Origin of the sequence: Komagataeibacter xylinus, assembly GCF_031081985.1 — a bacterium.
Classification (GTDB): Bacteria; Pseudomonadota; Alphaproteobacteria; order Acetobacterales; family Acetobacteraceae; genus Komagataeibacter; species Komagataeibacter xylinus_E.
This window is the reverse complement of sequence record NZ_JARWSK010000012.1, coordinates 1-46,226: the sequence shown is the minus strand read 5'-3', so window position 1 is coordinate 46,226 and position 46,226 is coordinate 1. Positions and strand designations below refer to the sequence as shown.

Genomic DNA, 46,226 nt, shown 5'->3' with positions numbered 1-46,226 from the left:
TCATGCTCTCATGCTCTCATGCTCTCATGCTCTCATGCTCTCATGCTCTCATGCTCTCATGCTCTCATGCTCTCATGTTAACACGATGACATTGAAATGAGTGCCAACACATCGGCTGGAGATATATGAAATGTTCGGTTCGATTAAATTATTCGTTTTTTGTGAGTTAGATATTGAGTTATCAAAATATCATGATAATGAGTTAATATGTTAACACGGAAACATGATGGCATGAAAACAATCGCGATCATTAGTCAGAAGGGGGGGGCTGGGAAGACGACGCTTGCCCTGCACCTGGCGACCAGTGCCAGTGCCGCTGGATACGTTTCTCTTATCCTCGATACAGACCCTCAAGCGACTGCAAGTTCATGGAAAGCGTGGCGAGGGGATGCCGACCCGGATGTGGTGGATTGTGCAGCCCACGCCTTGTTATCAAGAAAGCTGGAGCAAGCCTCTGAACTAGGCGCAGAGCTATCAATAATAGATACCCCGCCTCATGCCGATATTATGGCGCGTGAGGCGTGCCGTGTCGCTGACTTCTTATTGATTCCATGTAGACCACGCGCTTTCGATATGGATGCTGTCAGAACAACGGCAGAACTTGTGCGAGCCAGTGGCAAGCCTGCCTTTGTGATTTTTACTGCAGGGCCTCCTCGTGCGCCTCAAGTTTATAGAGAGGCGGCTGCGGTCGTGGCGCAGTTCGGCATCCCTGTTGCTCCTGTTGTCTTGTCAGAGCGTGCGATTTTTCATCATAGCGTTGGTTCCGGTCAGACTGCGCAGGAAGCGGAGCCGGACAGCAAGGCTGCTGCTGATGTGGCACGGTTGTGGAATTGGGTGTGTGATCAAGTTAACATGCCATCACACAAACAAGATGATACAAAAACACGTTAGCAAATTTCTAAGTTAAGGACGTACAGCATGAGTCGGTTTGCTGGTCTCAAAAAGACGGTCGCGCCATCGGTTGTGGAACCGGAAGCGCAAGCAGTGGTAGAGAAAGCCCGCTCGCGCAATCCGAGAGAAGGTAAGCGGGCTGTGGTGGGATATTTTTCCCCAGCGGTTAGCAAGGGACTACATCAACTCGCCCTTGATACTGATACAACTATTCAGGGTTTGATTGGGGAAGCCATTGATGACCTGATGCGTAAGCACGGGCGCCATCCTTTTGGAGAGCGCTGACCCCTATTTCACGTAGAAGTATGCTTGTATATTTGCACAATCAGGGTTGACCGCGCTTAGCAAACCACGTCTCGCAGAACTTGATGAAATGCCGCTCGGGATTCTTCGGGGCGATCTCGTTATCACCCAGCCACATACGCCATTCTCTTTCGAGATGGTGTACATCCCAACCTGGTGCGACGTTCCGAGCATCCCCGTAAATATCAGGATCGAGCGCGCCCATCCAAGCCTCTGCTGCGGGCTCGGCAGCTTTCATCGTGCCGCGATTGATAAATGTTACCATGTCTTTCTGGAGATCGAATTCGACACGGTAATCTGGCAGATGATCGCTCGCTGCGAGATTTTTTATCATCTGTCGGAATAGCTTTTCTGGGCTTTGAGAGCCTGATTTTTTCAACAGAATCTCAAGAGAGACTTTCCATGCTGTTTGCTGACCGCAATGCTTGCGGGCTAGTTCATAAACGCGTCGTTCCAACGGTTTGCGTAGCCGGAAATAATCACGGTGTAGTGTCAGAACATCATTGCTCTTGATTGCGTTAAAGACCCAATCCGACAGCTTGATTTCGCAATGCAACAGGCGGCCGTCGAGGCCGAGTTTACGGCGGATGGATGAAGCGTCGATCAGGCCAAAACCGTCCACCTGTTCTTCGTCGCCTGTGACAATGTTGGTGCGGATACGGGTTCCCTCAAGGCGGTCGAGGGCTTCGATGAGGGCCTTATAGTCTTTACCTGCCGTACCGCGATTGGTGAAGATAAGTAAGTCACGGCTGCTGATCCGCACCCGTTGCGATACCTTCTCCCCGGCTTTTAGCTTCGCCATGATCTGTGAAATGCAGTAGATCAAAATATCCTTGTCGTAGATTGTAGCAAGACCCTTCACGCTTGGCGTGATTTCCAGCCATTGCCCATTATGCTCATAGCGGCGAATGGAAGTCTCAGGTTTTTTGGACAAGGAATAGAACGGATGCTCCATTTGGGGCATCACATCCTTAAGTACCGCATCTGCCACGTCGCAGATGAACAGGTCATGCTGAGGATGACGCTCCGGTAAAAGAGCCTCATAAACAACTGGCTGATTCGGGGTTTCAGATACCATAACTTACGTTCGGGGTTTCAGATACCCGTGTCAAGTGATTCGGGGTTTTAAATACCGGAAGCAAGATTCGGGGTTTCAGATACCAAGATTCGGGGTTTTAAATACCAAGATTCGGGGTTTTAAATACCAAAACAGCGGAATTACGATAATTTATCTTTTTAAATCATCTGCTTATGGACCCATTGGAATCCCTTAACACAGAATCTAACACATATTTAACACCGTCTTTGGTTTTTCATCCTGTGGATAATTTCTCAAATCCTAAAAATTCCAAATTTAAATTTGATCACCGCCTCTTGGGGGCTCTGCCCCCGCCGGCTCGCGGCCTACGGCCGCCCCGATCGCGCTTCGCGCGATCTCCCACCCGGCATCCCCCTGCTCGCCCTTTCCGGGCTGCGCTAAACGGACACGCCTTCGGCGTGAAAATATCATATGACAATGCGATAAACGCATCCTCCCCGCCTGCGTCGGCACCTTCGGCGCCCTACGGGGCTCCCGCTCCGCGCTCGCCCGACACCTGCAACGCCAGAAAAACCGGGCAAGACCGCAATCTGCTCAAGACACAACGGAGTTCAGACGGTCATTCAGCGCCTCACATGTTGCAGCATGCCCACCAGGCACTACAGGATGACCGTACAGGCGTTATCGAACGTGGTGGCTGGCACAGGGTAGACCATAGAGGGAATTACGCTCTGTGCGGCCTCCCAGAGTGCTCTACGGGCATTGCAGGGAATTGACGGCCTGGTCACATCCTTTTACCTGCCTTCTTGAACAGGGGTCAGGCCGTGTGTATGATGTGTAAATGAAAAGTGCCGATCTGATCCGGGAGCTGGAAAAAGCAGGCTGGAAGCTGGATCGCGTGCGCGGTTCACACAACGTCTTCAAACATCCGTCGCGACCAGGGATCGTGGTCGTCCCTCATCCCAAAAAGGATCTGGGCACCGGTCTGGTTGCCGCCATCCGCAAACAGGCGGGTCTCTAGGAGGATCATCATGCGCTATCCGGTTGTTATCGAACGGGGCAGCGAGGCAACGGCGTTTGGTGTTGTCTTTCCTGACCTTCCCGGCTGCTTTTCGGCAGGCGACACGCTCGATGAAGCCATTTCCAATGCGGAAGAGGCCGCTGCGGCATGGATCGATGCCACGCTGGATGCCGGAGAGGCTGTGCCTTCTCCCAGCACGCTCGACGCCATCCAGAACAACCCGGATTATGAGGGCTGGACAGTGGGCTTTGTCACCATTGATCCGGCCGTTCTCGATGACCGGGTGGAACGGGCGAACATCTCCCTTCCCAGGCGCGTTCTGGAGCGGCTGGATGCGCTTGCCAGATCATCCCATGAGAGCCGTTCCGGCATGATCGCGGCCATGACCCTGCAGGCAAGGCTTAAGCCGGTGGTCAGGAGCAAATGAACAACCAGAACAGGGGAGATCGGGCGATGTAGGTACGCCCGGAAATCACTCCGTGCGTCATGGAGGGGAAGCTCCCATGTCTCGCACCTATCATCACAGCCGCAGACACAGCCGGGACCATCGCTGGGCCAACCGGCCGGATCGCTGTGGCTATGGAGGCTCACGTGATGCCTCTGAATCTCCAAACTGGTACAGCCATCTGCACGATATCCGCCCTGGCCGTCATCATGACAGGCATATTGCGCACCTGACCCAGGCCGAGATCCTGTACGGGCCGGCCCTGCTGCCGGCAGGACGCCGACGGGATCTGCTTGAATTATAGGTTCATTGAACCTATAATTCAGCATGAAGTCACGGTGGACGGTCGAAGACCTGTCGTTCGAAATGGACGATGACCAGAGCAGTGATCCGATCGCAACCCTGGTTATTCAGGCTCCCGGTGTCGTTCTGATGGTCATGGCTGAATTCAGTGTCGATCGATCCCAAGGATTCATGAAGCTGGCCAAGACTCACATCCACGGTGCAACAGCTAATGGGGTTGGGTTCGCCAATCTGAAAACGATCGCACAGGCCGTTCTGGAAGGAATGGATCTCGATGAAATCATCATTGAAGGCGGAATTCGCACGACTGGGGCCTGTCCGGGCCATATCCCGCGTCCGTTCCGGTTCACGCGCCAGATTCGCCCTGACCCTGACGCGTGAGGGGTGGCCTGATCTCAATTCCATTGCCGCCACGATGGCGCTGTCCAGGCGTGGCCTGACGATGCTGGCCGCCAAGAAGACGGTGGAAGACCTCATCAGGCAATCCTCGGAACAGGCGGAAGGGCATGCAATCGTTCTGCTGCCCATGACTGATACGATCGAGGCGGTTATCTCCGACCTTGCAAAAGCCGGGATCAGGGCGATCCATGTCGATCACAAGGCCGATGTGGATGTGGCCCTGATCCGTCGGCGTCTGAAGCTCAGTCGCCGACAGTTCGCGCTCTGGTATGGTCTGGAAGAGGAAACCATCAAAGGATGGGAAAGCGGGGAACGTACGCCAGATACCGCTGCAAAAAGTTATCTGCGGGCCATTTCCAATCGGCCGGAAGCCGTGCGTGAAGCCTACGCCCATACGGAGTAAATTTCGACAGGTCCGGCTTGTTCTGGATCCTCAGGTCCCATTTCTCCCGATACCGCCGGGGCGTCGGTCATAGGAAGCGGCGGGGAAGAGACATGATGAATGAAGTGGACTATCAGGCTGCTCGTGAAGCAGGTGCGCTCCATAGAGCGACTGTTCCCCATGCGGTGTCTGCAAGGTTTATCCGTGCACGCCGCGCCATTCACGTCACGCTCTCGAATGGCGTTGAGATGAGTGTGCCAGTGGACTTGTTGCAGGGTTTGCAGGGCGCTTCCCTGAATGATCTGGCCAAGATCGAGATGACCCCGCTTGGTAACGGCCTTCACTGGCCCCGCCTTGATGCCGATGTTCTGGTCGAAGGCCTGACCCACGGTATCTATGGTTCCCGAAGCTGGATGGCAGCACAAATGGGAGGCCGGTGAGAGGATGTTCGAAAACGTACCGTAAGCGATACCGTATGCGAGACGCAGATTTATAAGACGGGTTATATGACCGGATTGTGCTTGTTTTCGTCATATCAGACTACGGTCACATAAACGCTCGTTTGTGTGACAGGTAACTTCGAAAACAGCTATCTTCGGTCATCTCTTAGGTCAGCCCGAGCCTTAGCGTACGTTTTCGAACATCCTCTCACCACTCCCCAACATGACCTTTGTCTGGCTGTTCGTCGACCGAGATCACCACAGAGGCCGAAAACAGGTTATGACGGATGCCATTGCATGGGCCAGACCATACGACCTGATCAGACCGGCGGGTCCGGCGAGGCGGGTACACCCGCGATCGCGCGCCATATGCGAAACAGCGACCATGCATCGTGCAGCGCGCGGTGGCGCACCCTGTTGCGCGCATCTTCATCTGCTTCATGATGGTCGACAATCTGCAATGCCATACGTGCCTGTACCGAGCGGGACGCGGAATGGTCGAGCAGCGGCCCTACCGCTTCGGCATAGGCAAGCTGCACCGGTAGCAGTGGTGGAGCCGCCAGTCCTGCCGCATCGCACAGCATCGATAGCCACGCGCCATCAAATGCCGTTGCATCGCTGACGACCCGCCGCCCGCGCGCGACCTGCACGAAACGATGGGCGACATCCTGTGCCGCCTTCCCGTGTGCATGCAGCATAGTAAGCGTCAGGCCATGCAGTCGCGCCGCCTGCGTGCACCATTCGGCCCACCCCTCCTGCGGATGGACAAGATAGCTTTCAGGCACCCCGTCTTGCGTTACCCATGCGACCTCAATGGGGAATCCTCCCTCGTGCAGGGAAGATGCCTCTACATCGACGAACAGGAATGGGGCCGGGGCATGTCGTGTCATGGGACCGGCAACGTCTAGCGCAGGCGTGCCCCTGTCAAACCCCGGACGTCGGGAAAGTGCAAAAAATCCTTCCTGCAAGGCGGGTAAGGGAAAACTTTCATTCCGTTTTTCGCCCATCGCTGCATATCAGTCATGCCTTGGGACATGGATGTTCCAGTTCCCCTTTTCCATCAGAATGCCGCCGATACGACAGGAAAGGTAGCGCCAAGGCAATGATGGCATATGAGCATGAGCCCGTACTCGCATGGCTTCCGCGCATCATGGGACTACTGCGCCATATGCAGACGCGGCCCCTACCAGATCAGACCCCGCGACAGGTTCAGGCATGGCTGCACCAGGTCATGCCATATGTGCGCAATGCCCGCGCACAGGGTCACGCAATCAATGTCTGGGACGTGGCGAGCCTGAAACACGACGAGCAGCGCAACGCCGGCGTTCTGGCATGGTTGCTAGACCCGCGTGGTACCCATGGCTATGGCGCTGCGGTCCTGCGGGGGGTAATCGAACTGCTGCGCCGCCGCATGGACCTGCCTGCGGACGTAGCAGAGGACGGGATGCTGCACGCAGCGGGGGTCCTTACGGAACACTGGCCGATGGCAAGCTTGCGCAACCGGGTGGATATCGCCATTGACGGGCAGGATTTCACGCTGCTGGTCGAGGTCAAGATCCATGCCCCGGAAGGTCCCGACCAACTGACCCGCTATGTCGAAAGCGCGCAGGCCAGACGTCGTGCGATGGGACATGCATGGGCGGCCGTTCTGTACCTTGCCCCCCGTCTGCCCGAGCGGCCTCCCGCAGGGGTTGCCTGCATCGACTGGCATGATATCGCCGCCATCCTGCGCCGCCTGCCTGCCACGGGCTTCAACGGCGTGCTGGCACGGCAGTTTGCAGACCACATAGACGGTTTCTGAATATACAAGGATCATGACATGAACATGCCCGAACTCAATGCTGCCCTGATTGAAAACCTTCCTGATATCGAACTGACGCTACGCCATGTCGAAGCCCTCGATGCGGCCGTGGACACTACGCTCGATGCCATGACGGCGGACTGGATCAAGGAACATGACTGGCGCGGCGATACACGGGGGGATGAATTCTGGCTGGCAGTCCCCGAATGGAATGATCCTAGTTGCGCGGATGAAGATGTCGTTTTCTACCTTCAGTGGACTGATTTCGACTCAGTTGATGACAGCGAGATCACAGTGATATCACGACTGTGCCAGAATGGTTATGGGCGCGCGGGGCTGGAACTCTGTCACAACTTCAAGGCTAACAAGTGGAACCGTATCCTGCCTGAACTGGTGGAACTGTTGCAGGATACTGGCTTCGTACTGCATGAAAAGCAGCTGATTCTGCCGTTTCACGTGGACAGGGACGTCCTGGTCCGAGGAGTGGCGGACAATGACCTGGTTGATGGCCTGCGACAGTTCCACGAAACGCTCGACCGGCTTGTGGCAAGCCAGCCCGCACTGGCAAAGGTAGTCGCACGGTTGCGGCAGGAACTTGACTGACACGCGGTGCGACCCAGCAACGATCCCCCATCGGAGAATGGCCAAGGAGGCATGAACATACATACCCCGATTTGCGCTGATGCGCTGGGTTCAATCGTCCTGACGCGCAGGCAGTACCGTGTTGTGATGGATTTCAAGGAAGAGGCGGGCACGCGTGAAATCTGGGAACGCATGGGTCGTGTGCGCGCAAATCCCGGCGCGACGCAGCCAGACCTGTGGCTGGAGATCGATACCTATGAGTACATGTTGCAGGGGTTGCTGCTGCACTGTCCCGTGATGACCAGAGCGGATGGCGGTGCGTGCTTCGACCTTGATGGCGTGCTGCTGCTGCTGACGGGGTGCTCCGCCGAGGTCGTTGCCATCCCCGGTTGGCGTGCGCCAGAGCGTACACTTTCGCGCATCGACGCCAGCATGCTCCTGGACGATGAAATGCATGGTCTCCCGGTTGAGTATGACTGAGCGGGACGTGCGCATTGGCGGCTTGGCGTGCAGATCGTGCGGTGCCCTCAAACAATGAGTTCCTGCTCAACCAGAAACATTAAACCTGAGCGCTCATTGTGTTACATGTAACGGAGAGGATGCACCATGACCCCTGTTGCCATTCGCGTAAAGAAGCGTCGAGACACGCTCCGCAAGGCTGGACTGCGCCCTGTCCAAATCTGGGTTCCCGATACACGGGCAAAGGGGTTTGACGAGGAATGCCGCCGGCAGGCCATGCTGGTAGCCCTGGCTGACACGCATGAGCCAGATATTGCCTCTTTCCTCGATGCCGCTGCCGCCGATCTGGATGGCTGGGAGGCATGAAGCGAGGCGACTTTGTAACCGTTGCCCTGCAGGACGATCTCGGCAAACCCCAGCCTGCATTGGTGGTGCAGGCTGATCGGTTCGACATGACAGCTGTCGTGACCCTCCTGCCCCTCTCCAGCGCCCTTGTGGACGCTGCCCTGTTTCGCCTGACAATCCGACCCGATGAGCACAATGGGCTACGTAAGCCATCACAGGTCATGATCGACAAGCCGACCACCATCAACCGCGAGAAGGTTGGCCCGGCTTTCGGGATCGCCAGCGATACCCTCATGCTGTCTGTCAGTCGGGCGCTCGCCCTTTTCCTCGGACTGGCGTAGGCCCATCCTTTCCCAGGGGCATTTGCAGGTTATGTTGTGGCGTCAATTGCTGCCTGAACCTTTGCCAGATCGGCTTTCAGGATCACAAGCACCTGATCGGCCGGGACAGCGGGTTTCGTGCTGGCCCGGGCCTGGCGAATTGCAACCCTTTTGGCAGCCAGTTCATTGAAAAGATCAGTCATGATCATGTCTCCATTGCCAGATATTGCTTCGATAGCAACCACTGTCGCCGCCATCCGCAAGCAGGCGGGCATGATGATACGATTGTCGTTGATGAGATCGACAAAAGCTGTTTTCTTGCTCATTCAGCTTAACCTGACTAAGTTGATTTGGCTAAGCCAAAGGGGTGCCCCATGCGAACCGTTAATATCCATGAAGCCAAGACGCACCTGTCCCGGCTGATCGACGCTGCAATGAAAGGCGAGAGCTTTATCATCGCCAGGGCCGGTAAACCGGTTGTACGGGTGAGCCCTATCTCTGCTCCGGAACAACAGCACAAGCAACGCCTGGGCTTCCTTGCAGGCAGGATGCAGGTGCCGGACGATTTCGATCACATGGGACAGGACGAGATCGGTTCGCTGTTCGATGGGCAGGCATGAGGCTTCTGCTCGATACCCATCTGCTCCTCTGGGCGGCTGGAGAACCTGAGAAACTCTCCGCTGACGCCAGGGCTCTCATGGAAAATCCGGAGAACATGCTGGTGTTCAGTGCCGCCAGTCTGTGGGAAGTCACCATCAAGGCCGGGCTCGGCCGGGCAGACTTCCAGGTGGATCCGCACCTGTTGCGGCGCGGCCTCATCGAGAACGATTACGAGGAACTGCCTGTTACCAGCCAGCATGCCGTGGCGGTCGGACAACTTCCCGATGTCCATCGCGATCCCTTCGACCGTATCCTGGTCGCCCAGGCCACGGTGGAGGGCCTGCTCCTCCTGACCCATGATCCATTCGTGCAGGCTTATCCAGGTCCCATCAGGGCCGTCTGAGCGTTGAAACCGGATGATCGTGCATGCAGGCATCCTTGTTGGCTTATCCGGGTTTCTTCCAGGCTTTTACGACACGCCCCAGCAGGGAGGTATTGCGGACTGGTGAGAAGCCCAGTTCTTCTTCCATGGCCAGCAGGTCCAGTTTGACCGTATCCGCGATACGGCCCTTGAAGACGAATTCCGGCACGGATTTCTCGAAGGCCACGGCCTGGCGAATGTCACCGCCAAAGCGCACCCGCATGAAACGTTTGTCCCGTGACAGGATGATGTTTTCAGGGTGGCTTCCGATCATCTCGACAAGGATGCGCTGGAACTGGATGGCCCGCATTGCCTGATAGGTCCGGTACGAGAGCGGACAGGCCCAGTCGGGGCGGGGAGAGACGTGCTGCTCCAGCAGGGAAAGCAGGATGCGTGAGGAGATGGCGAAGGCATCCGGAATGGTCTTGCCCGCACCCTGATCCATCTCGATCCGCATGGCGCGGATCTGGGGGAGCATGAGGGTCAGATACTGGCGGTAAAGGGCGGTGCCGATCTCCTTTTGCAGGCGGCGGGGGCTTTCCGTCTGGAGCGCACGACTGTCGGGCAGAGAGGCATCGATATGGCAGGTCACCATCCGCTTGGTGAGATCGGCGGAAATGCTGGTGACATCCTTGTTGGTGGTCAGGACAATCGGGGCATAGCGTTCGGCCATGTCATGATCGGTACGGACCATGTCCGGCACGTATTTGCCCATCCGGTCAGGAGTGACATCGTCGATCAGCAATGGAATGGCTCCCAGCCCGAAGCGCAGGGCCAGCGCACGTTGTGCGGTAAAGTCCGATGAGCGGATGCTCTTGACGATCCCGAACATGGACTGGGCGATGATCCGCGTGAACAAGGTCTTGCCCCCGCTGGAGCGGCCATACAACACGGCATAGGGTGGATAGAGCCACGGGTCGATATGGTTGATGACGGCGCCCTGCCGCAGGAAAGCGGCAAAAGGCGCCATATAGAGCCAGACCAGAAAAGCCCAGTAGGATGCCATGGCACTCTGGCTGTTGCCATAAAACGCCGCGAAACTGCTGATATAGGTGACCAGCATGCGCGCATCCCGCGCGACCTGCGCGGCTGGTATGGTCTCCTTTTCCGACAGCCATAACCGGTCATTCAGATGGACTTCGCCCGTCCGGACCGACAGGGTCGCGTGTGGGATGTCATCTGCCGGACGATCCGGTGCGGGCAGGTTGTTGCGGGCCTGCAGGAAGGTCGAGACCGTCCGGGGCGTGACAAGGGCCATGCCCTTGCGGTTCATGGGCAGGGGCACGGTTTCCAGTTCCTGCCGCAGGCGCTGTGCCATGCGCAGGGCCGTGGCGGAAAAGCCGTCCGGCATGGGGATGCCGCCCTGTTCGACATGCGCAAGCCCGGCCCGGATGGCCCGGACGATGGGCACGTCCTCGTAGGGGATCGGGTCCGTCGGGATATCCGCCTGCCCTGTTTTCGCAGTGGGAGAAACGCCAATCAGGATTTCGTCTTCAACCGGCACGCTCTGTTTGTAATCGCGTTGGTAATAGTCTTCGAACACGTGCCATGCGGTTGGGTCATCAAAGGTGATGATCACTTCGTGCTGGCGGGCATGGAAGGCGGACAGGCTGAGATTGGCGGACCCCGTAACCACCCGGTGGCCATCGGGGCCGGACAGAAGGTAGAGCTTTTCATGACTGGGGCGGCCGGTCATCAGCCGGAAGCGCAGCGTGCCATCATGCAGGCGCGGCAGGAAGAGGCTGCTGCGTGGACCGAGGAGCTGGCGCAGCCCTTCCACAAGGGATTTCTGGTCAGCCAGACAGTCCCGGAAACCGTAGGCTTCAAAAACCTGGCTGGCCTGGACAAGGGCCAGGTGGGTCTTGGTCAGGATATGCTCGGCGCCGAAGATGATTTCCATGTCTTCGAACTGTTCGGCAAGGTCGAGCAGGAATTCCAGCGAGCTGGAAAAGGTAATGGCCCGAAGCGTGGAAAAACCTGCGAACACGTCCTGCCAGTTCTGCTGGGCATGCGCGTCCAGTCGGGCCTGAAAAACAGTCAGGGGGGCAGGCTGTCGTGAGGGCAGGTTGGAAAGCAGGTCCGTCATGCGGGGCTCCGGCAGGCATGAAGGGGATGAGACCACCTACGATTGCGCGACTGGGGACCAGCGTGGGATCACGATAGGGAGAAATGTCATTTTTTTCGGCGTCAGGTGATGCCTGTTGCCACACGGCGGTTGAGGGCGGTGGATACGTAAAGCATATGCCCATACAGAGTAAATTTCGATAGAACGGGAAAGAACGGAATTCGCATGAAAGGAAGCCATGCACAGGCTTCCTTTCATGCCGATCAGGTGACGCTATGTCTGAGGCCATGAAAAATCGGCATGGGCACCCATGGCCTGGAAAAACCATGCCGGGTCACGGTCCGGCATGCTCTCCTGCTGTTTCCTGAAAGCCGTCTTGTTCGTTCGAATGAAAAAATCATTGAGGTCTGCATCGATCAGTCCCTCATCCTGGAAAGCATAACAGATCTCCCGGGCATAAAGAACCGGGCAGACCTTCAGAATATCGTCGTCATGTGTCACGGTCCGAAAGAGCGCCTGGAAGTCGCCGTTGCGGAACATGGTCAGTGTGACCTGTTGCTGATGTCTGGTCAGGCGTGACAGGGCCGGAAGATCGCTGATCGCGACCCAGGGTAGATCAGGCCGCCCGGACGGTGGCGCGAAGAAGCGCAGGGGCAGGTTCCTGAAGTCGGCCGCATGCAGGAAAGCAGGAGCGGGTTGAAGCATGGAATCTTTCTCACGATCATGCCAGCCAGAAGCAGCCGGATCGCGAAAGGCTGGATGACCGTCATGCGACCAGGCATAAAAAAACATCTCCAGCCGAATTGTCTTCATCAGTGGGATCCAAGCGGGCGGGGCCTTCCCCAAGGGCCATTATTAATGGCTCCTTTTCCATGCTGCCCGCACCAACGGTGCAATGGTGTATGAAGAGCCCCTAGTAGGCCGGGTCCAATGCAGCCCCGAATGCGGTGTCAGTCAGGTACCAGAACGGGGCCGAGACAGTGCCAAGAGAGGGTATGCAGTGACTAGCCCGTCTTATTCACGGGTTGTGACTTTTTGAGGTTTCCTGATTCTGGACGCGCGGGGTCTACGCGATCCTGGAGGCTGATTTCAGAGTGAGGATTGGTCGGCGCTTGAGTTGGCGGGCTGGGGCGGGTTCGGGGGCGACAGCCCCGCCTGTCACGGTCCGGCGGGTTGCAGACCCCGGGCGATACCGGCGCAGAGTGCGGCTTCGGGGCATGCTGCGGCGAATGCGATGCGAACCCGGGTTGCGGTCTCGATAACCCGGCCGGCGACCTTGATCAGGCGCATGCGTAACGTGGTGAATTCGGCCGTAGCGAGCGGCTGGGGTCTGGGGATGGCCTCGCGCACCGTCAGCATCAGCCAGTAGGCGGCGGTGTGCAACACGAGGCGGACCTGATTTGCGCGAGACGAGCGACAGCCTGTCCGGTCTGAGGCCAGTTGCCCCTTGTGCAGCCTGATCAGGTTTCCCACCTGTCCCCGGGCGCAGTAGAGGGTGTCGTAAAGCCATCCGGCATTCCCGCCACGCAGGTTGGTGACGACACAGCGTATATCTGTGCCCGTTCTATGTACCGATCCCTACCCTGGTCATAATAAAAATACCCATCCTGTTGGGTTTTGTGGTAGGATGTGACCATGCCAACAGTTCACCGAGTGGGCCGATTCAGGTTCATGATCTATGCAAATGACCATGATCCGGCCCATGTCCATGTGTTCTGTGATGGCCGTGAAATCATCATCAACCTTGGGGAAACCAAGGCAACGGTCCGGGAGATTGCCCCCGGCGTGAAGCGAGCAGACGTACGCGAGGCGTTCGGGATCGCGGTGGAACAACGCGAAGCCCTATTGGCCGCATGGAGGACGATTGATGCGCAACGATCATGACATCGAAAAGCAGATGGATGCCGCTTATGAACGTGGTCGCATTCGGCGCGAGACGGTGCCCCAGGCGATTGCTGCTGGGTACGATGCCACGACAGGGCGCGTAACCGTTGAGCTGTCCAATGGCACCCGCTTTGAATTCCCTGCCTCACAGGCTCAGGGCCTTGAGAGAGCAACGCCAGAGCAACTGGCTCAGGTAGAAATCATGGGTGGCTACGGCCTGCACTGGGAGGCACTGGATGCTGACCTACTGGTGCCGGAACTGATGGCGGGCCTGTTTGGGTCCCGTGCTTACATGGCGGCAAAGGCAGGCCGACAGGCATCGCCAGCAAAAGCCGCAGCGGCACGTCGAAATGGTGTCAAAGGCGGCCGACCAAGAAAGGTCGCATAACTCACATATTGAGGTAATAATGAATTAGTTTTTTAAAATACCACACAATTAAAATGTATCAATACAAGACCAAAGTTCACAGACACCAAAAAAATAGCAAAAAGTACTAAAAGATATATAAATAACGAATGTATACATTTAAAATTCCATTATGTAATATTTAAAAAATACTCTTATGCATTTTGGACCTGTAACGGTTTTGTGCCGGTCCTGAGGTAAATAGGAGCAGTCCCATGACTCATGACATTCCTGTTATCGACATTGCCCCCCTGCGCCAGGGTAACGGTGCGGAGCGGGAGGCCGTGGCCAGCGCCATCGGCAGGGCCTGCCGCGAGACCGGCTTTTTCTACATTACCGGCCATGGCGTATCTCCCGATACGATAGCAAAGCTCTTCGAGGCCTCGCACACGTTCTTCACCCAGCCCGCCGCCGCCAAGGAAGCCGTGGCCATGAGCCGCGTGGGCCAGAACCGGGGCTATGTGGGGCTGGGGGTCGAACGGCTTGATACGACTTCCCTGCCCGACCGCAAGGAAGCCTTCAACATCAGCCCTAACCAGCCCGGTGGCCAGGACGCATGGCCTGCTCTACCGGGATGGCAGGATCTGATGATGGCATATTTCGCCACCTGCCTTGATCTCGGCGCGGCACTGCATCGCGGTTTTGCCCGTGACCTGGGGGTAGATGAGGATTTCTTTGTCGATAAATTCAGGCACCCCATGGCCACGCTACGCCTGCTGCGCTATCCGCCCGCGCAACAGGCCAGCACGGCACCGGGGGCGGGTGCCCATACCGATTACGGCAATGTCACGATCCTTGCGGTTAATGGCGTATCGGGCCTGCAGGTACGTCCGCGCGGTAGCGACTGGACGGACGCCCCGCTGATTCCCGGCACGTTCATCTGCAATATCGGTGACTGCCTGATGCGGTGGAGCAATGATGTGTATGTCTCGACCCCGCATCGGGTACTGCGCCCTGCAGGCGAGCGGTATTCGATCGCTTTCTTCCTCGATCCCGATGCGGATGCATTGGTCGAGCCGATCGTAACCCGCGCCGGCGAGCATGCGCATTATCCGCCCGTCACCGGGCATGACTACCTGCAGGAAAGACTGCAAGCGACATACGGGCACAAAAACCAGCACCACTGAGGCGGAAGGCTTCCATAGTGCGGGTGGGTGGTCCGTGGGATGCGATCAGGAATGGCCGGTCGTAAGGCTGGCAGACTGGGCTGTGGAGGTGGACCCGTGACTCTTTTTTCCCGTCCGACCGTTGTGAGGTGCCGGGACTGGAGAAAGGCGTAGGCCATGGACAGACATATTAAAGGGGGGTCCGATTAGCGACACTGACAATGGCGGCTTTCCAATGATTTTCCATAATTGGGAGGACGAAATCGAAGGGCCAGGATCCAGGAAACCGAAAGCTGCCCTGGCGCCAGGCGCAGCGGTCCTTGTCACCGGCCTGCGATAGGCCGTCACATTCACCCTTCTACGGCACTGCGGCCGCCTTATTGCCCGGGTTCAGGCAGGGGAAGGGGATGATCGGTCCCGAGGCTGGCCGCCCATGCCTTCACCGCTTCACCACTGATGAACAATCCGGCATCCGCCTGGGCCAGTGCCTGGCGTGTCGCTTCGTTCTTTTCGGCTTCCCGATCGGAATGACCTGTTTCCATGATGGTGTTCCTCCCAGGCCGGATCATCAGGCCCGTTCCGGTCTGTGTCCACGTGTTTCTGGTGACCGCAGCGCCCGAGAACCCTGTGCGTCATCGACAATGTCCATGTTCGATGGGATCAGGACGTTTCGCTGAAGCAGGGGAAGGAAGAGATATGAGTTTTCCGGCCACAGGAAACCCGCAGATAATTATTACGTTATCGTTACATAAGGCGGGCACAGATATACGCTCGCTCACCGCAATCATGGATGCCCGCCAGTGCGGAGAGATCACAGCCGATGAAATGATCGCCCAGATCCGGCTGATATCTCAACAGGAAGACTGAGTTTTTCTTGCTTCGGCAGAGAACATTGGGAGCCTGTGGTAGAATCCTGTCATCGGGAATTGAGTTAATCCGTTGCAGGAATGCGGGCTTGAAAAATCATACTGTTGTAACTACAATTCCGTAACTACTGGAGCGGATTGTGACCATATGGGTATGGGATCCTGAAAAGGATTCAAAAAACAGGGAGAAGCATAAGCTGCCTCTGGAAACCGGCAGGTTTGTTCTCGACGGCGATCCGCTCGCATTGTCTGTCCCTGATCCCCATCCAGATGGGGACAGGTGGCGAACCATAGGGAAGATACGGGGCATCACAACTCTCTTCGTCGTTCATACAGAACCCGTGGAAGACGAGGAGGATGGCGAAGAATACGGTCGTATTATCAGCGTAAGAAAGGCAACTGCCCATGAGCGCAAAGCATACGAAAATGGACTCTGAACTGCTTCAGGCGTTACGGGCTGTGGAGGCCATGCCTGACAATCAGATTGTGACGGATGATGAAGCCCCAGAAATTCGTGACTGGTCACATGCGGAACGGGGGCGCTTCTATCGACCCCGTAAAGTGCAGAAAACCGTGCGGTTTGACGCTGATGTCGTGGCTTTCTTCGAGAAGGACGGGCCTGGCTATCAGACACGTATGAATGATGCGCTGCGTGAAATTATGAATCGCGCCTTACGTAAGGCGCCCACGAAAACAGACGCGGGATCTGCACGATCTTCACGGCGCGGGAAGACGGTACACGCATAAGAGTGGCTCTGATCTTTCTTTGCCCACTTTCCTGCACGAGAAGGAGATCGACCACCATGAGCAGCAAAAACAGGTCCATGCCCTCGCTGCACAGTGACGAAGCGGCCGAGGATTTCGTCGTAACCACCGATCTGATCCGGTATGACCTGACGGATAGCCGTGACCAATGTACGCCTCGTTACCTTCCTGCGGTGTGCGAGAGCGTCCCCCTTATTGCCCGGGTTGTGGCAGGGGGAGCGGGTTATCCGTGCCGAGGCTGGCGGCCCATGCCTTCATGTCCCGTTTCTCCCGGTCTGGACCTTCAGGCCAGTTTCGGCCTGCGTCCGCGTTTCTTCTCTGGCAGGCGTGTGACCGGCACCCCAGTTCCTGATGTTTCCGAAGGGGCCGGTGTCTCCTTGACGGTCCGCCCCAGTCCGATCTCCTGTGCCAGGGCAGAACGTCGAGCTGCATAGGATGGGGCGGTCATCGGGTAGCTTTCCGGCAGGCCCCATTTCTCCCGATACTGCTCGGGTGTCATGCCATAGACAGTACGAAGATGGCGCTTGAGCATCTTCATTTTTTTTCCGTCCTCCAGACAGACAATGTAGTCTGGAAACACGGATTTCTTCACAGGCACGGCCGGCACCAGATCTGGTGTTTCGGTCATCGCCTGTCCCAGACTTCCGAGCGCCTGAAATACCGAGGCGATGAGGCCTGGCAGGGTCTCCGCCGGAACCGTATTGCTGCTGACATAGGCAGCGACAATCCGGGTCGTAAGCTCCCGCAGCGTGTCAGCTTCGGATGATCGTGTCTCGTGGTCAGTCATGGTCACGTCTGCCTGTTGTCCTGTCATGTTCCCGGTCCCTGTCGAAGGCATGAAGTCCCGCACGCCTCCAGCGTGTTTTCAGGTCAACCGGAGCAGTATCATTGCTGCCCTGGAGCTGTCCTGCAATATCCAGAAAAGTCCCGAGCAGGGTGGCGCGGTCATCATCGGTCAGATCGACCAGTCCCGCCTTCTGGACCAGGCCGCCCAGTTCGATCAGATGATGGGTGCGTTCCCGTCGCGCCTTCGCCCAGTCGCGCATGTCGGTGCGTGCCTTTCGTGCCTGATGGCGATGGATCAGGGCTTCCTGCTTCCTGATCCGTCTTTCAAGCGCCAGAAGCTCCGTTCTGATCGTTTCCGGTTCCTTTCCGGCCGCCCTTTTTTGCGCCAGCCTGAAAGAACGCCGTCCCCCGTTCGGTCCACCTCGCGACGGCTTCTGGTTTGCCGTCCGCCTGTTCGACAGCCGCAAGCAGCACCCCGGCCAGCGCCTCGATCGACAGGGTATCGGCTCCCGTCGCCTCGACCAGTTCGCCGAGCTGGAGGGTCCGTTGCGCCTTAAGCTGTTTTGCCTTTTCCTGAAGCGCCTTCAGTTCCGCATCAATGTCCCGTGGCCTGCGCATTTTCCGCCCTCTGTCCTGCTGGTCTGTGGCATACTCTATCACGCAGGCGAGAACCGCGTCACTCATCCAGAGCAATCAACCCTTGTGGCGCAGTAAAATGTGAGTGCGCGCTTATACGTCACTTCGTGACGTGCGCTTAAGTGGTGTGATAGGATCGCACTCATGGCGATCTATCACCTGCATGCAAAGGTCATCAGCCGCGCCACCGGCCGGAGCGCCGTGGCGGCGGCGGCCTATCGCGCGGCATCCCGCCTGCATGATTTGCGGCTGGATCGCGACCATGACTTTTCCAACAAGAGCGGCGTGGTGCATTCCGAGATCCTGCTGCCCGATGGCGCGCCGGAACGGTTTCTTGATCGTGCGACCCTATGGAACGAGGTCGAGGCGATCGAGAAGCGCAGGGATGCCCAGCTTGCCCGCGAGGTGGAGTTTTCAATCCCGCGTGAAATGACCCAGGCGCAGGGGATCGCGCTGGCACGGGATTTTGTGCGGGAGCAGTTCGTGGAACGCGGCATGGTGGCCGATCTCAATGTGCATTGGGATATTGGCGAAGATGGACAGGCGAAGCCCCATGCGCATGTGATGCTGTCCACGCGGCGGATCGAAGTCAGAACCGGAGAGGCTGTGCATGGAAGACGAAACGGAATCCCGCATCCTGAACGAGGCGGCGGGGGCGCATACGACATCACGCCGGATCCTGGACCTGATGGAGCAGAAAGGGGAGGACGATCCACTCAAGCTCATGATCCGTCTGCTGACGGAAATTCGGGAGACGCAGCGCGGCATCCTGCTGAAGCTCTCGACGCTGGAGAAGCGCTTGCAGCGGCTGGAAGAACAGCGCGACTGATTGCTGCGGCACGGTTGCGGCATGAAGGCCTGGGGCTGGCGCAGGATCAGCCTTCCATCGGGTTCGGTGCGAAAGAGCGTTCATGGAATGACAGGGATCTGCTGCTGACGTGGCGGGAGCGGTGGGCGTCGCTCGCCAATGAACGGCTGGCCGAGCTGGACCTGGATGTGCGGATCGACCATCGGTCGTTCGCCGCACAGGGGATCGACCTTGAGCCACAGAACAAGATCGGTCCGGCCGGGATGCGCCGGGAAGAGCGGGGCGAGGACGCGGAGCGGGTTGCCGATCATCTGGAGATCGCGCGGTGCAATGGCGAAAGGTTGCTGGCCGAGCCGCATGTGGCGCTGGAGGCGCTGACGCGACAGCAGAGCACGTTTACCCGGCGGGACCTGGCGCGGTTCGTGGACCGGCATACGGCAGACGCAGAACAGTTCAGTGCTGTCATGGTTCGGGTGGAGGCGTGTCCAGAGTTGGTCGCGCTCGGGAAAGATGGTCATGGGCGGGAACGGTTCTCCACACGGGAGATGATCGGGGTCGAGCAGCGTCTGGAAGAGGCATCGCTCGCGATGGGGCAGTCCCAGGGGCATGTGGTGCCGCTGGCGGTGCGTCGGGCGGCGATGGCGCGGGACGGGCTTGGGGACGAGCAGGCGCTGGCGGTGGGCGAGGTCACGAAGTCCCGCGACCTGTCCGTGGTGGTCGGGTATGCCGGGACGGGGAAGAGCACCATGCTGGGTGTCGCCCGCGCGGCATGGGAAGAGGCCGGGTATCGGGTACGCGGGGCGGCGCTGTCGGGGATCGCGGCGGAAGGTCTGGAAGCGGGGTCCGGGATCGAGAGCCGGACGCTGGCCTCCCTGGAGCGTGCGTGGGAACGTGGGTTCGACCTGCTGGAGCGCGGGGACGTGCTGGTGGTGGACGAGGCCGGCATGGTGGGGTCACGGCAGATGGAGCGGGTGCTGTCGGCCGCGCGCGGTGTCGGGGCAAAGGTGGTGCTGGTAGGTGATCCCGAGCAGTTGCAGGCGATCGAGGCCGGCGGTGCGTTCCGGGCGGTGGCCGAGCGGGTCGGGTCGGTGGAAATCACGACCGTGCGCCGGCAGCGTGAAGGCTGGCAGCAGGTGGCCACGAAGGAGCTGGCGACCGGGCGGACGGATGAGGCGCTGGGGCGCTATGAGGCGGCCGGCCTGGTGCGCGGTCATGACACGCTGGAAGAGGCGCGGGCCGGGGTGGTGGCCGGATGGGATGAAGCGCGTCAGGCCGCGCCAGAGGAAAGCCAGATCATGCTGGCGCATCGGCGTGTCGATGTGCGGGCGCTGAACGAGGCGGCGCGGGAGATCCGGCGGGACGCGGGTGAACTGGGTGATGATGTGCTGGTGCCGACCGCCCAGGGCGAGCGGGTGTTCGCGGACGGGGAGCGTATCTACTTCCTGCGCAATGACCGGGAGCTGGGGGTAAAGAACGGTACGCTGGGGACGGTGCGGGGTATCGTGGGGTCGGCTGAGGCTGGGGATCTGGCGTTATCGGTCCAGCTTGATGGGAAGGAGGGAGCCGGACGTGGCCGGGTCGTGTCCGTGTCGGTGGCGGATTATGACGCGCTGGATCATGGCTATGCCGCCACCATCCACAAATCGCAGGGTGTGACGGTGGACCGGGCGCATGTGCTGGCGACGGGGAGCATGGACCGGCATGGGGCCTATGTGGCGCTGTCGCGCCATCGGGAGAGCGTGTCCGTTCATTGGGGCCGGGATGATGTGGGCGACCGGGACGGGCTGGTGCGGCGGCTGTCGCGCGAGCGGCTGAAGGATACCACGCTGGATTACCCGCATGTCCGGGATCGGGATGCCGGGTTTGCGCGACGGCGCGGGCTGCATGTCCCCGAGAGCGAGATCGTGGTGGAGCGCAGCGAGACGGCCTCTGGCCCCCAGAAGGACAGGCAGGCCGAAGCTGTCCATACGCTAGATCCGGCACCGGCGCAGCGGAAACGCGGGATGTTCGACGGGCTGGACCTGTCCGTGCGGGGGCGTGGCCAGACGGCGGAAAAAGACGTGTCGGCCGGGGTGGATGCCGGGGCCAGTAAGGGGGAAAGTGGGGTTGAGCGTGAAGCTCCCGCCTCGCCCTTTGCCGGGTTGCGGCTGCCGCGTGTGCAGCGCGCGCAGGTGCCTGCCGGGCTGGGCGGGTTTGTGCCGGGTGGTGATCCGCTCCACCAGGCGGTGGAGCAGTATGCGCGGGCGGTGCGGGACATCGGGCGCATGGTGGAGCAGGAGCTGCCGGTGCTGGAGCACCAGAAGAAGGCATGGCTTGACGCCAGCACGGCCCTCGAACGGCTACGGCCCGGGGCGGTGATCGCTCTGGAAACCGCCGTGAAGCATGAGCCGGAGATCCGGCAGGCCCTGTACGGGCTGGAAGGGCCGGCACGGGCGCGCAGGCTGGTCGAGGGGCTGGAACACGAGGACAAGGTGCGGCATTCCCCCGAGTTGCGGGCGGCGCGGTTCGTGAAGGCGTGGGACGGGCTGAGCCGCGAGCAGCAGGGTGTGGCGCTCAGGGAGCTGAAGCGGGACGTGCAGCTTGAATCCCTCCTGCGGCAGAAGGGGCATGAACTGGGCGTCCGGAAGGGATCGACGCTCGATCATGGATTGCAGCCGCAGCGCACGCGCTCGCTGTCGCGTTCCAGGGGGCGGGATATGGATATGGGGATGTAGGAGATTTTGATTTACGTTAAGCAGTGACGTCATATATGATGTCACTATGCGCGTTGTTCTTGATACGGATGTTGTTCTTTCGGGATTCATGTCACCGGACGGAGCGTCCCGGCAGCTTTTGCTGGGGGCCTTGGATAGGAATTTCAGTCTGCTGCTCTCCACGACCCTCCTGGTCGAATACGAGGCGGTGTTGCGTCGTTCTGAAAACCTTTTTCGAATGGGCGTTCAGGGGGATGAAGTTCTGGAGGTTCTTGATGGACTTGCAGGGTGCTGCGTGCCGGTTTCTTTTGATTACAGGTGGCGACCGACAGGAGCGCACGGTGATGATGAACTTGTGGTTGAGACAGCGATCAACGGAAATGCGGATGCGATCGCCACGTTCAATCTGAAAGACATGCAGCGGGCTGTATCACGGTTCGGTATTCCAGCAGTGCGGCCAGGTGTTCTTTTGCGAAGGATGAGAGGATGAGTAGCAGTAAAATCCAGCTTCGGCTTCCGGAAGATATGCGGGAAGCCGCAACGCGTCAGGCGGCGCTTTCAGGTGTCAGCATGAACCTTTTTGTTGCGACGGCTGTCGCGGCCCGGCTGGGTGGGCAGGCAGAAGCGGAACGGTATTTTTCCGCACGGGCGACACGGACCACGCCTGCTCGTGCCAAAGCTCTTCTGGAGCGGATCGGAACAAGGGGGCAGATCAGGGACGATGATCGTCTGGACGTGCCGGAAAACTGAATCTGGATGAGGGGATGTCGGGTTTTTCTGGAAAGATATCGAAATGATATTTATGATATCATTCCAGGAAATGAGGAGTCCTGTCATGTCTTCTGTGGTTATTCGTAATCTTCCGGAAGAGACGCATCGGGCGCTGAAGGCGCAGGCCATGCTGCATGGGCGCAGTACGGAAGCAGAGATCCGGACCATTCTGGAAGCGGCCGTCCGGCCGCCGCAGCGGGTCCGGCTGGGATCGCTTCTGGCGTCCATCGGTCGGGAGGCCGGTATGTGTGATCAGGATATTGCGGCCTTGCAGACCCGCGATCAGACCCCGGCCGAGCCGATGTCCTTCGAATGATCCTGCTCGATACCAATGTGATCTCGGAGCCGTGGAAGCCCGTCCCGGAGCCGCGTGTTCTGGCCTGGATCGATGGACAGGCGATCGAGACGCTTTTCCTGTCTGCCGTCACGGTGGCGGAACTGCGTTTCGGGATCGGGGCGATGCCGACCGGTCGGCGGCGTTCTGTACTGCATGAGCGGCTGGAACAGGAGGTATTGCCCTTGTTCGCGGGGCGTGTCCTGTCGTTCGATCTGGCGGCGTCCCAGGCCTATGCCGAACTGATGGTGCGGGCCAGGTCAGAGGGTCGGGCGATTGGCAAGGCAGATGGCTATATTGCCGCGACTGCCGCATCCCGTGGTTATGTCGTGGCCAGTCGCGACGTGTCGCCTTTCGAGGCGGCTGGTGTGCGGGTTCTCAATCCGTGGGAGGATACCTGATGTCCTGCGGCATGCTTGAGAGCGGATGATTTAATGTGTATGATTTCTATTGGAGATACACATCATGCGAACAAACATCATCATTGACGATGCCCTCATGACAGATGCGCTGAAGGCGTCTGGTGTCAAAACCAAGAAGGAAGCGGTCGAACTCGGGTTGCGGACGCTGATCAGGCTGAAGCAGCAGCGGGAACTCCGTACCTTGCGGGGGAAGCTCGACTGGCAGGGTGATCTTGATGCCATGCGTTCCGACGCATGATCCTGGTGGATTCCTCGGTCTGGATCGATTTTTTCCGGGGTACGGTGACGCCACAGGTTGATGTTCTAGACCGGCTTCTGGGAGAAGAACCTGTCGCCATTGGGGATCTGATGATGACGGAAGTTCTCCAGGGATTTGCGAGTGAGCGGGATTTCAACACGGCACGGCGGATGCTTGGTGCCCTGGATCTGGTGGAGATCGGGGGACGTGATGTCATGATCGAGGCGGCACGATATTTTCGTGACCTGCGCGGCAGAGGCATCACCATCCGGAAGACCATTGATACCCTGATTGCCACACGATGCATCGTAAGCGGGTATCGGCTTCTTTACAGTGACCGGGACTTTGATCCGTTTGTGACACATCTGGGGCTGGAACGGGCTGCCTGATCGGGGGGCAGGCTACCGGGGGAGGGATGTTGTGCAGGAAGAAGAACAAGCCGTTTGTCAGGAGACAGCGCATCTTCTGAGTAGTCCGCGTAATGCGGAAAGATTGCGACGGACTATTCAGAACGCGGCTTCAGACAGTCGGCCAAACAGGCTTACGCTCCTGGCAATGGAAGAAGGGCGAAGGCGGCTGCTTTTCGGGAAGCAGGAAAGGGCCGGAACGCAAGAGGCTGGTCAGGATGATGATCGTCTGGACGTGCCGGAAAACTGAATCTGGATGAGGGGGCTTTCCATCATGAGCGAGACGGATCCGGCCGCGCGCGCCTTTGAGGATCTGTGCGCCGAAATGACGGTGCTCCGGCGCAGCGTGGAAGCGCTGCCCCAGGCATGGCGGGACAACCGGCCGCCTGACTACACGCCGGACCTGGCCAGGCTGGTCAAGGCCCTGAACGACGTGGGCGCGCGCATGAAGGCGATCGAGGCCAGTCCGACGCTGAAGATGACGCCGCAGGCCTATGGGCAGGGGGTACGACAGGCAGGGCTTTCCGTCTGTCAGGACATGCAGGCCGCCTTTCATACCGCGATCCGTGCGGTTCAGGTGGAGCGGCAGCAACTGACCGACATTGTCGGACAGGCCCGTACCCAGGACCGTCAGAACTGGTGGGTGCTGAAGGTCGGGCTGGCCTGTCTGGCTGTCGGGATCGGGTTCTCGCCTGCCTTGACCTATCTCCTACCATCGTCACTAGGGACGCGGGTGGCCTCCTTTATCGTGGGCGGACAGGATCGGTGGGAATCTGGTGCGTTGATGATGGAGGCCGACAATCCCGAAAGCCTGCGGCATATGGTCCGGGCCAACCGGCTTGTGGACGCCAGTCGGGACCGGATCGCTGGCTGCCAGAAAACGGCCAACGAGACGAAGGTGGACCAGTCCTGTGTCCTGACCGTCCGGCCGGATGGGTCATAAGCGTCCTGTCAGGACAGGAGATCATGCACGCTCATGCCGTCGAGGATGGCCATAAAAGCATCGGTTGCCTGTCTGGTCAGGTGACGGAGACGGCAGGCATCTGCCAGGATGCAGGGTCTGCCCTGAAGCGGCGCACAGCCGGTCATGACTTCACCTTCGGTTTCCATGAGGCGGATGACATGCCCGACATTGATGTCTTTCGGGGAGCGGGCCAGGCTGACGCCACCATTCCGCCCCCGGGTTCCCACCAGGAGATCATGATGGCACAAGTCGTTGACGACCTTCACGAGATGGTTATGGGAGATATTGTGCCGCTCGGCGATGTGCCGGACCGTTATGCGGTTCTGTGTGTGTCCATGGCGGGCCAGATGGATCAGCACGCGGAAGGCGTAGTCGGTACGCAAGGTGAGGTGCATCAGCCAAGTCGCGTGGCAGTCGGGCTGATCTGCCCCGAAGGCGTGAAAAGGTTTCCGGGACCATAGTCCGAGGAGGCCAGGTTTTCGAGCTGGTTGCTGACGCGCATCCAGAAGGCGGCGTCATCCACAAGGCCAGCCTCGACACACCGGCCAACGTGATGGCGCGCCCGTTCCCTGGCGCCAGGTAGTCCGTATTCGCGCAGGAGGGCTACCGTCATGGCGTCTGTATCCATGATCTCAAGGTCACGGGCCTGCTTTATTCCTGAACCTGCCATCTGTCCGTCCTTTTTTCACGCCTGTCCTGTGACGACAGCCGGGAAAGCGGGCAATCAGGCACACGCCTCCTGCCCGCCCTGGCGTCGGGCGGGTAGAAACGTGTTCCAAAAGGGCAAAAGCACGCCCTGCCTATTTCCACTACGGCAGACAGGTCTCCCTGTTCACCGCTGGACATAGTCCGGGTGTTGTATTGGGCAGGCCACCCGACAAGGAGGCCGCCCTTTTGGAAAAGGCGTTTCTACGCGCCTCTTTCAAAATACCACATGCTGTCTGGCAGCACCACCCGCCCAGGCTCCCGGTAGCGGTCACAGGAAAGGAGAAGAGAGTGCTGCTGCTCTTTTTAGACGGCCCTGATGGGGCCTGGATAGGACTGCACGAGTGGATCATGGGTCAGGAGGAGGAGCCCTTCGACCGTGGCCTGGGCGACAAGGATACGGTCAAAAGGGTCGCGATGAATATCGGGAAGCTGTCCAACTGCCACGGCATGCTGACTGGTGACGGGGAGGTCTTCATACCCGTTCTCGATGAGGCCACGACGCAACAGATGCGGATCAACCTGGAAGTCTGCCCGGCCAAGCCCGGCCTTGATCGTGACTTCCCACAGGCTTGCGGCGCTAAACATCAGGATGTTCAGAGGGTCTTCCATGAATGTCCGGGCATCGGCGGAGAGTTTCCCCGGGTTTCCGGCTGCCCACAGGAGCAGGTGGGTATCGAGCAGAAGCCTCATGCCTGCCCGTCGAACAGCACGCCGATCTCTTCGTGTCCCATATGATCAAAATCGTCCGGGACTTGGATTTTGCCAGTCAGAAAGCCCAGACGCTGCCTGTGCTGTTCCTCAGGGGCACAGACAGGGCTGACCCGCACAACCGGCTTGCCGGCCCTGGCGATGATGAAGCTTTCACCCTTTGTGGCGGCATCGATCAGCCGGGACAGGTGGGTCTTGGCTTCATGGATATTGACGACACGCATGGCATCCCTCATTGACTTGGTCATACAAACTTAGTTTATTTTGGGCAGATCGGCAAGAAAAAGCGGAGAGCAGCTGCGCTGCGGTCTGGCTGCCACGATGACTGTCTTTGGAAATGAAAATTTCAGACCAAAAATAAATAACTATTATACATTATGTATTGTATAGACGAATACAGTGCATATTTGTTGGTTGTATCAGGATATTTCCACATAAAATGTATGAGGTATGCCGTTATTCAACCGCTAGTTGAATGAATTCTTCTGTTGCTGCCTTCCATGTCAAACTGTATCCATGAATGACGAAATATGTCGTTTTAAAGGCGACGTTCCATTCAATACAGGACCGACCGGTCATCGCCGGTCAGGCTGACCGTTCGGGAGGTTACTGATGCAGTTCAGGGCCGTGGCTTGTGCTTTTCTTTTTTCTGCTTCCCTGACGGGCGTATCCCATGCTGCGGGAACGGCAGCGGTCCCGGCCCCGTCTGCCGCGCCATCGCCCGCAAAAGGGGCCTCTGCTTCTCCGCAGGCCCCGGCCCAGCCTTCGCCGATCACCACGCAGCAGGCTTTTGGCACCTGGCAGGCCAACTGCACCTATGCGCCCGCGACACGCGCGGCTTCGCTGTGCGTGGCGGCCCAGCAGCTGAGCATGCAGCAGCAGGGCAAGGCCGTGCCGCTGGGCATGGTGATCGTCGCCCGGGCCGCGACCGACAGGGTGGCGATCACCGCGCGCCCCTACGAGCTGAGCATCATGACCCCGCTGGGCTTCGACCTCACGAAGCCTGCCACCCTGTCGATGGATAACGGCAAGCCGGTCAGCCTGCCCTATCTGGTGTGCAACGCATCGGGTTGCCTGTCGACGCTGCAGGCGACGCCCGCCATGATCACGGCACTGAAGGCGGGCAGGACCGGCCACATCCGCGTCAGCCGCGTGCCCGCGCAGGGCGGCGGCACGGTGACGATCAATTATGACATGAGCCATTTCTCCGACGCCTTTGGCGCAATCGAGACCTGGTCCAGCCAGAAAGCGCCTGCCTGAAGCCGGCCGCATAGTCCGGAATGCGCGTGATGCGCTGGCAGGTTGGGGCGGCGGCGGCCATGATGGCGCTGCCCGGTGTGGCAATGGCCCAGGTGCCGGGCCTGCCCGGCGGCGTGATGCCGGCGGGGCCGGGCTCGTCGCAGGACCAGTTCCAGCGCTTCGAGCAGCACCAGGAGCAGCTTGACGCGCTGCCGCCACCGTCAAACGACATCCAGATCCAGAGGCCGTCCGCCCTGCCACAGGCATCAAAAACCTGTGTTACGGTGCATGACATCACGGTCGAAGGTGCGCAGCACCTGTCGCGCGCTTTGAGCGATGCGATCACCGGTCCCCATGTCGGCACCTGCATGTCGGTGCGCGATCTCAACGGACTGATCAACGCGCTCAATGCCGCCTATATCCGCCAGGGTTTCATCACCTCGCGGGCCTACCTGCCCGAGCAGAAGCTTTCCAGCGGGCACCTGCGGATCGTGGTGATCGAAGGGAAACTGGCGGGTATCCAGTTACAGGGCCGCCCGGCCCGGCTGGCGACCGTCATGGCCTTCCCCGGGCTGCACGGGAAGATCCTCAACCTGCGGGACCTGGAACAGGGGATCGAGGACATGAACCGGCTGAGCCACTGGGGCGCGCGCATGCGCATCGCCCCCGGCGGCAGGGCGGGGGCGTCCACCGTGGTGGTGACTGCGCCCAAGCGGGGCGTGCTGCACGGCCAGGTCTGGTTCGACAATTACGGCCAGCAGATCACCGGCCAGGAGACGGGCCATGCCATGCTCACGGCGGAAAACCCGCTGGGGCTGCTGGATTTGTGGTCAGTGGAATACGACCATTCGCTTGTCGGCCATGCCGGGCAGCGCGGCACGTCCTACCTGTCGGTCAACGGGTCGATCCCGTTCGGCTACTGGACCGTGTTCGGGTCGTGGTGGCGCTCGCAGGATGACTATCCGCTCGCAACACTCAGCGACATCTACCACCTTGGCGGCGGCCGACGGGACTGGCGGCTGGGCATCTCGCGCGTGCTGCTGCGCAACCGTATCGGCGTGACCACCTTCCAGGCCAGCTACGAGCGCAAGTCGTTCGGCTCGGAGATCAACCATACGGTGATCGACACCGAGACGGCGCGGCAGGCCTTCGTCAACGTGCAGGTCAGTGAATCGCTCAAGGGCTGGGGCGGGGTGTGGTACATCACCGGTGGCCTCAAGGTCGCGGTGGATGGCGCGGGCACGTGGTCGAACTTCATCCGTCCAGGCTGGCAGGACCCGCATTCCTCCTACCTCAAGCCCTCGCTCGACATTGACGGCTACAAGCCGCTTGCGCGCGGCGTGCTGTGGCATACCACGCTGCACGGCGAATACAGCACGCGCGACCAGTTTCCCACTAATGAACTGCAGGTGGGTGGCCCCTATTCGGTGCGCGGCTTCCTCGAGCAGGTCCTGCTGGGCAATGACGGCGGCTACATGCGCAACGACTTCTCGTGGCAGCTGCCCACAAAGGGCCTGAAGTGCGGGAAGTTCGCCTTCATCTGCCACCAGGTCATCGAGGGCACCCAGCTTTACGCCGCCCTTGATGTCGGCGTCGTGCGCGCGGGTTTTGCCTCCTCCTCCACGCCGCCTGCGCTGAAGGGCGGCGAGATGGCGGGCGGTGGCCTGGGGCTGCGCAAGACCACGGGGCCGTTCTTCTGGAACGTCTCCCTGACCCATTCCATGTATACCGGCCCGCTTCCCTCGGAAGGGCTGATCCCGCTGTTTCAGGTTGGAGCGAAGATATGATGAAGACGCCCCGCAGGGTTGCCGCACCCGATATCATTCCGGGTCCGTCACGTCTTCAGCGCTGCGTGCATGTCTTTGCCGCCGTCTCCCTGTTCCTGGCCTCGACCGTGTCCGCCGCATCCGCCCAGCAGGCGGAGCCGCAGATCGTGGTCGATCCCCATGCCGGCGGCCCCGAGCCGACGCTGGACAAGACCCAGAACGGCATCGACCAGGTCAATATCGCCACCCCCAACGCGGCGGGCGTGTCGCATAATGACTTCATCCAGTATGGCGTGCCCGAAAGCGGTGTGATCCTGAACAACGCCACCACGGCGACCGAGACGAAGATCGGGGGCGTGGTGTATGGCAACACCAATCTTGACGGCCATGCCGCCAGCCTGATCCTCAACGAGGTGACCGGCACCCTGCCGACACAGATGCTGGGCTATACGGAAGTGGCGGGGCACCAGGCCTCGGTGGTGGTGGCCAACCCCAACGGCATCACCTGTGCGGGATGCGGGTTCATCAACACCGCCCATGTGACCCTTGCCACCGGCACGCCGGAGATGGATGCCAGCGGCAACCTGAAGGATATCGTCGTCCGGGGCGGCAACATCACCTTCGAGGGGAAGGGCGGAGACTTCACCACCGTGCCGGTGCTCGACATCCTGTCGCGCTCGGTGACGCTCAAGGCGCAGGTCAATGCGGAGACGGCCACTATCGTGGCCGGGCGCAACCGGGTCGATTACGGCACCAACGCGGCCCATCCGCTGGCGTCCGACGGCACGGCCGCACCGGAATTCGCGATTGATACGGCGGCCCTTGGCGGGATGTACGCCAACCGGATCTACATGGTGGTCAACGAGGCCGGCGCCGGCGTGCGGGTTGACGGCACCATGGCGGCCAATGCAGGCGACATGACGCTGACCGATGCCGGCGACCTTGTGCTCAACGGTTCCATGGCGGCTTCGGGCAACCTGCAGGCGCAGGTGGGCGGGCAGGTCAGCAATGCCGGGACGCTGCAGTCAGGTGGCGGGATGCAGCTGGCGGCAGGCGGCGCCCTGAATAACAGCGGGACCATTGGCGGCGGTACGACCCTGGCCGCCCGGGCGGCTGCGATCGGCAATAGCGGGACGGTGACGGCCGGGGCTGGCGCGCTGTCGCTTTCTGCGACCGGTGCGCTCGATAACAGTGGCGGCATCGGCGCATCCGGTGGCGCCCTGTCCGCCCGGGCAGGGTCGCTCGCCAATACCGGCACGATCGCAGCCCAGGCGGGGCTGACGCTGGCCAGCGCCAGCACGCTGTCCAATGCCGGTGGCCAGATATCGAGCACGACCGGTCTGGCCTCGATTGCCGCCGTGGGGGCGCTGGATAATACGGGCGGGAAGATCCTCGACCAGTCGGGTGACATGACGCTGTCAGCGCAGGCCGTCACCAATAATGGCGGGGCCATCCAGGCCGGGGGCAGCCTGACTGCTGCACTGGCCAGCTATACATCCGACACCACGGCTTCGCTGACGGCGCAGCAGGCCCTTGCCGTCACCGCCACGGGGGCGGTCGATAACGAAGGCACGCTGGGTGGCGGCACGGGCGTGACCGTGACGGCGGACCACATCGCCAACGGAGCATCCGCCCTGCTGCTTGCAACCGCGGGCAACCTTACCCTCAACGCGGCGGGGACTGGTGGCCTGGCCAATACGGGGGTCATAAAATCCCAGTCGGCATCGGGCAGCCTGACGATCGACGCCGCCACGCTGGCCAACAGTGACAGCATCCTTGCCGCCGGCACGCTTGGCGTGCGCACGGCCGGTACGGTGACCAATACGGGTACATTATATGGGGCAGGCGGCCTGAGCCTTGCGGCGGGTGGCGCCCTGTCCAACAGGGGCGGGCAGCTTGGCAGTGATACGGGCGTGGTGCAGCTTGCCGCCGCCAGCCTCGACAATACCGGGGGCAAAATCATCGCGACGGATGGTGGCCTGAACATCGATGCCGCCAGTGTCGCCAATAATAACGGCTGGCTGCAGGCAGCCGCCCTCATGTCCATCGTGACGACCGCGCTCGACAATACCGGCGGGACAGTGCTGGGCGGGACATCCGTCACCCTTGCCCGCGATGCGACGGGTGCGGCCCTTGACCACCTGACGAACGCATCGGGCCTGGTCGAGGCCAGCAATGACCTCACGATCAGCGCGGTGAGCGTTGACAATACATCCGGTGGCCTGGTCGGGAAAACCGGTTCTGTTGCCATCACCGATAACGGGTCGGGGCAGGGGCTGTTCACCAATACGGATGGCGCGGTCCAGGCGGGTGGCGCGCTGACGCTTGCGACCGGCCAGTATGCCAGTGACACATCGGCTGCCCTTCAGGCAGGAACCGCGCTTGACCTGTCGGTCACGGGGGCGGCCGATAACGAAGGGGCGATTACGGCGGGTGACGGGCTAAGCCTTTCGGCGGCCAGCCTGGTCAATGGCGCGAAGGGCACCATTGGCGCCCTCGCCGGTGACACGATGATTGCCGTCCATGGGAATGCGGCATCGCCCGCCCTGTCCAACGCTGGCGCCATCGAGGACGCGGATGTCGCCGGTGTCCTGAAGGTTGATGCGACGTCGCTCGCCAACACGGGTACGATCATCTCGCAGGGGAACCAGAGCGTCGACGCCGACGGCCTCCTGCTCAATAGCGGTGAGATCGCCTCACTTGCCGGTAGTAGCGCGCTTTCGGCGGCAGGTCTGACCAATAGCGGCCTGATCGCGACTGCGGCAGGGCTTGACGTGTCCACGACGGATGACCTGATCAATACCGGCACGCTGTATGGTGCGACCGGACTGACGCTTGGGTCAGGGGGCACAACGTCCAATCAGGGCGGGACCATCGGCACGGGGGCTGCGGGCGCGCTGGCCCTGACGGCGGCACAGGTCGCCAATGACAATGGTACGATCCAGGCCGGGACCAGCCTCGCGCTTTCCGCCACAGGCCTCGATAACGAAGCCGGCACGATCCTCGCGGGAGGCGCCATCGGGATCCGCAATGGCGATGCCACGACGCCGCTGACCGCCCTTGATAACCGCGGCGGCGCGGTGCAGGCGGGTGGCAACCTGACCATTGCGGCGGCCAGCCTCGCCAACACCGCCGGCACCCTGGTCAGCGTGGGCGGCAACGTCACGCTCTCCGCAGGGTCTCCCGCCACATTGATGGCGACACTGGACAACACGTCGGGCGGCATCATCCAGGCGGCCGGGAGTGTCTCGATCGCGGCCGGCACGATCGGCAATGACAATGGCCGCATCCTCGCACTCGATGGCAACATCGCGCTGGATGCCGACAGCGCGCCCGCATCCGCCCTGGCTTTCTCGAACGCCGGTGGCGCGGTCAAGGCGGCCGGGAACCTGTCGCTGGTGACGGGGACCTGGTCCGATGATGCCACGGGCGTCATGAGTGCCGGTCAGGGCCTGTCCGTGGTGGCGGCGGGCGACATGGCTGTTGCGGGCACGCTGGTGGGCGGGCAGGGGCTGGGCCTTACGGCCGCTGGCCTGACGACCGCTTCCAGCGGGTTGATGGCGACCGAAAACGGCGTGCTCTCCCTCGTCCTGACCGGAACGGGCAGCGGTGATGGCCTGTCCAATGCCGGGCGGATCGAGGCCGAAGGCCGTGGCGCCACCCTCGACGTCACGACGCAGGTGGCCCTGGCCAATGGCGGCACGCTCGTCTCGCAGGGCGATGTCACCCTTGCGGCGCAGGGCGTGACCAATAGCGGCGAGATCGGTGCGCTGGCTGGCCTGGTGGACCTCAACGCGGCCTCCCTTGCCAATACCGGGACGCTGGTGGCGTCCGACCAGATGAACGCGACCCTGTCCGGCTCCGTGTCGAATTCCGGCCTGGTCTACGGCACGCAGGGCGTGACCCTGAAGAGTGGCGGCGCGATCGACGATACCGATGGACGGATCGGGGGCAATGGCGCGGTCGCCCTTTCGGGGGCCAGCCTGACCAACACATCCGGCGCGGTCATCTCGGGTGCGGGCGCCGTGAGCGTCACCACGACCGGCGCAGTGGGCAATGAAGGCGGTGCGATCCAGGGCGCGGGCAATGTCGCGCTGGCGGCGGCGGCGCTCGATAACACCAGCGCCGGCCGGATCGTCAGCACCGGCGGCACGCTGGATGTCCGCAATGCAGGCGGCGGCGCGATGGCGCAGCTTGCCAATGACGGTGGCGCGCTGCAGGCGGGCCAGGATATCACGCTGGTTGCCGACAGCCTGACCAACGGGTCGGGCGGCCTGGTCAACGCGGCCGATGGCAGCCTGCTGCTCTCCGCCGGCGGCACGCAGGCGGCCGCCAGCATCAATAACGCGGGCGGCACGCTGCAGTCATGGGGCAACCTGACCCTGGTGGCGAACGGGCTGGACAATGACGGCGGCAGCGTGATCGAACGCTCCGGCCAGAATACCCTGTCGCTTGCAAATGCTGGCGGCAGCGCGATGACCGGGTTCAGCGATACGGACGGCGTGGTGCAGGCGGCGGGCAATCTATCGCTTGATACGACCTCGCTCGGTGGTGCTGCGCAGCTGGTCGCAGGGAACACGCTGGCCGTGACGCTCACGGGGGACCTCGACAGTGGCATGCTGTTCCAGTCCGGGGGCGACACGCTGCTGCGGGTCGGGGGCGACTACACGGCCGAGGCCGGTGGCGGCGTGCTGGCCGGGGGCAACGTCACCATCACGGCGGCATCGGTCACCAATAACGGCGCCCTGATGGCCGAAGGCGGCGTCCTGGACGTCTCCTCGGGCGGGGCGATCACCAATACCGGCCTCATTGATGGTGTGGCCGGTGTGGCCCTGGACCTGCCCGGCACCCTGACCAACCAGCTTGGGGCCATCCTTTCGGATAACGGGTCGATCGGGATCGGCAATGGCGCCAGCGGGGCGGCCACCGCCGTGTTCAACCGCTCCGGCGAGATCGTGGCTGACAGCGCCAGCGGGGATGTCCTGATCAACGCTGGCACGGTCACCAATGATGTCCTGGGCGGGGTGACGGTCGTCGCCAATGCCGTCCTGTGGAGCCATAGTTACGCGGGCGGCAGCAATGTCGATATTCCCGTGCCGGCAGGCCTGCTGGATACCGTGACCGGCGCACAGGGCACGGGCCAGCTTGTCGGTCATTCCCAGGGCGGCACGATCTATGTGCAGGAAGATGGTGGTCGTGCCACGCTCAACAACGCCGCCTCCCTGATCTCGGCCGGGCGTGATGTGGATATTACAACCACAGGTGGCATCATCAACGATGCCAGCCATATCGCGGCGGGGCGCGACATCAATCTCAGCGGGGGCAGCCTCGACAATATCGGCTACGCCGTCCAGCATGCTTTCTATGTAACCTGCAAGGCCTTCTACGGCTGTAGCTGGACCAGTCAGTCCGACCCGGCCTTCAAGGGCGGGTCGACGTCGGCCGTAAGGCACAAGAAGAAGTTTGGCCTCATTACGGTCGGCCATTACTGGACGGCCGCTCCGCAGCCCAAGGAAAAATGGGGTTCGAGCGAGACCTATTACGGCCCGACCGGCACCATCGTTGCAAAAGACAATATCACGGGCACCTTCACGGGCACGATCAACAACCAGACGGAAATCGCCAACGCGAGTTCCAGTGAATATACCAGCTATACCGGCGAGACGCCGGGCGGCCTGTCTCCGGTGGCTGCCGCTTCGTCTGCGTCCGGGGTTGCGGCTGACGCCGCGCTGAACGGCGGGGCGACGGCGGCCCTGGCGGATGTCAGCACCGGGGTCGCGGGGGCGGCCGGCACGCGGAGCAGTGCGGCGGCGCCCGCCACCACGGGCGGCACCCTGGCCTATCAGGGGGTCGAGACCGCGCAGGTGAAGGCGTCGGCGACGGCCCAGGAAGCCGCGATGACGCTGCCGGGATTTGCCACCAGCAGCGACCCGACCATCCCGACGGTGATCTCGGCCATTCCGGGCGGCAGCGCGCTGTTCATCGCCGATCCGGACCCCAGCGCGCATTACCTGATCGAGACCAACCCGAAATACGCGACCTTCAGCGGCTTCTATGGCTCGCAATACCTGGTCAACCGGCTGGGCGACAACACGGCGGATTACGAGTTCCTGGGGGATTCGTATTTCGATACGGAGTTCATCCAGCAGCAGATCGTGGCGTCGACGGGCCAGACCTTCCTTGGCAGCAGCTACGAGACGGCCAACGAGCAGATGGAACTGCTGCTCAACAACGCGGTCTCGGAATCCAATGCGCTTGACCTGACCTTTGGCGCAGCGCTGACGGCCAGCCAGCAGGCGGCGCTGACGCAGAACATTGTCTGGTATGTGCCCGAGACGGTGGACGGGCGCAGTGTGCTGGCGCCGAAGCTGTATCTGGCCCCAGGCCAGGCGACGCTTACGGACGGGGCGGAGATCTCGGCGACCAACGTGTCGCTGACCGGCTCGAGCATCAACAATACCGGCACGATCAACGCCAGCAACGCGCTGTCGCTGACCGCGACCAGCGGGGATATCGTCAATGCCGGCGGGACGCTGTCGGGCGGCAGCGTGGCGCTGGCGGCGCTGAACGGCTCGGTCGTCAACGAGGACCAGCTCAATACCTTCATGGTCGATGGCGGGAAGGCGCAGTCACTGGGCGCGCAGGGCACCATCACCTCGGGGGGCGATGCGCAGATCCATGCGGCGAAGGACATCACGTTTGATGGCGGGTCGCTCAGCGCGCTGGGCGATACCACGCTTGTGGCAGGGCAGGGGATCACGCTGGGTTCGGTTGCGGCGAGCGCGTCGCAGGACATCGAGCAGCATGATTACAGCCACCGCGCGGCCGAGACGGAGAATTTTGGGGCGTCGGTCAGCACGGGCGGGAACCTGACGGCGGCCGCCCTCGGCGGCGACCTCACCCTGGCGGGCGCCACGGTCGCGGCCGGGAAGTCGGCCACGCTGATGGCGACGGGCAACGTGAACCTCAACGCGGTCACCGACAGCCAGTCCTCCTATACCCGCACCGTCGAGCACGGCTTCCTGAACAGGACCACCACGACCTCGAGCGAGAGTTCCACCGACCAGGTCGGCAGCACGGTGGCGGCCAATGGCAATGTCACCATGGTCTCGGGCAAGGACATGTCCGTGGCGGGCACTGTCGCAGGCGGCGGCAATGTCACGCTTCAGGCAGGTGGCAGTCTTACGGAGAATGCGCTCCAGAGCACGGCGCAGTCATATTACGATAAGGAAAGTAAAGGATTTTATTTTGATACTGACGGTGCCAAGGCTAGGGTTGGGTTCGGATCTTCCAAAGAAAGCGTCAGTGACAGCAGCACGACCTGGACTCCGAGCATGATTGTGGCGACTGGGGGCACCCTGTCTGCTACCGGCGGCGGCCCAGTAGTCATCAACGCTTCTGATCTTGTTGCCGCGAAGGATCTGAACGTAACCGGATCCTCTGTCCTGCTCAACGCACTGTCTGATGTATCCAGCACGAAGCAGACCAGCGATTTCAAGTTCATTGGCGTGCAGGTCGGACTGTCGGATACCTCCCTTGTCGGACAGGCCGCCAATCTGGCCCTGTCGGCGGCCCAGACTGCCAGCGACAAGGACATGGCGACCCAGTCACTGGATGCCCTGTCAACTGCGGAGAGCGGCGTCAGTATCGGGAAGACTGTGGCCACGCTCGTGGATACCAAGCTGGCCGCGACAACATCAGACGTAACGAAATCCAACATAGAATTGGTAGGAGTACAGGCGGAAGTCGGATTCGAGCATGACAGCAAGACATCCGAAACTATTTCGACCACGGCAAAGGGATCTGAAGCAGAAGCTGGCGATGGACTGACCATGACTGCGACCGGGGCGCAGCCTGCGACAGACAGCAATGCCGGGGATATCATCGCCACGGCCGCGAGCCTGTCAGGTGAGAGTGTCACGCTGGCGGCGCCGGGCAATATCCAGCTCCAGTCGGGACAGGACACCACGCATACGACTACCAGCCAGACGGCCCTGTCCGCTTTTGTCGGCGCGACGGCCTCGCTGAACGCCAATCTGCAGTGGGGGGTCAGTGTTACGGGGCAACTCAGTGCCTCCCATTCCCACACGAATTCACAAAGCACGACACAGGTAGATACGACGGTCACGGGTGCGCAGAATGTGAGCATCGATAATGGGGCGGGGACGACCACGCTGGACGGGGCCAGGGTATCCGGTGGTTCCGTAGATGTGGCGGCGGGTAACCTGAATATTACCTCGGCACAGAATACGGCAAGCTATCTCAGCACGAATGAGAGCGCAGGCTTCAGCTTTGCCGTTCCCGTCTATGGCACGGGCGGGGAGATGGGTTTTTCGGTCAATGCCTCGGCAGGGGTTCTGTCTGACACTTACGCCTCGACGGAAGCCAGTGGCCTTTCCGGGCTTTATGCAGGTCAGGGCGGCCTTGATGTCGATGTTGCCAGCAGCACGACCCTCAATGCCGGCGTCATGGAAAGCACGGCGGCATCCGGCAACATGGTTACAACGGGTAGCCTGACGGCGAATGATGAACAGAATAAATCAGAATATGCCGGCGCATCTGCCAGTATCTCATACGGTAATCTGGGGAGTGGAGGGAATACAGGACCGGATCAAGGAATAGAAAATACAAAAAGAAAAACTTTTGATGGAGGAGCTAATGTAAGCGGATTTGCGGCACCAGTAATTGGTATGACTTCATCGAACAGCCTCTCTTCTATTGGGTCAAATATCACAATTAATTCCGGATCTACGTCAGGTGTCGTGTCCCGTGATCCATCAACTGCAAACCATGCGATCAGTAATGATTTTGATACGAATGAAGCGGGCGAGATTTTGTCCCTAACGAATAGTTTCGAAAAGTCGGTCAAGGCTGCGTACAACGAGTCAAATGCGGTAAAGGCAATGCCAAGCAATAAAAATTTGACAGATCAAGAAAGGATAGAAAATGACAAAAAATAACAATGTTAAAGGATTGTTTTTTGCAATATCTTCGTCGCTTCTTCTTTTTGGTTGTGTGCAGCCTACGCCACCAAAAATACCATTAAATATAAATGAAGTATCATGGGCAAAGAAAAAAGGGAGTGCTTCTATTAAAGGATGTGTTAGTGGAGGATATTTTGAAAAATATCATAACTATCAAGTTCCTAATGGAACATATGATTCTTATCCAATAGAAAGTTCATATCACGATAACCCTTCTCGAAATTTTACAATAGACCTTCTTCCCGAAAATGATTATATGTATAATCTTTCAGAAAAAATGAAACATTACTACTTGTTGCATAGCTATCATACATTGAATGATCCCCGATGGGTTGAATCTTCGGTTATGCCATTTATTCCTCATATTTCGTGCCCTGCAGATGGCCCTAATACTTGCCCATCGAGAGGGCATTTTAATTTTAATAATCTTCCTGCAGGAAACTGGTATATAGTGGCTGGATATAATGCAACCAAAGAAGACAATGCTGTGGCAGTTACCGTGCAAAAAATAACAACCATTGATGGGCAGACAGTTCCATTCGTTTCTTGGTTTGGGGTATTGAATAAAAATCAATGTACGCCTTGATTTATGAATTGAATCGCACCGGGATTGGCGGAGACCGAGGTATGTAAGTTACATGGCGATGGAGTAAGGTCCTCCCGAGTGGCGTAAAACGGACCTGTCAGGAATTTCGTGTTTGGGCGTTTGATGTGAAAGAAGGAGCAGCTCTACCGGAAGTGTCCTCTTTGTAGTGTATGGACCATTTCTTTGATCGGCAGGTTTGACGTAGAAATCCGTCGCGCATCGCTACCTCTGATAATGACATTTATCAAAAGTAGGATGGCAGCTTACGCCTCATCTCGGTCGTTTGGACCACAAGGTTGTTTGCCAAATAGCGGACATCAGCGCTTCAAAGCCTCGTTGCAGAGATTGTCTGGATCTCACTGATTGCACCTATTGAATGATCCCAAGACACAGACAGGCAACCCATGGACGTTATGGTGAAAATTTCAGCAATACGGAATTGTGATCGGATCATATGACAAGCACGTTCCTTATATCCCTTACATACTGCCCCATAGTATGAAAAGGATACTCAAGGGTAGTATATTCGGGAGTAAGCGTTCGTGCCGCACACACCGGCTGAGAAAAAGCGCGTTCTGACCCGCGTGCGCCGTATTCGCGGGCAACTTGATGCGCTGGAACAGGCTTTGGAGAAGGGAACTGATTGCGGTCCGGTGCTGCAACAGGTGGCGGCTATCCGGGGAGCGATCAACGGATTAATGGCCGGTGTTCTCGAAAGCCACCTGCGGGAAGAATTTGTTGAGTGTGCCGGTGATCGTGATGCTGCCAGTGGTTCGATCGAGAATGTGGTGTCACTCGTTCGATCCTATCTCCGGTAATGCCCTCGATGCTGGCTGATAGGTTATTTGGAGAAAAAATCATGAAATCACGGGCCGCAGTTGCTTTCGAGGCGGGTAAGCCCCTTGAGATTGTCGAGATCGATGTAGCGCCTCCTCGTGCTGGTGAGGTGCTCGTGCAGATCACGCATACGGGTGTGTGCCACACTGATGCGTTTACCCTGTCAGGGGATGATCCCGAGGGACTGTTCCCAGCCGTTTTGGGTCACGAAGGCGCGGGAATTGTCATCGAGGTCGGAGAAGGGGTCACCAGCGTTGCCCCCGGCGACCATGTCATTCCGCTTTACACGGCGGAATGCGGTGAATGTCTGTTCTGTAAGTCGGGAAAAACCAATCTCTGCATTTCAGTGCGCGCCACACAGGGTAAAGGCGTGATGCCGGATGGCACGACACGCTTCTCCTACAAAGGTCAGCCGATCCATCATTACATGGGGTGTTCGACGTTCAGCGAATACACGGTTGTCGCCGAGGTTTCTCTGGCAAAAATCAATCCCGCATCCAATCCAGAGCATGTCTGTCTGTTGGGATGTGGCGTCACCACAGGGATTGGTGCGGTACACAACACGGCCAAGGTGCAGCCGGGAGATACGGTTGCCGTCTTCGGTCTGGGCGGGATCGGTCTCGCGGTCATTCAGGGAGCGCGACAGGCAAAGGCTGGCCGGATTTTCGCTATTGATACCAACCCGGAAAAGTTTGAACTTGCCAAAGCATTCGGCGCCACGGAATTCCTCAACCCCAAGGATTATGACAAACCGATTCAGCAGGTTCTTGTGGAAATGACCGGCTGGGGTATTGATCATACATTTGAATGTATCGGAAACGTCAACGTCATGCGCGCGGCGTTAGAAGCCGCGCATCGTGGGTGGGGGCAGTCGATCGTCATCGGGGTGGCAGGGGCCGGTCAGGAAATTTCGACCCGTCCCTTCCAGCTTGTGACGGGGCGTTCGTGGCGCGGCTCGGCTTTCGGTGGGGTCAAGGGACGCAGCCAGCTTCCCGACATGGTCGAAGATGCCATGCGTGGCGATATCGAACTTGCGCCTTTCGTAACCCACACCATGCCGCTCGAAGACATCAATACGGCCTTCGATCTGATGCATGAAGGAAAATCCATCCGTTCCGTCATTCATTTCTAAGGTCTGCGTCTCACCGCGCAACATCATTTCCAATGGTTGGAAATTACAGGAGAACGATCATGGCAGTTATTTCCGGTGACGGTGTTTTCTCTCATGTTTTTCTTGGGGCAGTGGATACTGCGGTATCCGCGAAATTCTATGACGCCGCGCTTGCGGCTCTGGGCATAAAAAACCTGGGGCCGTTCGGGCATGGGTGGATTCTGTATGGCCGCGAAAAGCCAGCCTTCATCATTGCACGTCCAGGCAACGGTGAAGCGCCCTCAAGCAACGGTGTCACCATCGGTTTTGCAGCAGCGACACCCGCCGAAGTGGAGGCTTTTCATGCCGCAGGTCTTGCCAATGGGGGAGCCGATGAAGGCGCACCCGGTCCGCGAAGCCACTTACCGGGCGCTTACGCTGCCTATCTCCGGGATCCGGCAGGGAACAAGATCTGCACTTATACCTTCACGGACGGTAACTGACATGCGCAAAAGGCAGTGAGAGCCATGGAACGCAAGGAAACACACGCCTCTTTTGGGGGCGTGCAGGAAGTCTGGCGACACAAGTCCGTGTCGTTGGGTGTGGAAGCAAACTTCGCGATCTACCTGCCGCCGCAGGCAAAAACTGAAAAGGTTCCCGTTCTTTACTGGCTCTCCGGTCTGACATGTACGGAGCAGAATTTCATTGGCAAGGCTGGCGCGCAACGCGTGGCCGCAGAACTGGGCATCGCCATTGTCGCGTCGGATACCAGTCCACGGGGCGTGGGTGTGGCTGATGACGATGCGTACGATCTTGGACAGGGTGCCGGATTTTACCTCAATGCGACGCAGGAGCCGTGGGCTGTGCATTATCGGATGTATGATTACGTCGTCACGGAACTTCCTGCGCTGATTGAGGCGAGCTTTCCGGTTACGCAGCAGCGAGGCATTGCGGGACATTCGATGGGTGGATTTGGCGCCATCATGATCGCGCTGCGTAATCCTGGCCGCTATCGTTCTGTGTCAGCCTTTTCACCCATTGTGGCACCAACGCAGGTACCATGGGGTGAAAAAGCATTCAGTGCTTATCTGGGGCCGGATCGTGCCAGTTGGGCAGCCTATGACCCGCTTGAACTTGTGCGGACAGCGAAGGAAAGACTGCCTGTTCTGATAGATCAGGGTCTGGCGGACCAGTTTCTGAAAGAACAGCTCAGGCCAGAACTGTTCCAGGAAGCCGCACAGAATGCAGGGCAGGAACTCATCCTGAATCTTCGTCCTGATTACGATCACAGCTATTATTTTGTAGCCAGTTTTATTGCAGATCATCTCAGATATTTCGTGAGTAAACTACGATGAATAGATTGTCTGTCTTTTGGGATCCGGAATTTTCTGGCTTTGAGTGGAGATGAAATCTGTTAGGGGCATCTTTCAAACTGTGAAATCAGCTGGCAGCTTGCCGTGTGGGCTTGAGCGTACCGTCGAAGAGCATGGACCTTTCGACGCGCCGGAGCATCGTAGGATATCTCAGATGTCATGGCGGAAAGGCGTTTTGAACTTCGATAACGAAACTCCGCAGTTTTGGGGTCATAGCAGGGCCGGCATTGTAAAGCAGATGCATCGGGCGACCAGGAACTCTCCACTGGGATAGAATGCGGACAAGGCGGCCAGAATCAAGTTCGGGCTTCAAGGCCTGTTCAGAACCCAATACTATGCCCTCTCCTGACAAGGTGAGGGCCAATAGAAAGCCCCAGTCGTTGGACGTCACAGTGCCAGAAACCATGACAGATCGTGTGCAGGTCTTTCGTATAAAGTGCCATGCTGTTCGTACAGAATTTGCAGAGTTTTCGTAGACAAGACACTGATGCCGGGCGAGTTCCTCAGGACTGTCCGGAGCGCCAAATTTTTCGAGATAGGCAGGCGCTGCGCAGACCGTGAGGGAATATGAGGCCAGAGGGCGACTGACGACCGTAAGATCGGGATCTGGCTCGCCAATACGAATGACAGCTTCATGGCCATCCAGCGTCGGATGAACCAGTTGATCCGTAAGGGATACTTGTAATCGTACCTTCGGGAATTTCTTCCGAAAATTATGTAGAAACATGGGGAACATGGTCCGCCCGAAGGTAACTGGTACGCTGACAGCAAGTGTACCACGTGGTTCGCCCAGCGTGTTGGCGGCAAGATTATCAGCACGCTCGACAGCCTTCAGGACGAGATGACATTGCTCGCAGTAAAGACTCCCTATTTCTGTGAGGCTCTGACGACGTGTCGTCCGATGGAGCAGGCGCGTGCCAAGATGACGCTCCAGAGCCTCTATATGTTTGGCCACCATCTGCGGCGATAAGGTCAGACGCTGAGCGGCCGCGGCAAAAGACCCCAGTTCCACAACCTTGATGAAAACCTTCATACTGGTCAAACGATCAAGCATTCATCATCCTCAGTTGTGACTGACATCTTCTATCGACAATTTATCTCTTAAAAAAGAGGAATATGTTGAGCCTGCTGATTGATCGGCAAGCATCTTCTCCGATGGAGCTCTTTAGAATGCCTATTTATCTTGTGCGAATGGATCATCCGGACGGCGACGGGTGGGGGCAGCATGTCGTGGCGCATGTGCTGTATCTCAAGCGCCTCATTCAGGAAGGTAGTCTTCTGGCTTCTGGTCCGCTGAAAGGCACCCCATTGCGGTCAGGTTTTCTGATCATGAAAGGTGCCAATCGGCAGGAGATTGAAGCGATGGTGGCTCGGGATCCGTTCTCGCCGGAAGGTTTGATCTGTGATCTTCGAATTGAAGAGTGGGATCCGCTGTTCGGTTGCCTGTCCAACCTATCGACCGGCAAACCGCCCGTGGAACTGCAATCTCTATTCCCATCCGAAGAACACTCATGATCTATGAAATGATTCGCTTTCGGACGGATGTTTTGGGAGTGCCAGCCCTCTCCCGTCTCCTGAAAGCACGGTTCTCGGATACCCTGAATCCTGTTGCGGGAAGCCTCACAGGGGTATGGCGAACGGAGATCGGTGAACTTGGAACGCTACTCCTGCTGCGTTCCTTTTCCTGTCAGGATGCCTTGCTTAAGGCGCGGCACAGAACACTGGAGTCCAGAACGCCCTTCGGTATCAAGATGAACGACGTTTTAATAGAAGCTGAGGCGTTTGAAGGCTTTCCGTTTCTTAAACCCCCGGAGTTTGGTGAATGTGGTGGACTCTATGAAATCCGAACTTACAGTTTAAAAGCTGGAGGGTTGGAACCGACCCTGAAAGCGTGGCAGAGTGCTCTGAAGCCTGCACAAGCCTATACCCGCCACCTGATCACCAACATGTTCGCGCTGGATGGTGCGTCACGCATCTGCCATATCTGGGCCTTCGACAGCTTTGAACAACGCAATATTCTGCGTCAGCAACATTACGTGGACGGACTTTGGCCGCCAAAAGGAGGGCCTGAGCAAATTATTCATGCCCAGTCCTGCCTTTGCTTACCGGAAACTTTCTCGCCATTACGGTGACGACGAAAAGCTCACAAATGTTCCCATGAATGACTGCTTTGCCAGCCTTGTCGCTTGATAACCGACATTCTGTTACCCCTCCCAAAGTTGTCGGCTCTGTTGGATTGAGAGTGATAACGTCGCAAGGGGCAGCAGGCCCATGATATGATACACTATATGGGTGTACGTTACCGAAGCCTCCCGCAGGGAGGGTTTGGGAGGGTACACTATGGGCAATAGTGTAACAGGTCGGGCCTGAAACCGGCCGGCCTGTCCCGCGATTGCAGCGGTTTTCCTGTCCTGGGCGGGGGATATGTGTTACACTTTTCAGGACATCATGCCCAGACCTGCCCCGAAGGCCCCTGTCCGGCCGCCTTGCCAGCTGTCGCTGTTTCCCGAAACGGCGGCGCTGGTGCGCGTGGACCCGGCCGCCAACTGCTGGCGCTTCTACCATCTGTCGCTGCAGCCCGACCTGTTTGGCGGCACCGCCCTGGTGCGGCAGTGGGGGCGGATCGGGACGGCCGGCCGGCAGGTCTGCGAACTGCATCATGATGCCGGGCAGGCGCGCGACGCCCTCGCCCGCCAGCTCCGGGCCAAGCGCCGGCGGGGCTACCGCGACAGGGCGGCCGGATGAGCGGCCCCCGAAAACCGGGACAGCGGGCGATCCCGGCCGGCGCCCCCGGCGGGATGCAGCTGTTCGACCGCGACGGGAGCCGCAAATACCTCACGGTTGCCGAGCGGGCGCGGTTCCTGCGCGCGGCCGAGCAGGCGCCGCGCGAGGCCCGCACGCTGTGCATGACCCTGGCCTGGTCGGGCTGCCGCCTGTCCGAGGCCCTTGCCCTCACGGCGGACCGGGTGGACCTGGCCGGCGGCGTGCTGGTGTTCGCCACGCTCAAGAAGCGCCAGGACGGGATCTATCGCGCCGTGCCGGTGCCCCCGTCCCTGCTCGAGGCCCTGGACCTGGTGCATGGCATCCGCGAGGCCCAGCGCCGGCGAGGGCGTGGAGCGGCTGTCCGGCTGTGGCCCTGGTCCCGCATGACCGGCTGGCGGGCGGTGCACGCGGTCATGGCCGCCGCCGGCCTGTCCGGCCCGGCCGCGTCCCCCAAGGGCCTGCGCCATGCCTTCGGCGTCGCCGCCGTCTCCAGCGGCATCCCCCTCAACATGGTGCAGAAATGGCTCGGCCACGCCCAGCTCTCCACCACCGCCATCTACGCCGATGCCGTCGGCGCCGAGGAGCAGGATATCGCACGGAAAATGTGGGGGTAATGCATTTTGCGAAAGGGAAATCACAACAAGCGTATAAGCACCGACATGTCGACTGATATGGTCCGCTGGACGGTTTCGGTCTCCCGCGAAACCGATATCGCCGTACGTGGTTTCCTGGCGCAGCATGGCATGAAGAAAGGCGACCTGTCGCGCTTCATCGAGGAGGCGGTGCGCTGGCATGTGTTCGACAGGACGATGGCGGAAGCCCGGAGTGGGTTCGCAGATATGGAGCCGGACGCGCTGGAGGACCTAATCGGTGAGGCCGTGACCGCCACGCTGGCAACAGACAAGTCCAGCTAAAGCGTGCGTCTGGCCACCAAGACCAATCTTCTCATCAGTGCCCTGCTTTTTGAAAAATCCCTGCCAGCGTATCTGCTCGGGCTATGGCAGGCAGGACAATGCGAGTTACTGACTTCGACCGAGCAGCTAGACGAACTGCGGCACGTGACCCGGTATCTCAAGATCCTCGCTCATCTGCCGCCTGCCCTCTGATCAATGAAGGTCGGGACTTGACAGCTCTCATTGCAGATCAGCCAGAACATTATTAGGCTATTGTATATAGAGCAAATATGATGTCAGCATGCTCTCATGCTCTCATGCTCTCATGCTCTCATGCTCTCATGCTCTCATGCTCTCATGCTCTCATGCTCTCATGC

At 59.5% G+C, this 46,226-nt stretch carries 55 protein-coding genes and 3 pseudogenes; 43 read left to right on the top strand and 15 right to left on the bottom strand.

What is annotated here, in order from left to right; all coding sequences use genetic code 11:
• The first annotated feature begins 231 nt into the window (after positions 1-231).
• Together parA and QEG70_RS16900 are read left to right on the top strand one after the other, a co-directional pair.
• Positions 232-891 carry a ParA family partition ATPase gene (gene parA / locus QEG70_RS16905; RefSeq protein WP_082770873.1) on the top strand — a complete coding sequence of 220 codons (660 nt, stop codon included), beginning with the start codon at positions 232-234 and terminating at the stop codon, positions 889-891.
• 27 nt (positions 892-918) lie between these two features.
• Positions 919-1,176, top strand: a complete 258-nt coding sequence (locus tag QEG70_RS16900; protein ID WP_081500450.1) for a ribbon-helix-helix domain-containing protein — start codon at positions 919-921, stop codon at positions 1,174-1,176.
• A 40-nt stretch (positions 1,177-1,216) separates the two neighbouring features.
• Here the strand turns inward: QEG70_RS16900 and QEG70_RS16895 are convergent, their stop codons facing one another.
• Entirely contained in the window at positions 1,217-2,272 is a 1,056-nt protein-coding gene (locus tag QEG70_RS16895; protein ID WP_019092487.1) for a replication initiator protein A, read from the bottom strand.
• Between the two features lie 802 nt (positions 2,273-3,074).
• Between QEG70_RS16895 and QEG70_RS16890 the strand changes: the two genes are divergently transcribed.
• The 5 genes and pseudogenes from QEG70_RS16890 to QEG70_RS16865 all read left to right on the top strand — a co-directional run.
• Positions 3,075-3,254, top strand: a complete 180-nt coding sequence (locus QEG70_RS16890) for a type II toxin-antitoxin system HicA family toxin (protein ID WP_019087453.1) — start codon at positions 3,075-3,077, stop codon at positions 3,252-3,254.
• A gap of 10 nt (positions 3,255-3,264) precedes the next feature.
• A complete protein-coding gene (locus tag QEG70_RS16885; protein WP_061275760.1) occupies positions 3,265-3,681 on the top strand; it encodes a type II toxin-antitoxin system HicB family antitoxin in 417 nt (138 codons plus the stop codon).
• Between the two features lie 345 nt (positions 3,682-4,026).
• The gene (locus QEG70_RS16875) at positions 4,027-4,383 is read left to right on the top strand and encodes a hypothetical protein (RefSeq protein WP_308721637.1); all 357 of its coding nucleotides are present in this window, start codon (positions 4,027-4,029) and stop codon (positions 4,381-4,383) included.
• A 61-nt stretch (positions 4,384-4,444) separates the two neighbouring features.
• Positions 4,445-4,804: a helix-turn-helix domain-containing protein gene (locus QEG70_RS16870; protein WP_239019504.1), complete on the top strand. Its 360-nt coding sequence runs from the start codon at positions 4,445-4,447 to the stop codon at positions 4,802-4,804.
• Between the two features lie 92 nt (positions 4,805-4,896).
• Positions 4,897-5,214 (top strand): annotated as a pseudogene (locus QEG70_RS16865) (DUF2442 domain-containing protein); the annotation flags it as partial.
• A gap of 329 nt (positions 5,215-5,543) precedes the next feature.
• On the opposite strand, the gene QEG70_RS16860 reads toward QEG70_RS16865, so the two are convergent.
• On the bottom strand, positions 5,544-6,113 hold the full coding sequence (locus QEG70_RS16860) for a 3'-5' exonuclease (RefSeq protein ID WP_169797745.1): 570 nt from the start codon (positions 6,111-6,113) through the stop codon (positions 5,544-5,546).
• Between the two features lie 278 nt (positions 6,114-6,391).
• On the opposite strand from QEG70_RS16860, the gene QEG70_RS16855 reads away from it, so the two are divergent.
• The 5 genes from QEG70_RS16855 (at position 6,392) to QEG70_RS16835 (ending at position 8,751) form a co-directional block, all read left to right on the top strand.
• Entirely contained in the window at positions 6,392-7,024 is a 633-nt protein-coding gene (locus tag QEG70_RS16855; protein ID WP_181418505.1) for a PD-(D/E)XK nuclease family protein, read from the top strand.
• An 18-nt stretch (positions 7,025-7,042) separates the two neighbouring features.
• Positions 7,043-7,627: a hypothetical protein gene (locus QEG70_RS16850; protein ID WP_061275748.1), complete on the top strand. Its 585-nt coding sequence runs from the start codon at positions 7,043-7,045 to the stop codon at positions 7,625-7,627.
• Between the two features lie 51 nt (positions 7,628-7,678).
• A complete protein-coding gene (locus tag QEG70_RS16845) occupies positions 7,679-8,086 on the top strand; it encodes a hypothetical protein (RefSeq protein ID WP_061275746.1) in 408 nt (135 codons plus the stop codon).
• Positions 8,087-8,212: 126 nt separating this feature from the next.
• Positions 8,213-8,431, top strand: coding sequence for an antitoxin MazE family protein (locus QEG70_RS16840; RefSeq protein ID WP_010518053.1), 219 nt, complete (start codon positions 8,213-8,215; stop codon positions 8,429-8,431).
• Complete coding sequence (locus QEG70_RS16835) at positions 8,428-8,751, top strand: type II toxin-antitoxin system PemK/MazF family toxin (RefSeq protein ID WP_061275744.1); 324 nt, start codon at positions 8,428-8,430, stop codon at positions 8,749-8,751. Before QEG70_RS16840 ends, QEG70_RS16835 begins: the two co-directional genes overlap by 4 nt.
• A gap of 29 nt (positions 8,752-8,780) precedes the next feature.
• On the opposite strand, the gene QEG70_RS16830 is transcribed toward QEG70_RS16835, so the two are convergent.
• A complete protein-coding gene (locus tag QEG70_RS16830) occupies positions 8,781-9,056 on the bottom strand; it encodes a hypothetical protein (protein ID WP_061275742.1) in 276 nt (91 codons plus the stop codon).
• Positions 9,057-9,104: 48 nt separating this feature from the next.
• On the opposite strand from QEG70_RS16830, the gene QEG70_RS16825 reads away from it, so the two are divergent.
• Positions 9,105-9,350 (top strand): type II toxin-antitoxin system Phd/YefM family antitoxin, encoded by a 246-nt coding sequence (locus tag QEG70_RS16825; protein WP_010518373.1) that lies wholly within the window; start codon positions 9,105-9,107, stop codon positions 9,348-9,350.
• Positions 9,347-9,733 (top strand): type II toxin-antitoxin system VapC family toxin, encoded by a 387-nt coding sequence (locus QEG70_RS16820; RefSeq protein ID WP_025439964.1) that lies wholly within the window; start codon positions 9,347-9,349, stop codon positions 9,731-9,733. Before QEG70_RS16825 ends, QEG70_RS16820 begins: the two co-directional genes overlap by 4 nt.
• Positions 9,734-9,776: 43 nt before the next feature.
• Here the strand turns inward: QEG70_RS16820 and QEG70_RS16815 are convergent, their stop codons facing one another.
• From QEG70_RS16815 to QEG70_RS16805, 3 genes and pseudogenes are all read right to left on the bottom strand, one after another.
• Positions 9,777-11,837, bottom strand: a complete 2,061-nt coding sequence (locus QEG70_RS16815) for a phospholipase D family protein (RefSeq protein ID WP_308721636.1) — start codon at positions 11,835-11,837, stop codon at positions 9,777-9,779.
• Between the two features lie 252 nt (positions 11,838-12,089).
• Complete coding sequence (locus tag QEG70_RS16810) at positions 12,090-12,629, bottom strand: hypothetical protein (protein WP_061275738.1); 540 nt, start codon at positions 12,627-12,629, stop codon at positions 12,090-12,092.
• Positions 12,630-12,974: 345 nt separating this feature from the next.
• Positions 12,975-13,376 (bottom strand): annotated as a pseudogene (locus QEG70_RS16805) (transposase); the annotation flags it as partial.
• Between the two features lie 111 nt (positions 13,377-13,487).
• Between QEG70_RS16805 and QEG70_RS16800 the strand changes: the two are divergent.
• The 3 genes from QEG70_RS16800 (at position 13,488) to QEG70_RS16790 (ending at position 15,233) form a co-directional block, all read left to right on the top strand.
• Positions 13,488-13,700, top strand: a complete 213-nt coding sequence (locus QEG70_RS16800) for a DUF4160 domain-containing protein (protein ID WP_308721635.1) — start codon at positions 13,488-13,490, stop codon at positions 13,698-13,700.
• The gene (locus QEG70_RS16795) at positions 13,684-14,088 is read left to right on the top strand and encodes a DUF2442 domain-containing protein (protein ID WP_007396285.1); all 405 of its coding nucleotides are present in this window, start codon (positions 13,684-13,686) and stop codon (positions 14,086-14,088) included. The genes QEG70_RS16800 and QEG70_RS16795 overlap by 17 nt, the downstream gene beginning before the upstream one ends.
• Before the next feature lie 233 nt (positions 14,089-14,321).
• On the top strand, positions 14,322-15,233 hold the full coding sequence (locus QEG70_RS16790; protein ID WP_176644143.1) for an isopenicillin N synthase family dioxygenase: 912 nt from the start codon (positions 14,322-14,324) through the stop codon (positions 15,231-15,233).
• 356 nt (positions 15,234-15,589) lie between these two features.
• On the opposite strand, the gene QEG70_RS16785 is transcribed toward QEG70_RS16790, so the two are convergent.
• A complete protein-coding gene (locus tag QEG70_RS16785) occupies positions 15,590-15,754 on the bottom strand; it encodes a hypothetical protein (RefSeq protein WP_166498087.1) in 165 nt (54 codons plus the stop codon).
• A gap of 154 nt (positions 15,755-15,908) precedes the next feature.
• Here QEG70_RS16785 and QEG70_RS16780 point away from each other — a divergent pair, with 154 nt between their 5' ends.
• From QEG70_RS16780 to QEG70_RS16770, 3 genes are all read left to right on the top strand, one after another.
• Complete coding sequence (locus QEG70_RS16780) at positions 15,909-16,079, top strand: hypothetical protein (protein WP_167400424.1); 171 nt, start codon at positions 15,909-15,911, stop codon at positions 16,077-16,079.
• A gap of 139 nt (positions 16,080-16,218) precedes the next feature.
• Positions 16,219-16,515 carry a BrnT family toxin gene (locus tag QEG70_RS16775; protein WP_010518357.1) on the top strand — a complete coding sequence of 99 codons (297 nt, stop codon included), beginning with the start codon at positions 16,219-16,221 and terminating at the stop codon, positions 16,513-16,515.
• On the top strand, positions 16,484-16,825 hold the full coding sequence (locus tag QEG70_RS16770; RefSeq protein ID WP_007396313.1) for a BrnA antitoxin family protein: 342 nt from the start codon (positions 16,484-16,486) through the stop codon (positions 16,823-16,825). Before QEG70_RS16775 ends, QEG70_RS16770 begins: the two co-directional genes overlap by 32 nt.
• A 301-nt stretch (positions 16,826-17,126) precedes the next feature.
• On the opposite strand, the gene QEG70_RS16765 is transcribed toward QEG70_RS16770, so the two are convergent.
• From QEG70_RS16765 to QEG70_RS16755, 3 genes are all read right to left on the bottom strand, one after another.
• Complete coding sequence (locus QEG70_RS16765) at positions 17,127-17,630, bottom strand: Ros/MucR family transcriptional regulator (protein WP_110914707.1); 504 nt, start codon at positions 17,628-17,630, stop codon at positions 17,127-17,129.
• A complete protein-coding gene (locus tag QEG70_RS16760) occupies positions 17,623-17,889 on the bottom strand; it encodes a conjugal transfer protein TraD (RefSeq protein ID WP_025439956.1) in 267 nt (88 codons plus the stop codon). The genes QEG70_RS16765 and QEG70_RS16760 overlap by 8 nt, the downstream gene beginning before the upstream one ends.
• Before the next feature lie 64 nt (positions 17,890-17,953).
• Positions 17,954-18,313 carry a conjugal transfer protein TraD gene (locus QEG70_RS16755; RefSeq protein ID WP_308721634.1) on the bottom strand — a complete coding sequence of 120 codons (360 nt, stop codon included), beginning with the start codon at positions 18,311-18,313 and terminating at the stop codon, positions 17,954-17,956.
• Positions 18,314-18,409: 96 nt separating this feature from the next.
• Between QEG70_RS16755 and traA the strand changes: the two genes are divergently transcribed.
• From traA to QEG70_RS16715, 9 genes and pseudogenes are all read left to right on the top strand, one after another.
• On the top strand, positions 18,410-21,787 hold the full coding sequence (gene traA / locus QEG70_RS16750; protein WP_112209864.1) for a Ti-type conjugative transfer relaxase TraA: 3,378 nt from the start codon (positions 18,410-18,412) through the stop codon (positions 21,785-21,787).
• Positions 21,788-21,833: 46 nt separating this feature from the next.
• Positions 21,834-22,256: a putative toxin-antitoxin system toxin component, PIN family gene (locus tag QEG70_RS16745; protein WP_010517487.1), complete on the top strand. Its 423-nt coding sequence runs from the start codon at positions 21,834-21,836 to the stop codon at positions 22,254-22,256.
• Positions 22,253-22,306: pseudogene (locus tag QEG70_RS17005) on the top strand (toxin-antitoxin system HicB family antitoxin); the annotation flags it as partial. The gene QEG70_RS16745 and the pseudogene QEG70_RS17005, both read left to right, overlap by 4 nt.
• Positions 22,307-22,336: 30 nt before the next feature.
• A complete protein-coding gene (locus QEG70_RS16740) occupies positions 22,337-22,516 on the top strand; it encodes a toxin-antitoxin system HicB family antitoxin (protein ID WP_242448110.1) in 180 nt (59 codons plus the stop codon).
• Between the two features lie 85 nt (positions 22,517-22,601).
• Positions 22,602-22,853 (top strand): FitA-like ribbon-helix-helix domain-containing protein, encoded by a 252-nt coding sequence (locus QEG70_RS16735; protein ID WP_025439953.1) that lies wholly within the window; start codon positions 22,602-22,604, stop codon positions 22,851-22,853.
• On the top strand, positions 22,850-23,272 hold the full coding sequence (locus tag QEG70_RS16730) for a type II toxin-antitoxin system VapC family toxin (RefSeq protein ID WP_110531928.1): 423 nt from the start codon (positions 22,850-22,852) through the stop codon (positions 23,270-23,272). The genes QEG70_RS16735 and QEG70_RS16730 overlap by 4 nt, the downstream gene beginning before the upstream one ends.
• Positions 23,273-23,336: 64 nt before the next feature.
• Positions 23,337-23,531, top strand: a complete 195-nt coding sequence (locus QEG70_RS16725) for a type II toxin-antitoxin system VapB family antitoxin (RefSeq protein WP_010512461.1) — start codon at positions 23,337-23,339, stop codon at positions 23,529-23,531.
• Positions 23,528-23,920: a type II toxin-antitoxin system VapC family toxin gene (gene vapC, locus QEG70_RS16720; RefSeq protein ID WP_007396299.1), complete on the top strand. Its 393-nt coding sequence runs from the start codon at positions 23,528-23,530 to the stop codon at positions 23,918-23,920. The genes QEG70_RS16725 and vapC overlap by 4 nt, the downstream gene beginning before the upstream one ends.
• 292 nt (positions 23,921-24,212) lie before the next feature.
• Positions 24,213-24,881, top strand: coding sequence for a DUF6118 family protein (locus QEG70_RS16715; protein ID WP_110570059.1), 669 nt, complete (start codon positions 24,213-24,215; stop codon positions 24,879-24,881).
• Positions 24,882-24,889: 8 nt separating this feature from the next.
• On the opposite strand, the gene QEG70_RS16710 is transcribed toward QEG70_RS16715, so the two are convergent.
• From QEG70_RS16710 to QEG70_RS16695, 4 genes are all read right to left on the bottom strand, one after another.
• Entirely contained in the window at positions 24,890-25,285 is a 396-nt protein-coding gene (locus QEG70_RS16710; protein ID WP_235720939.1) for an RrF2 family transcriptional regulator, read from the bottom strand.
• Between the two features lie 11 nt (positions 25,286-25,296).
• Positions 25,297-25,572 (bottom strand): hypothetical protein, encoded by a 276-nt coding sequence (locus QEG70_RS16705; protein WP_110570055.1) that lies wholly within the window; start codon positions 25,570-25,572, stop codon positions 25,297-25,299.
• A 341-nt stretch (positions 25,573-25,913) separates the two neighbouring features.
• Positions 25,914-26,300, bottom strand: coding sequence for a type II toxin-antitoxin system VapC family toxin (locus QEG70_RS16700; protein ID WP_110570054.1), 387 nt, complete (start codon positions 26,298-26,300; stop codon positions 25,914-25,916).
• Positions 26,297-26,542: a type II toxin-antitoxin system Phd/YefM family antitoxin gene (locus QEG70_RS16695; protein WP_087609099.1), complete on the bottom strand. Its 246-nt coding sequence runs from the start codon at positions 26,540-26,542 to the stop codon at positions 26,297-26,299. The genes QEG70_RS16700 and QEG70_RS16695 overlap by 4 nt, the downstream gene beginning before the upstream one ends.
• A 388-nt stretch (positions 26,543-26,930) precedes the next feature.
• Here QEG70_RS16695 and QEG70_RS16690 point away from each other — a divergent pair, with 388 nt between their 5' ends.
• The 8 genes from QEG70_RS16690 to fghA all read left to right on the top strand — a co-directional run bounded on the left by QEG70_RS16690 (position 26,931) and on the right by fghA (position 42,175).
• Positions 26,931-27,578: an invasion associated locus B family protein gene (locus QEG70_RS16690; protein WP_112209866.1), complete on the top strand. Its 648-nt coding sequence runs from the start codon at positions 26,931-26,933 to the stop codon at positions 27,576-27,578.
• A gap of 29 nt (positions 27,579-27,607) precedes the next feature.
• Positions 27,608-29,344 carry a ShlB/FhaC/HecB family hemolysin secretion/activation protein gene (locus QEG70_RS16685; RefSeq protein ID WP_110570058.1) on the top strand — a complete coding sequence of 579 codons (1,737 nt, stop codon included), beginning with the start codon at positions 27,608-27,610 and terminating at the stop codon, positions 29,342-29,344.
• Complete coding sequence (locus tag QEG70_RS16680; protein WP_110570052.1) at positions 29,341-38,283, top strand: two-partner secretion domain-containing protein; 8,943 nt, start codon at positions 29,341-29,343, stop codon at positions 38,281-38,283. Before QEG70_RS16685 ends, QEG70_RS16680 begins: the two co-directional genes overlap by 4 nt.
• Complete coding sequence (locus QEG70_RS16675) at positions 38,270-38,893, top strand: peptidase associated/transthyretin-like domain-containing protein (RefSeq protein WP_146220231.1); 624 nt, start codon at positions 38,270-38,272, stop codon at positions 38,891-38,893. The genes QEG70_RS16680 and QEG70_RS16675 overlap by 14 nt, the downstream gene beginning before the upstream one ends.
• 542 nt (positions 38,894-39,435) lie before the next feature.
• Positions 39,436-39,711 (top strand): formaldehyde-responsive transcriptional repressor FrmR, encoded by a 276-nt coding sequence (frmR, locus tag QEG70_RS16670; RefSeq protein WP_025829448.1) that lies wholly within the window; start codon positions 39,436-39,438, stop codon positions 39,709-39,711.
• 41 nt (positions 39,712-39,752) lie between these two features.
• Positions 39,753-40,862, top strand: a complete 1,110-nt coding sequence (locus tag QEG70_RS16665; RefSeq protein ID WP_308721633.1) for an S-(hydroxymethyl)glutathione dehydrogenase/class III alcohol dehydrogenase — start codon at positions 39,753-39,755, stop codon at positions 40,860-40,862.
• A gap of 59 nt (positions 40,863-40,921) precedes the next feature.
• Positions 40,922-41,323, top strand: a complete 402-nt coding sequence (locus QEG70_RS16660; RefSeq protein WP_039733238.1) for a VOC family protein — start codon at positions 40,922-40,924, stop codon at positions 41,321-41,323.
• Positions 41,324-41,347: 24 nt separating this feature from the next.
• Positions 41,348-42,175, top strand: a complete 828-nt coding sequence (gene fghA / locus QEG70_RS16655; protein ID WP_039733239.1) for an S-formylglutathione hydrolase — start codon at positions 41,348-41,350, stop codon at positions 42,173-42,175.
• A gap of 175 nt (positions 42,176-42,350) precedes the next feature.
• Here the strand turns inward: fghA and QEG70_RS16650 are convergent, their stop codons facing one another.
• On the bottom strand, positions 42,351-43,247 hold the full coding sequence (locus tag QEG70_RS16650; protein ID WP_082084838.1) for a LysR family transcriptional regulator: 897 nt from the start codon (positions 43,245-43,247) through the stop codon (positions 42,351-42,353).
• A gap of 116 nt (positions 43,248-43,363) precedes the next feature.
• Here QEG70_RS16650 and QEG70_RS16645 point away from each other — a divergent pair, with 116 nt between their 5' ends.
• The 6 genes from QEG70_RS16645 to QEG70_RS16620 all read left to right on the top strand — a co-directional run bounded on the left by QEG70_RS16645 (position 43,364) and on the right by QEG70_RS16620 (position 46,062).
• The gene (locus QEG70_RS16645; protein ID WP_171789708.1) at positions 43,364-43,708 is read left to right on the top strand and encodes a YciI family protein; all 345 of its coding nucleotides are present in this window, start codon (positions 43,364-43,366) and stop codon (positions 43,706-43,708) included.
• Positions 43,705-44,325, top strand: a complete 621-nt coding sequence (locus QEG70_RS16640; RefSeq protein ID WP_039733240.1) for an NIPSNAP family protein — start codon at positions 43,705-43,707, stop codon at positions 44,323-44,325. Before QEG70_RS16645 ends, QEG70_RS16640 begins: the two co-directional genes overlap by 4 nt.
• A gap of 292 nt (positions 44,326-44,617) precedes the next feature.
• Positions 44,618-44,938, top strand: coding sequence for a WGR domain-containing protein (locus tag QEG70_RS16635; protein WP_034931158.1), 321 nt, complete (start codon positions 44,618-44,620; stop codon positions 44,936-44,938).
• The gene (locus tag QEG70_RS16630) at positions 44,935-45,570 is read left to right on the top strand and encodes a tyrosine-type recombinase/integrase (protein WP_308721632.1); all 636 of its coding nucleotides are present in this window, start codon (positions 44,935-44,937) and stop codon (positions 45,568-45,570) included. The genes QEG70_RS16635 and QEG70_RS16630 overlap by 4 nt, the downstream gene beginning before the upstream one ends.
• A 45-nt stretch (positions 45,571-45,615) precedes the next feature.
• On the top strand, positions 45,616-45,870 hold the full coding sequence (locus QEG70_RS16625) for a ribbon-helix-helix domain-containing protein (protein ID WP_061275762.1): 255 nt from the start codon (positions 45,616-45,618) through the stop codon (positions 45,868-45,870).
• Between the two features lie 3 nt (positions 45,871-45,873).
• The gene (locus tag QEG70_RS16620) at positions 45,874-46,062 is read left to right on the top strand and encodes a PIN domain-containing protein (protein ID WP_010517100.1); all 189 of its coding nucleotides are present in this window, start codon (positions 45,874-45,876) and stop codon (positions 46,060-46,062) included.
• The last annotated feature ends 164 nt before the right edge of the window (positions 46,063-46,226 follow it).

Excerpts from the sequence above, each read along its gene's own strand:
- parA (WP_082770873.1), top strand. The coding sequence starts at position 232 with ATGAAAACAATCGCGATCATTAGTCAGAAGGGGGGGGCTGGGAAGACG.
- QEG70_RS16900 (WP_081500450.1), top strand. The coding sequence starts at position 919 with ATGAGTCGGTTTGCTGGTCTCAAAAAGACGGTCGCGCCATCGGTTGTG.
- QEG70_RS16895 (WP_019092487.1), bottom strand. The coding sequence starts at position 2,272 with ATGGTATCTGAAACCCCGAATCAGCCAGTTGTTTATGAGGCTCTTTTA.
- QEG70_RS16890 (WP_019087453.1), top strand. The coding sequence starts at position 3,075 with ATGAAAAGTGCCGATCTGATCCGGGAGCTGGAAAAAGCAGGCTGGAAG.
- QEG70_RS16885 (WP_061275760.1), top strand. The coding sequence starts at position 3,265 with ATGCGCTATCCGGTTGTTATCGAACGGGGCAGCGAGGCAACGGCGTTT.
- QEG70_RS16875 (WP_308721637.1), top strand. The coding sequence starts at position 4,027 with ATGAAGTCACGGTGGACGGTCGAAGACCTGTCGTTCGAAATGGACGAT.
- QEG70_RS16870 (WP_239019504.1), top strand. The coding sequence starts at position 4,445 with ATGCTGGCCGCCAAGAAGACGGTGGAAGACCTCATCAGGCAATCCTCG.
- QEG70_RS16860 (WP_169797745.1), bottom strand. The coding sequence starts at position 6,113 with ATGACACGACATGCCCCGGCCCCATTCCTGTTCGTCGATGTAGAGGCA.
- QEG70_RS16855 (WP_181418505.1), top strand. The coding sequence starts at position 6,392 with ATGCAGACGCGGCCCCTACCAGATCAGACCCCGCGACAGGTTCAGGCA.
- QEG70_RS16850 (WP_061275748.1), top strand. The coding sequence starts at position 7,043 with ATGAACATGCCCGAACTCAATGCTGCCCTGATTGAAAACCTTCCTGAT.
- QEG70_RS16845 (WP_061275746.1), top strand. The coding sequence starts at position 7,679 with ATGAACATACATACCCCGATTTGCGCTGATGCGCTGGGTTCAATCGTC.
- QEG70_RS16840 (WP_010518053.1), top strand. The coding sequence starts at position 8,213 with ATGACCCCTGTTGCCATTCGCGTAAAGAAGCGTCGAGACACGCTCCGC.
- QEG70_RS16835 (WP_061275744.1), top strand. The coding sequence starts at position 8,428 with ATGAAGCGAGGCGACTTTGTAACCGTTGCCCTGCAGGACGATCTCGGC.
- QEG70_RS16830 (WP_061275742.1), bottom strand. The coding sequence starts at position 9,056 with ATGAGCAAGAAAACAGCTTTTGTCGATCTCATCAACGACAATCGTATC.
- QEG70_RS16825 (WP_010518373.1), top strand. The coding sequence starts at position 9,105 with ATGCGAACCGTTAATATCCATGAAGCCAAGACGCACCTGTCCCGGCTG.
- QEG70_RS16820 (WP_025439964.1), top strand. The coding sequence starts at position 9,347 with ATGAGGCTTCTGCTCGATACCCATCTGCTCCTCTGGGCGGCTGGAGAA.
- QEG70_RS16815 (WP_308721636.1), bottom strand. The coding sequence starts at position 11,837 with ATGACGGACCTGCTTTCCAACCTGCCCTCACGACAGCCTGCCCCCCTG.
- QEG70_RS16810 (WP_061275738.1), bottom strand. The coding sequence starts at position 12,629 with ATGAAGACAATTCGGCTGGAGATGTTTTTTTATGCCTGGTCGCATGAC.
- QEG70_RS16800 (WP_308721635.1), top strand. The coding sequence starts at position 13,488 with ATGATCTATGCAAATGACCATGATCCGGCCCATGTCCATGTGTTCTGT.
- QEG70_RS16795 (WP_007396285.1), top strand. The coding sequence starts at position 13,684 with ATGCGCAACGATCATGACATCGAAAAGCAGATGGATGCCGCTTATGAA.
- QEG70_RS16790 (WP_176644143.1), top strand. The coding sequence starts at position 14,322 with ATGACTCATGACATTCCTGTTATCGACATTGCCCCCCTGCGCCAGGGT.
- QEG70_RS16785 (WP_166498087.1), bottom strand. The coding sequence starts at position 15,754 with ATGGAAACAGGTCATTCCGATCGGGAAGCCGAAAAGAACGAAGCGACA.
- QEG70_RS16780 (WP_167400424.1), top strand. The coding sequence starts at position 15,909 with ATGAGTTTTCCGGCCACAGGAAACCCGCAGATAATTATTACGTTATCG.
- QEG70_RS16770 (WP_007396313.1), top strand. The coding sequence starts at position 16,484 with ATGAGCGCAAAGCATACGAAAATGGACTCTGAACTGCTTCAGGCGTTA.
- QEG70_RS16765 (WP_110914707.1), bottom strand. The coding sequence starts at position 17,630 with ATGACTGACCACGAGACACGATCATCCGAAGCTGACACGCTGCGGGAG.
- QEG70_RS16760 (WP_025439956.1), bottom strand. The coding sequence starts at position 17,889 with ATGCGCGACTGGGCGAAGGCGCGACGGGAACGCACCCATCATCTGATC.
- QEG70_RS16755 (WP_308721634.1), bottom strand. The coding sequence starts at position 18,313 with ATGAGTGACGCGGTTCTCGCCTGCGTGATAGAGTATGCCACAGACCAG.
- traA (WP_112209864.1), top strand. The coding sequence starts at position 18,410 with ATGGCGATCTATCACCTGCATGCAAAGGTCATCAGCCGCGCCACCGGC.
- QEG70_RS16745 (WP_010517487.1), top strand. The coding sequence starts at position 21,834 with ATGCGCGTTGTTCTTGATACGGATGTTGTTCTTTCGGGATTCATGTCA.
- QEG70_RS16740 (WP_242448110.1), top strand. The coding sequence starts at position 22,337 with ATGAACCTTTTTGTTGCGACGGCTGTCGCGGCCCGGCTGGGTGGGCAG.
- QEG70_RS16735 (WP_025439953.1), top strand. The coding sequence starts at position 22,602 with ATGTCTTCTGTGGTTATTCGTAATCTTCCGGAAGAGACGCATCGGGCG.
- QEG70_RS16730 (WP_110531928.1), top strand. The coding sequence starts at position 22,850 with ATGATCCTGCTCGATACCAATGTGATCTCGGAGCCGTGGAAGCCCGTC.
- QEG70_RS16725 (WP_010512461.1), top strand. The coding sequence starts at position 23,337 with ATGCGAACAAACATCATCATTGACGATGCCCTCATGACAGATGCGCTG.
- vapC (WP_007396299.1), top strand. The coding sequence starts at position 23,528 with ATGATCCTGGTGGATTCCTCGGTCTGGATCGATTTTTTCCGGGGTACG.
- QEG70_RS16715 (WP_110570059.1), top strand. The coding sequence starts at position 24,213 with ATGAGCGAGACGGATCCGGCCGCGCGCGCCTTTGAGGATCTGTGCGCC.
- QEG70_RS16705 (WP_110570055.1), bottom strand. The coding sequence starts at position 25,572 with ATGGCAGGTTCAGGAATAAAGCAGGCCCGTGACCTTGAGATCATGGAT.
- QEG70_RS16700 (WP_110570054.1), bottom strand. The coding sequence starts at position 26,300 with ATGAGGCTTCTGCTCGATACCCACCTGCTCCTGTGGGCAGCCGGAAAC.
- QEG70_RS16695 (WP_087609099.1), bottom strand. The coding sequence starts at position 26,542 with ATGCGTGTCGTCAATATCCATGAAGCCAAGACCCACCTGTCCCGGCTG.
- QEG70_RS16690 (WP_112209866.1), top strand. The coding sequence starts at position 26,931 with ATGCAGTTCAGGGCCGTGGCTTGTGCTTTTCTTTTTTCTGCTTCCCTG.
- QEG70_RS16685 (WP_110570058.1), top strand. The coding sequence starts at position 27,608 with ATGCGCTGGCAGGTTGGGGCGGCGGCGGCCATGATGGCGCTGCCCGGT.
- QEG70_RS16680 (WP_110570052.1), top strand. The coding sequence starts at position 29,341 with ATGATGAAGACGCCCCGCAGGGTTGCCGCACCCGATATCATTCCGGGT.
- QEG70_RS16675 (WP_146220231.1), top strand. The coding sequence starts at position 38,270 with ATGACAAAAAATAACAATGTTAAAGGATTGTTTTTTGCAATATCTTCG.
- QEG70_RS16665 (WP_308721633.1), top strand. The coding sequence starts at position 39,753 with ATGAAATCACGGGCCGCAGTTGCTTTCGAGGCGGGTAAGCCCCTTGAG.
- QEG70_RS16660 (WP_039733238.1), top strand. The coding sequence starts at position 40,922 with ATGGCAGTTATTTCCGGTGACGGTGTTTTCTCTCATGTTTTTCTTGGG.
- fghA (WP_039733239.1), top strand. The coding sequence starts at position 41,348 with ATGGAACGCAAGGAAACACACGCCTCTTTTGGGGGCGTGCAGGAAGTC.
- QEG70_RS16650 (WP_082084838.1), bottom strand. The coding sequence starts at position 43,247 with ATGCTTGATCGTTTGACCAGTATGAAGGTTTTCATCAAGGTTGTGGAA.
- QEG70_RS16645 (WP_171789708.1), top strand. The coding sequence starts at position 43,364 with ATGCCTATTTATCTTGTGCGAATGGATCATCCGGACGGCGACGGGTGG.
- QEG70_RS16640 (WP_039733240.1), top strand. The coding sequence starts at position 43,705 with ATGATCTATGAAATGATTCGCTTTCGGACGGATGTTTTGGGAGTGCCA.
- QEG70_RS16635 (WP_034931158.1), top strand. The coding sequence starts at position 44,618 with ATGTGTTACACTTTTCAGGACATCATGCCCAGACCTGCCCCGAAGGCC.
- QEG70_RS16630 (WP_308721632.1), top strand. The coding sequence starts at position 44,935 with ATGAGCGGCCCCCGAAAACCGGGACAGCGGGCGATCCCGGCCGGCGCC.
- QEG70_RS16625 (WP_061275762.1), top strand. The coding sequence starts at position 45,616 with ATGTCGACTGATATGGTCCGCTGGACGGTTTCGGTCTCCCGCGAAACC.